Here is a 47,566-nt window from a genome sequence, read left to right on the forward strand (position 1 = left end):
GTTGCGCCGGAGGGCAGGGGAAGGGCAGCTACTCTACGTCAGCCGACCAATACCGGACCTTCCGCAGGCGCCCACTAGCGGTCATTGGCGAGCGAGTTTAGACCATCACGAAGGAGGAGCCGCATGACCGACGACGTGATCGCTCGACGAGTTTTCAAAATCGACGGGCAGCAGGCGGAATGTCGCTTTTACAAACCACAGGAAGATGCTGGCAGTTTCTTCTGCCCGGTTCAAATCGACTGGCCAGAGGGGACGAAGAACAAGCGGGCTGGTGGCGTGGATGAAGTCCAAGCACTACTGCTCGGAATGATGTTAGCCCACACAGACCTACTTGCAGCTAGGAACATGGATGGTCGAGTAATCGAGTGGTTTGATGGCCAAAGCCTTGGACTTCCGGTGACACCTAGCATCCGGGATTGGGACCCAGACAATCACATGTAACAAAGACGAAGGTCCGCTTGCCACCACACCGCGACATTCCGCGGCTGTTCTCGAACGCCTGAAACCGGACGTTCTAGCGACATGAACGGGTGACCGGAGTTGGGAAACCAAAAACGCGTCGCGAACGGCCGGAAGTGGGTCCAATTGCTGCGACCTAAATCCCATCGGCTTGAGCAATTTGCTCGTGCTAAATCCGGCACCAGCGGTATGGTCCAGTCCCGAATAGTGGGCGGGCGCAACGGCCCGCCTCAAATTCGTTAAGACAGCGGCGGTTGCCCGTTTGACGCGGTAAGGCCGCCGTCAACCGGCAGGTTCACGCCCGTCACAAAATGCGCATCCTTGCTCGCCAGGAACGCGATCACGCCCGAGATGTCGGCGGGCTCGGCACCGCGACCCAACGGAATGCGCTCTTCGAATTTGGCGATGAGCTCAGGCTGTTCCTTCATCCCCGCAGTCAGCGCAGTGTAGGTGAGCGACGGATTGACCGCGTTGACGCGGACGCCGTGCTTCGCCTCGTCCATTGCCAACGCACGGGTGAAATTGCTCACCGCCCCCTTCGCCGTGCAATAGAAGCTGTGGTTCCAGTCGCCGCCCAGCCCGGAAACCGACGAGACGTTGACAATGCAGCCTTTCGACTAGCGCAGATGGGGGATTGCCGCGCGGCTCATATGAACCACGCCGTACAGGTCGGTCTCGATCACTTTGGTGAATTCGGCAAAGTCGCCCTCATCGACTTTGCCGAGATGATCGATGCCGGCGTCGTTGACGAGCACATCGATCCGACCGAAGCAATCGATCGCAGCCTGGACGAGCGCCTCACATGCGGCGCGGTCGGACACGTCGGTCTCTCGAATCTCGACCGTGCCGCTCAGTTCGCCGCCGAGCTTTTCGAGCGCGGCTTTGTCGATGTCGCCTAACACCAGCGTTGCGCCTTCCTCAGCGAAGCGGCGCGCGGCGCCCTCACCGATCCCCGAGGCGGCACCGGTGATGACGATGACCTTGTTAGAAAAGCGCGCCATTATGCGTTTTCCGCCTGCACGTCGTGTTTACTTTCAAGCCTCATAATCGTCCTCTCGCTATCGACAGCACTCGCGTGCAGCTCAGGCTGGAATGTCCTGGATGTCGCCGGTGTTCGCGGCGGCAATGCCATTCTTTCGGTGACGGAAGTCGCTGAGCGCCTGGTAGACCTGCATGCGCGCGCGCATCACGCCGCCCAGTGGGCGATGGACCTCGAGGCTATGGGCTGGGCGGAACGTCATCACCTCGTCGAAATAGCGGACGCGGTCTGGACCATAAGCTGACTGTTGCGGCAGTCGGATTGTGGCGATGGTACGATACGGGCTTTCGCTCATCGGCCAGTCGACGGAAGTATCCTCGATGGGCTGCGTCTCGGCATCGGTCCACAGCTGCGCCCGAAGCTCGAACACCGCATCGTTGCCCTCGAAGTAATCGACCGCGGCATGGCGGAAGCCATCTTCGTCCTGATGCGGGTCGAGCTGCCAATCGGCGAGCGCCTTCTGCTCTGCCGCAACCGGAAAGGCCCCGATCTTGGCGACATGGTCGCCGAAGCGCACTGGACACTGGCTGAAATATTCCTCGACCAGCGGGTGACTGAAGGGATGGCCATAGAAGTCCAGCGTCGGGCTTAGACCCGCACCAACCGCGTTCAACACCTTGTTGATGTTGCGAGCGACAGAGGCGGCCGCACTCTTCACCCCCTCGGGCATGGGAACCGTCAGGCCTATTTTTTGGCCTGCGAGAGGAAACCCGCAGCGGTGCCCGCTGGGAAGGTCGTACCGCTGGCGAGGACGAAATCCTGCGTCGGTGCGTCATGGCCGGGCAGCTTCGCGCCATCGACGCCGAACACCTTGATCGACATGCCACGATGGGTCGAGACACGGTCGCCCAGTTTCTCACCCGGCCCTTGCGCGAAGCGGACGGCAACATCGAACGTGCCCGGCTCCGCGAATAGGCCTTGGGCAAGTTCGGGCGGCAGCCCAGGTGCGATAGTGAGCTTGCCGATCACGCAAGCCGTGCTCTTGGCGTGGCTCGCCCGTACCGCGTGCCCGTCGCGCTTCTCGACCGTCTGGCTCTCCTGGGTCATGCCTTGGATGATGCCGTCGATGCTCTCCTGTTCGTCGGGCTCGCGTGTTTCGATGTCGGGCGAATAGCGCAGATAGGTCATGGAATGTCCGATCACTTCGCGGGCGCGAAGGAGAACAGCTGCGTCTTGATCGACGGCGGTGCGCCGGGCGTGAACCAGTTGGTGTCCTGGATATGGCTCGCGGTAACGTACATCGTCCCGTCGCGCCCTTCGGAGAAGGTGTCGGGCCAGCGCAGGCGGCGGTCGGTCAGCACCGTCTCGACCGTCGCGCCGTTCAGCCGCTTGATGGCATAGTCAGTGGGCGAGGTGAGGTAGAGTACGCCTGCCTTGCTCATCCATAGGCCATCAGCGACATGCGTCTGCGCGACCGTCTTTACGGCTGCCGCCCTGTCGGCTTCGCTGACGTTTGACCGCAGCTTGGCGGTGTCAATCGCGTACAGCGTCTTGCCGGTCAGCGCCTGATAGTAGAGCGTCTTGCCGTCCTTGGAGATCGCGATGCCATCGGCGGCGAAGGCGGGCTGGCGGCCATCGGGGCGGACGAGCGGCTTGCCGTCGAGCGTGATCTTCACCGTCTTGTCGATCTGGGTGGAGGGATGCCCGTCAAGCGCGCGGTAGCTCTGGCCGCTTTCCAGATCGACGACGATGATGGCGCCGCGCGTGCCGCTGTCGGTGATGTAGCCGGTCTTGCCGTCGGGCGAGAAGCGGATGTCGTTGAGGTAGGTGCCCTGCAACGCCACGTCGCCGGGAACCAGGATCGTCTTCGTCACCGTATTCGATGCCAAATCGATGCGGACGAGCTTGGGTGCGCCTTCGAGGATCTTCTCGTTTCCGGGGGCGCCGGGATCCAGTACCCAGAGGTTGCCGTGGCCATCGGGCACGATTGACTGCACGCAGACGAAATAGTCGCCGACCGGCAACTCGTTGGCACGAGCATTGCGCCAGCTGTTCCACTTGGCGTCGGGATAGGGACGTAGGGATCCGTCCTTCATCAGCTCGGCAACAGAGATGGGCGCGTCGTCCGTCCAGCGCGGAAAGTTGACGAAGCGACGGCCATCCTCAGTCACGGCGACGCCGGTCGCCTGATGGTCGAACTGCGCCACCTGCGTCAGCTGTGCGCTGCGTCCCTGCGCGTGAGCGACGCCGACTGCGGCAGCGGCGACCGGCCGATGGCGGCAATCCCGGCGGCATAGGGGGCGGCTTTCTTCATGGACAGGTTCCTATCGGTGACATCGGTAAGCGCGGCGGGATTGCCGGCGAAGAGAGTAAGGAGGTGGCGCACCACCGCTTGCGGGTTCTCGCGCTGCGGAAAGTGGCCGACCTCGGTCATGGTGATGCGCGCGAACGGCCCGACAAATTTTGTGTGCACGTCGTTCGCAGTCGAGGGCGGGTTCACGCCATCGGCATCGCCGTGGATGTAGAGCGTCGGCAGCGACAGCGTCTCGGTCGCCTTGACCATGTCCTTCAGCCAAACGCTTCGTGGATCGGGTTCCGCTTCGCCCCAACGCGCACGATAGCTGTGGAGCGTCACATCGACCCAGTCGGGATTGTCGAACGACCGCGCGACCCGGTCGAACGTTGCCTCGTCGAACCATCCCGCTGGCGACCAATTGACCCAATGCAGGTGGGTGAACCCGCGCCGGTCCGCACGCACCGCTTCCGCCCCGCGCGCGGTCGCCATGAACCAGTGATACCATTGCCGCTGAGTCTGCTCGAATGGCGGCGTCGGCATGCCGCCGAGGCGGGGCGGGGTCGACAGCATCGCCATCCGCTCCACCCGATCGGGCCATCCGACGGCCAGCGCCTCGGCAGTGTTCGACCCCCAGTCGTGCCCGGCGACCATGAAGCGGTCGATGCCGAGCGCGTCGAGCAGCGCGATCATGTCGATCGCCAGCATTGCGCTGTTGCCGGTCCGCAAGACATCGTCGTTGACGAAGCGGGTGGCGCCGAACCCACGCAACGTAGGAACGATGACGCGGAATCCTTCGGCAGCTAGAGCGGGTGCCACCTGATCCCACGTCGACGCGTCATCCGGCCACCCATGGATGAGGAGCAACGGTTGTCCCTGCTCCGCGCCGTGAAGCGACACCTCCATGTTCAGGTCGCCAGCGGTAATCATCGGCATTTGTCAGCCTCCTGGCGGTTCAAGGTTTTTCGAACGTGTCTTCGGCTCCGCCGTTTCACCTCTGCTTCGAAAGCATCGACGTGATGGCTTTCAGAACGACCAAGCACTCAATTCGTCGCCACGCCGATCTGCTCAGGGTCTGCGTCAAGGGACGAGCGCCACGCTCCTGATCACGCGCGACCGCCAACTGGCTCGTGGTAGGGGCAGCCGTTCACGCGAGCGCGAAAGTCGGCGGAGTGGCGGTAGGTCCCGTTACGCGCACGGTTGATGTTTCCAAGCGGCTGATGTGCGGCGAGGCCGGTCCAGATCGAGAAGCGCATTTCCTCGTTGATCTGCTGAAACTTGTCCTCAGTCAGGCTGTCCTGCCTGGCTGCACGGATCGTCGCCACGGTCTGAAAGGGCGCATCGTCCTGCTTCCACTCGACGGTCGAGTCCTCGATCGGCTGCTTGTCGAGGTCGCGGCACAGCTGCACGCGCAGTTCCCACTCCATCTCAAGCACCTGGGTCTCTGACCGGATCACGTCACGCAGGGCGTTCGGCCGGCCAGTCGCGTCGATCGTGGTGTCGGTCTGATCGGTCAGGTCCTTGGACACGGGGAAGATCGCGAATTTGGCGATGTAGTCGCCATAGCGGAATGGCGTGACACTGAAGTAGGTCTCGCCAAGGGGATCGGAGTTGGGCGCCCCGCCGAGCGTCTGCACTTTCGGGCTTTCGATCCCTACCGCGCTTAGCACGGTGTTCACGCCGCGGAGCACCTTGGACATCGCCTCCTTGGTGCCCTCGAGCTTGTCAGTAGTGCCGGCCAGAAGCTTCAGGTTGCCCAAAAACTGGTCTGCGGTCTTGTTCTGGAACACCGGGCCGTTGACCATCACGAAGTCCTGCGTGTTCCCGTCAGCGCCTGGAAGCCGTGCACCGTCCACACCCATGGCCTTGATTGCCAGACCGCGCGGCAGGCTGATGGTGTCCGGCAGAATGTCGCCGGCGTTGGTCGAGAAGCGCATGACGATCTTGTGCTCGCCCGGCGTTGCAAACATCCCCTGGGCCAGCTCCTCGGGCAGTCTATCACGGATAGTCAGCGTGCCTTCGAGAAAGCCGTGTGCCTTGGCATGAACGGAGCGAACGGCATGACCATAATCCTCCGCCGTCTTCTCAAGGATCTTGTCGAACGTCTGGTTGAGTTGAGCGATCGTCTCGGCTTCTTCCGGCTTCACGTCCTCGACGTCGGGGGAGTAGCGGACTGGTGCTTGGGTCATGGTCGCAGATCCTATCGAACAAAGAAGAGGCGGCGGCCAACCGGCCGCCACCCATACGCTTAGCGCGGGGTGGCAGGCGCTGCGAACGCTGCGCGCAGCCGAGCAACTGCCACGTCGTTCGCCTGCTTGGCGCCGTTCACGACCTTGGCCATGCCGAAGAACTCATGCGTCACGCCTGGGAAGGTTTTTTGTTCAACCTTGTCACCAGCCGCCCGCATCGCAGCCGCCAATGTCTCACCATCCGAGCGCAGCGGATCGATCTGCGCGTTGATGATCGTCGTGGGCGGAAGCCCACGGAGGTTCGCGGCAACCAGGTTCAGCCGGGGATCCTGCGCATCCGCCTTGCTCGTCTGATAGTAATAGCCGAACCAGGGCAGCATCGCGCCATTCAGCGGCTTGGCATTGGCCGAGTCCCGTCGCGAGGGCAGCGTCATGCTGCTGTTGGCGATCGGATAGACCGAGATGATGTGACGCGGCAGCGTTAGGCCATTGTCCCGGGCATAGATCGCGGTTGCAACCGCGAGGTTGCCTCCGGCGCTCTCTCCAACCGTGGCGATCTGCGCAGGGTCGCCGCCCCAGCTCGCTGCATTCTGCAGCGTCCAGCGATAGGCCGCGGCCGCATCGTCATGCTGTGCAGGGAATTTGAACTCGGGTGCGTGGCGGTACTCGACCGAGACCACGATCGCATTCAGCGCCTTCGACATGGCCCGCGGTGCGGCGTCGTAGGTGTCCACGTCGGCAATGACCCAGCCGCCGCCGTGATAGTAGACGATAACCGGCATGGGCTTGCCGCCAGCGGGGGCATTGGCCGGCTTGTAGATGCGGGCGAATTGCTTGGGGTCGCTGCCGTACGGCACGTCCTGGGTCGTGACGGCAGCGTCGGGCTCGGTCGACATGCCCTTCTTCGCCATCGCTGCCTTTGCGCCATCAGCGGCCGACGGCTGCATACGCGCCTCGGCCGGAGTTAGCGTCTCGATCGGCTTGCCACCGAGCGTTGCGAGCGCGTCTAGGACCGACTGCATGTCGGGCGCGGCTTTCGGTGGCTGCACGGATGTCGCGAGCGGCGGCGGCAGCGGCGGGGCTGTGACCGAGCGTGCCGATTGGGCCAGAGCTGGAACGCCGGCAATGGCGGTCGAGGCGGCAATCAGCATTGCAATGGTTCTGCGCAAAAATCCCTCCTGTAACTATCTTATTCACAACTATCAGCGACACTCTGCGTTTCGGTACGAAAGTAGACGCACGGCTTGAGGGGCGGGGTTCGGGCGCATGGACTGCGGAATGAATGGTCAGGCTTTGAAGGCGGATAAGACACGGGGTTCCTACGCGACGCCGTGTGAGGCGAATGCTCTGCTGCGTCTCTTGAATGACGCTGATCGCGCCGCGCTTGCGCCGCATCTCGAACTTGTGCCGTTCCGCAACGGCGACATGATCGCGCGGGCCGGCGATGCAGCAGATAGCATCTGCTTCCCGTTGACCGGCATCGCTGCAATACTCGACTCGCTTGAGGGCGATCGCCGCTATGCTGTCGCGCTGGTCGGGAGTGAGGGGTTCATCGGTTGGCAGCTGCTGCTTGGGAACGGGCGCTGGGCGCATGACGTGGTGATGAGGGCCGAACACGGCACAGCGATGAGGCTGTCGGCCGCGGCGTTAAACGGGATAGTGGCCGAACGTCCGGCAATCCGAACCGTCCTGCTTCGCTTCGTCGACGTAATCATGACCCAGATGTCCAGGACGATCGTCTCGTCGCTCGCACACTCGATCGAACGGCGGATGGCGCGATGGATCCTGCTCTACCACGACCGCGTGCAGGAGGACGACATCTGCATGACGCACGAGGAGTTCAGGCTAATGCTTGGCGTTCGTCGCAGCAGCGTGACCGACGCTCTCCACAAGCTCGAAGAGGATGAGGCTGTCCGATCCGTGCGTGGGCGCGTGATCGTGCGTGACCGGGAGCGGCTGCTGCGGCTCGCTGGCGACACCTACGGATTCGCCGAGGCAGAGTATCGACGTCTACTCGGCCTCTCATCAAATTGAATTGCAGACTGACGCCTCCCATGGCGTCCCCATTTGTAGTCCAAAACAACTCATATCGCACCGACTTGCCCTCCAAGCTAAGTTTGGACGCTAAATCAACATGAACAGTTGGCTGTAGTTGGGGGTGAGATAGATACGTCGCGAACGACTGGTTCTGGGTCTCCGCGGCCGCTGGTCGCTTGATCGCTGAATGACCAAGCTCGTCTGCTCCCAAGGTCTTTCGCATCCTGCAACCCGCTGTTTTACGAGCTCGAAGCCTTTCCGTTTCTCCGTGTCCACCAGCTCATATTGGGAAAGTGTTTCCGGGGAAGAGTTTTTGAATAGCGGTTTACGATGGTGAACGCTCGCGTGGTAAGCACGGCCGGCATACCAGTGAAAGGGCAGTCATGTCGGACACCGCAAACGTAATCGCCGTGGACCACACAGGCTTCGCTGTGTCGTCTTTGGACGAAGCCGTTCGGTTCTGGACGGGAGCGCTCGGTTTCACACTTGAGCGGCAATCGGAGATGGGGGGCGACTTCCTGCAACAGGTGACAGGTGTCGATGATCCGAAGGTGAAAACGGCGATCGTCAAGGCACAAGACGGCTATGTGGTCGAACTGTTGGAATATTCAAACGGGCTCCAGAATGGGACGGTGCCCAGCGGCGCCGGATCGATCGGAGCGGCCCACCTGGCTCTGACCGTAAGGGATATTCACGTCGCCATTGCCCGCGTCGAGGCAGCAGGATGGAAGGCGAAAGGCAATCCGCTGCCGATCCCGGGTGGTCCACGGAAGGGAACGTTGGTGGCCTACGTTTCAGGCCCGGATCATATCACGATAGAGCTTATGCAGCCCACAGCCAGTTAATGGGCCGGCAAAAGCTTTGCCACCGCATCATCCTTTCTGAAGGCTGGGAGGGCAGCCTGCAGCGCTGAGGCACAGCACCTTCTCTACTGCAATACTGAATGGATGGCAGAAATTGGGGAGCAAGAAAGAGGCCGCGAATGACCGCAAGTGGGTCACAGGTGCCCAGTTGGAAAAGCCAGCACCAGCAGAAACCAGTTCAGTCCTCAAGGTTTGAGCGACAAAGTAGAGCCTCGGCTGCCGTGTCGGCGACGGCAAGCAGTCTTGGCTCGTCCCATCCCTCTCGCGCTGCCGCTGATAGGCCGAGCATCGTCGTAGCAACATAATCTGCCACACGTCCGGAAGCTTTGATTCCCGCATCGTCCAGAAATTCCGCCACCCTACTTCGGTTTTCTCCCGCAATTTGTTTGGCTGCGATGCCCCAATCCGTTGCGCCCGCTTTTGCGTGTTCAAGGATCAGGCAACCACGCCGATGCGGACTAGTGGTATAAGCGTGCGCCGCAGCTCGCAGCATGTCGCCAAGCGCCGCCATCGGATCTGCACCCGGCGTCAGGAAGCGGTCCAGCGGCACCACGGTGGCCGAGTAGAGCCTTAGGGTCTCTTTAAAGAATGCGGCCTTGCTGCCGAACGCTGCATAGAAGCTCGGCGGGGAAATCCCGATCGCCTCGGTCAGCGCGGCCACGCTGACGTTCTCGTAGCCGTGCTCATGAAACAGATGCTGCCCGGCCTCGATCGCAGCCTCAAGCTCGAAACCACGGGGGCGCCCCCGTTGTCGCTTATTTACATTAACATCCATTACAGAAATCTCTTGCCTCTGAGAGTCGTATTTCTATAGCGGGCGTTAACACAAATAGCGATGCCTCAGGATCGTGACGGTGCAGAGGCAGGCGTTACATCGACAAACAAGGACACTCATGCCGTTCTCCTCCAACAAAATCGGCGTTCAAACGGGCTCAGCGGCGCGCGCCGCACTCCCGATCGGGGCCCTTGCCGGCCTCGCCGCCAGTGGCTTCCTGTGCATCGTCACCGAGACGCTCCCCGCTGGCCTACTTCAGCAGATCGCATCCGGCCTGCGAATCTCCGAGGCGATCGCGGGACAACTCGTTGCCGTCTATGCGCTTGGGTCCTTGCTCGCAGCGATCCCGCTCACGAGCCTGACCCAAGGCCTTCGCAGACGACCTGTCCTGCTCGCCACCATCATCTGCTTCGTCGTGGGCAACACGCTGACCGCATTGGCCGGATCGATCACGGTCGTGCTGGTCGCGCGGTTCGTCGCCGGATGCGCGGCGGGTCTCGCGTGGGGAATCCTTGCAGGTTACGCGCGCAGCATCGTGCGTGCCGATCAGACCGGCCCGGCAATGGCCCTCGCCATGGTCGGCGTGCCGCTGGCGCTTTCACTCGGTGTTCCCATAGGCACCTTCCTAGGCGGTTTAATTGGGTGGCGCGGATCGTTCCTGATCCTCTCGGCACTGAGTGTCGTGCTGATCGGCTGGATTATCTTTAAGGTGCCCGATGCCCCCGGGCGGGGGGGTGACAATCGTCCTTCTCTGCGCCACGTCGTCGCGACACCGGGTATCATACCGATCCTGCTCGTCATCCTTGCATGGATGACGGGCCACAACATCCTCTACACCTACATCGCGCCGTTCGCGACCGCTGCGTCCGCGCGTGTCGATCTCGTCCTGCTGGCGTTCGGCATCAGTTCGCTCGTCGGCATCTGGATCGTCGGGCGATTGGTCGATCGGATGCTGCGCATGCTGGTATTGCTCGCGATCGGATCGTTTGCGGCCATTGCATTTCTTCTGACGTTTGCCGGTGGCCAAGGCCTTGCCGTCTATGCGGCAGCCATCGTCTGGGGCCTTGGCTTCGGTGGTGCCGGGGCGATGATGCAGACGGCGTCGGCGGACGCAGCAGGGGACGGCGTAGATCTGGCGCAGGCGATGGTGACCACGGCTTGGAACCTGGCGATTGCGGTCGGGGGCGCGCTAGGCGGGGTGCTCCTCACGACGGAAGGGACCGCGCTGCTGCCCCCCGCTGTCGTCGCGCTGACCCTGATCGCCTTCCTTATCGCGCTGGCCGCACGCCGTTTCGCCTTTCCACCGGGTCACCGCTCGACGCCGGCCAGCTAACTTTAAGATACTCTCAGAATACCGCCCCATTGAAAAAACGGGGCGGACATCGAGTTGAAATTGGTTCAGCACTCCTCCGCTACCAACATGAATAAACGGCAGAAGTTGGGGGGCGGTAAAGGGGCGCGAATGTCCGAGATTGGGTCTGGCCGGAAGCTGTAGGACAGGGTGCCTTACGCCCACTTCCGGACACTCATGTGTGCAATTCGCATCCCTGAAAGCGGTCGCTCTACCAGCGCAAATACCTGTCGCCCAGCATCCCAGCACGGCAACTCATATAAAGATTTCTTTATATGAGTTGTAACGGTCTGCAATGGAGCTATGACGCGCACAGCGGTCGAAAGGCCGCTAGATCGCGCTGGTGCCCCGAAAGGGGCTTAAAAGGGAACGCGGTGCGGGCGGTTCGCCGCCCCAGGCCGAGGCTGTCCCTGCAACTGTAAGCGGTGAGTGCGATGCACACGGCCTCCTGTTCGGAGGCAAGCCACTGGACCGAGCGCGGCAACGCGCAAAGGTTTGGGAAGGCCGTGCATCGTGCATTGACCCGTGAGCCAGGAGACCTGCCGGCGTCTGGTCGCTCTTGCTCTGGCCCAGGGGGTGGCCGTGGCACGGACCTGTCCGGTCGAGCGACGTGAACGGCGGGGGCCGTTCGGTGTCGCGGGTCGGGCGTTGGCGTCCGCCGGGTCCGTGGACGGTCGCGTCTGCGGCAGGTCCCCGTCAGCGTTGGCTTGGCGTCGGACGAAACGAACACTCATGATTAGCTGCTTCTCACCCCGGACACGCCATATGGCGTTCCTGCTTGCCGTTACGCCCGCCGCTCCAGCCTTGGCGGAGACTGCCCCTTCATCCCCGCCAGTCGACAGCGAAATCGTCGTCACGGCGTCCCGCGTCGATCTGCTTGGCAAGGCGAACACCGCCAGCCAGGGCACGATCACCGCCAAAGAAGTCGAGCTTCGCCCCGTTTACCGGGCATCGCAGATCTTCGAGAGCATTCCAGGTTTGGTTGTCACGATCCACTCGGGCGAGGGCAAGGCGCAGCAATATTTGATCCGGGGATACAATCTCGATCACGGCACCGACTTTGCCAGCTTCGTTGACGGCATGCCCGTCAATCGGCCCACCAACACCCACGGCCAGGGCTATTCCGATCTAAACTTCATCATCCCGCAGACGGTCGCCGGGCTCGATTACACCAAGGGCCCGTACTACGCCGCGATCGGCGACTTCGGTGCGGTGGCCAGCGCGCAGACGCGTATCGCCGACGAGACTCCGGCGCAGGCGACGGTGACGGTCGGCACGGACGGGTATCAGCAACTCGTGACCGGGGGCACGTATCATCTCGGCGACGATCGCCGACTGCTCGGTGCCGTCGAGCTGACGCATTATGATGGGCCGTGGCAGCCGACGCAGAACTTCCGCAAGGCCAACGCGCTGCTGCGCTACAGCCAGGGCACCGCCATCGATGGAATGAGCCTGACCGCGATGTTTTACCAAAGCGCGGGCCGGCTCATCACTGACCAGCCGCTGCGCGCGATTGAGCAGGGGCTGATCGATCGGTTCGGCACGCTTGATCCGACCGATGCCAGTCGCTCGCTCCGCTACAGCCTGTCCGCGCATCTCGACAAACCGATTGGCGCGGGCGCGCTGGCGGTCAACCTGTACGGCATCCACAGCACGATGACGCTGTGGAACAACTTTACGCACTATCTGGATGATCCGATCAACGGCGATCAGGAGGAGCAGAACGAGAACCGCACCACGGCGGGCGGCGCGCTCGCTTATACCATCACCTCGACCTTCGCCGGGGTCGGGTTCGAAACCGTTATGGGCTTCCAGGGGCGCTACGACACAGTGTTCGTCGATCGGCGGCATACGGTTGGGCGCACCACCATCCTGCCCGGATGCCAGTTGGCGCGGGAGGACGGACCGACGCTGACCTATCCGGCGGTGAACGGCTATTGCAACGCCGATCGGGCGCATTTGCTCGACGTCGCGCCCTATGTTCAGGAAACCGTCCGCTGGACGCCTTGGCTGCGCACCGTCGCGGGCGTGCGCGAGGAATACTACCATGCGACTGACAGGAGCATAGTCACCGGCACACGCGGGCGCGGGCATCAATGGCTGTTCCAGCCCAAGGGCAGCCTGATCCTGGGTCCTTGGGCGAAAACCGAGTTCTATGTCAGTGCTGGGCGTGGCTTCCACTCGGACGATGTGCGTGGAGTGTTCGGCACGGTGCCGGAGGTCGGCGTGCCCTTGTCTGGCGGCGCGACGCCGCTGCTCGCACAAACCTCTGGCTATGAAATTGGGGTGCGCTCAAACATCGTGCCGCGCCTTCAGGTCCAGCTTGCGGCGTTCCAGCAGGATTTCACGTCGGAGCTGACCTACAATGCCGACAGCGGGCAGGACGAGGCGGGCGCGCCATCCCGGCGGCAAGGGATCGAGGTGTCGGGCCAGTATCATCCATTCCGCTGGCTGGAGCTAAACACCGATCTCGCTTTCTCGAAACCGAGGTATCACACCGACGATCTTGCGGCCTACGGCCTCAACGCCCGCTATATCGCCGATGCGCCGAACTTCATCTACTCGGCCGGTGTGCTGGTGGATTACCTCGGCGGCTGGTCCGGGAGCCTGGTGTGGCGGCGTCTCGGTACGCACCACCTCGCCGATGGCGAGGCGTATCCGACCGACAAGGGCTATAGCGAGTGGAACCTTCAGATCGGCTTTACTCTGCCTCGCGGCTGGCGGGTTGGAGTCGGTGTCTTCAATCTCTTCGACAGCCATGACGAAGCGGCCGACTACTTCTATACGAGCCGTCTACCGGGCGAGCCGGCGGGAGGCATCACCGGCTTCCAGGTGCATCCGCTCGAACCACGATCAGCGCGCTTCTCGATTACCAAGACTTTGTGATGTTAGCCACTGAAACGCCGACGTTCTTGGGAAATCATTCTTTCTGAGGCTGCCGGCGTCGCTCAGCTAGGTCAACTACTAGCCTCAGCTTGCCCGAAAGCGGACCGGCGGCTCTCCGCCACCCTAAGCCACTCCGCGGTCACTTTCGAACGCCTGATAACGGACGTTCAAGCGACATGAACGGGCGTCTGCTTTCGGGGGCAGCGTTTTGGACGTTGAATGTCCGCAACTGGGTCCTCTCCGCCGTGATACGCGGCGAAACTCTTTGCTTATGATGCAAACGGTAGGACATGGAGGGGAGGCAGAGGAGGCTTTGAAGCCCGAGACAAATGACGGGGGCCCATCAGGTGCATGCTAGGTGGCGCCAGCAGCCATTTACATTTTACTGAGTATCGTTGCGCCTGCGGCTCCGAGATCAATGATGCGCGTTAGCATCCTCTGGGTCCGACACTGGGTCAGTCCCGAACAGGGGATGCCCATATGGATCAGACCGCCTTCATGATCGTGTTTACGGTCATGTCACTCGCCTCGCTGGCGATCTACGCGAAGGGAAGCAAGGCTCCCGCCTCTACGCCATCACACGCTGCTGCACGCGACTGTGCCGTGCAAAACACTTTCAAGGAGCCGTTGTGAGCTCCGTTGACCTTCTGCCCGGCCATCTGCTGCGGCGTCCTGGCGCCATCACGCATGCCGATCACTTTAGAGGCTGCCAGATCGATGATCCTGAGCTTGCGGAAGTGCTATCGCCGGACGCGCCATTGCTCGTGCTGCACGAAGGGGCAATTCATGCCGAGGGACCTGCATGGCAGGCGTCGCACGGTCGTCTGCTCTTCTCCGATGTTCCCAATCGCCGGCTGAACGCGTGGTATGAGGCCGACGGCCGGGTCGAGGTCACGATCGATGCGACCTGGTTCATGAACGGTAACGCTGTCGCGAAAGATGGCACCGTCTGGCATTGCGAACATGGTCGCCGCTGTGTCAGCCGTTCGTTCGCCGACCTGACGGGAACTCCTGAACCGGTCATCACACACTATGAGGGCAAGCGTCTGAACGCGCCCAATGACGTGACGGTGGCGCCCGACGGATCGATCTGGTTCACCGATCCGATCTTCGGCATCGTCATGCCTAGCCAGGGCGCGCTGGCCGAGCCGGAGCTCGATAACCACAGCGTGTACCGCTTCGATCCCGCAACTTCAGAACTGACGCGGATCGCGGATTTCGAACAGCCCAACGGTGTCGCGCTGTCTGCCGACGGTGGGACGCTGTACGTATCGGACACGTCACTATCGCTCGGCGAGGTACCGGGCTTTACGGCAGGCGCGAAGCACGAAGTGGTGCGCTTCCGCCACCAGCCGGACGGTAGCTGGGGGGAGCGAACACGCTTCTGCCGAACAGATCACGGCTATCCGGACGGGTTCACGACCGACGCACGCGGCTGGTTATGGGTGAGCGCTGCCGACGGTGTTCACGTCTGGTCGGCGGATGGCGACAGGCTGGGGTTCGTGCCCATCGGCGCGACCGTCTCCAATCTATGCTTCGGCGGCTCCGACGGACGGCGCCTCTTCGTCGCGGCGGGAAGCCGCTTGCTTGCACTCGATCTGAAGGCTGATGCATGACCTCTCCTATTGCGGACTATGCCCTGATCGGCGACGGGCGGACGGCGGCCATGGTTGCACGCAACGGTTCGATCGACTTCCTGTGCCTGCCGAATTTCGACAGCGACGCATGCTTTGCGGCGATGCTCGGCGATCAGGGTAACGGCTGCTGGCAGATCGCTCCGACCGGGTTCGTGACGGCCGTAGAGCGGCGCTATCGCGGCGACACGTTGATCCTGGAAACCGATCACTCGACCGAAAGTGGCGTGATCCGCGTGACGGACTTCATGCCTTGGCACGACGCCGACCCGATGATCGTGCGGATGATCGAGGGGTTGTCGGGCGAGGTCGAGATGGCCAGCCTTCTGCGCCCCCGTTTCGACTATGGCCGGGTGCCGCCATGGATGCGACCGTTTGACGGTGGCCTGTGTGCCGATGCCGGGCCACATCAACTCGTACTGCACGCTCCGTGCGCGCTTGAGGTCGCAGACGGCGATGCCCGCGCCACCTTCCGTGTGAAGAAGGGAGAACGGCTGGCTTTCTCGCTTTCCTATGCGCCATCCTACGCTGATCTGCCGAAAGAACCGAACGCCGCGCGCCTGCTGAAGCAAACCGACAAGGCATGGCATGACTGGATCGGCCGCTTCGATGCACCCGAGCGCTGGGGTGTGCCGCTCAAGCGCTCGCTTCTCACGCTCAAGGCGCTCATCGACCGGCGCACCGGCGGGCTGGTCGCCGCCGCGACCATGGGCCTTCCCGAGGTGCCGGGTGGCGCGATGAACTGGGATTACCGCTATTGCTGGCTACGCGACGCGACCTTTACGTTGACCGCACTGCTGAATGCCGGTTTCGGTGACGAGGCGGTACGCTGGCGCGACTGGATCCTGCGTGCGATCGCGGGTGATCCGAAAGACATGCGCATCATGTACCGCATCGACGGGGGGCGTCGCTTGCAGGAATATGAAGCGACCTGGCTGAAGGGCCATGGTGGCGCGAAACCGGTCCTGGTCGGCAACGCCGCATCGGACCAGACCCAGCTCGACGTCTACGGCGAACTGATCGACAGCTTCCACGTCGGCGCCCGCGCGGGCGTGGAGCGCACGCCGCGTGACATCGCGGTGGAGATCGCGCTGATCGAATATCTGGAGGGCGCCTGGGACAAGCCCGGTGCCGACATCTGGGAGAGCCGCGGCGACCCGGGCTGCTATACCTATTCGCAGGCAATGGCATGGGTGGGCGTCAACCATTTCGTCGAAAGCGACGTCATGCGCGCGGCGGCAGGCGACGAACTGGTTGGGCGGATGCGCGGCCTTCGAGCGCAGATCCACCAGACCGTGTGCGAGCGGGGCTATTCGTCCAGCGCAGGGCACTTCGTCCAACGTTACGACGGCGAGGCGCTTGACGCTTCGCTGCTCCTGCTGCCCCTGGTTAAGTTCCTGCCCGCCGACGACCCGCGTATCGCGGGCACGATTGCGGCTGTGGAGCGCGAGTTGATGGAAGGCGGGCTGGTTCGACGCAAGGCGGCGAAGGGCGACGGTCACGATGAAGGCGCGTTCCTCGCCTGTTCGTGCTGGCTTGCCGACTGCATGGCGATGCAAGGACGGCGCGACGAGGCAGCGACCATGCTCGACCGGGTAATCGGCCTCAGCAACGACGTCGGGCTGCTGAGCGAGGAGTTCCACGTCCCGACGCGCCGTTTGATCGGCAACGTACCGCAGGCGTTGACCCATCTGGGCGTCGTCAACTCCGCCCTTTTCCTGTCACGCCCGGTGGTGCAGCGCGGCGCGGTCTGATCAGCCGCCGGTCTGATGTAGATGCCCGTCCGGATCCCGCAGCAGCGCCGACACGCCGTGGCGCCAGACGATCCGCGTCGCTGCGACGTCATTGACCGCGACGGGCTCGGACGACGCGCCGGGCGATTGGTGATAGTGCAGCAACTCGACATGGGGAGGCGCCGCGGCCGGCTTCATCGGCACGACATCGGCGACGGGGCTTTCCAGACCGTCGAGCGCCGCCTGTTCGCTGCCCTGATTAAGCGTGGCGTCGCCGCAGGTCAGGCTATGAGCGGTGTAGAAGGCTTCGCTCTCGGCCCGGTCACTGACAACGATTGCGCTATGATCGATGCCGAGCATCCCACTGCCGCGCCAACCCTTCTTCGCTGCGTCGGGGAAGCTGAGCAGTTCGAGCGGGTGCCCTTCCGGATCACGTAACTTGATCGCGGTGACGCCACCTGATGACTCGGGCAGGGTCACCGGTCCAGCATCACTGATCGGCGGCGCACCAGCCGAACGGGCCTCTGACCAGGCAGCTTCCACATCGTCGGTGACGAGGGCGAGATGCTGGAAACAGATCGACGCAGCATCCACATCCGAGGGATAGGCGCGGCCAGATTGATCGTAGCAATCGAGCTCCACCGTCGCTTCACCCAGCCGCATCGACCAGCGCATCCCTCCGCCCGAGATGCCGAGCATCGCCAGTTCAGCGTCTTCAATCGGTCGAGGATCGCCGACGGTGAAGCCCAGCGCGGCATAGAAGGCGACGAGGACTTCAGGTTGCTGCGTCACCAGTCGGAACGCGGCGATGCGGGCGAGGGTCATCTGAGTTCGCACCGCCCGACCGGGTCGCGGTGCAACTGCACCGTCATCAGGCGGCATGGCTCGTCCCCGATCGTGCCGGACTTGTGCCCCTTCTTGCCGTCCTTCTCGACGCAACCCTGATCGCCACCGAAGGAGAATTCCCCCGGCCCCTGCTCGATGCGGTTTCCGTCCATCGCTTCGATCCACCAGCGGCCCGACAGCACCACGATCCACTGCGGTGCCGGGTTCTCGTGCCAGTCGCCGACCCAACCGACCGGCTGAACGGTGAAGACGACGGTGGCTTCGCCGCGTTCCATCTTGTCGTTCCACTGCGGATCGGCGGGCCCCACGCCCTTCAGCTCGTAATTGGTCAGCGCGCACTCGCTGAAACGGCTGATGCCATCGCCGTCGACATAGAGATGCTGATAGGAGACGGAGGGCTTGGGACCGGCATCGGACATCTTCTATCTCCCGTAAGGATGGCTGGAGGCGAAGGGCGCATCGAGGAAGGGCTGGAGCCCGGACCCGTCGGTGCCGACGATGAGGAGGAGGAAGCCCGCGCCAAGCGACAGGTTCTTGAGGAAGTCCCAAAACAGCGTGCGCGCCTTGCCGCCCGGATCGGCGAAGAAGTCACCCGGCTTCCAGAACTGCTTGTACAACACCGCCGTCACGGCGCAGTAGCCGGCAACAACGAAGGCGGCAGCGCGGTCAGCGACCCCAAGCGCGATTGCGCCGCAGCAGACGATCTCGATGAACAGCCCGACCATCAGCACCGCCACCGCGAGCCAGCGCGGCGAAAAGACCTGCTGCGCTTGGCTGACCGCATGATCGAACGAGACAATCTTGTCGAGTGCACTGAACGGCAGGAACAGCATGACGATGCCGTAGCGCACGACGAGCGCCGCGATCGCAGCACTCGTCATAGCCGTTGCTCAATGATGCTCGCCACCCGCAGCGCATTGGCGATGATCGTCAGCGTCGGGTTCACCGCACCGATCGAGGGAAAGAAGCTGGCGTCGGCAATGTAGAGATTGTCGACTTCGTGCGCGCGGCAGTCGAGGTTGAGGACCGAGGTCGACGGATCGGTGCCGAAGCGGCACGTGCCCGCCTGATGCGCGGTCCCCGACAAGGGTATGTCCTTGCCGAGATAGAGCGAACGCTCGACCAGCATGGCAGGCCAGCCGATATCGGACAGCACCTGCTCCAGCTTGGCTCTCAACCGCCTGAGAGACTCTTCGTTCGTTTCGGTCACGTCGAGATGGACCTGCCCGCCCTGATAATAGACCCGGTTCTCCGGTATCGGCAGATCCTCGGCCTGGAGCCAGAAGTCCATTGAGTGCCGCGCCATCTCGGCAAAGGGCATGTCGGGCAGATGCTTCATGAGGGCCGCCAGCGGTGCCTCGCCCTTGATCTGGTCGGCATGGCTGGTGGCGCACATCTGTATGAGGCCGAGCGGGTGCGGATAGTCGGGATCGCCGCTGTCATAGTAGAAGTCGCTCAGCGCCAGCGTCTTCTGAAACACCGTCTCGTTGACGTGCTTCATCACCGCCATGACGATCGACATCTCATGGCGCATATAGTTGCGGCCAACCTGATCCGATCCGTTGGCGAGACCATTCGGATGCTGCTCGTTGGCGGAGCGCAGCAGCAGCAGCGCGGAAGAGAGTGACCCACACGCGACGACCACCGTGTCCGCGCTATAGCGCTCCTGCCGGCCGTCACGCTGCACGAGGATCGACTCCACCCGGCGTCCACTGGCATCCGTGTCCAACCGCTCGGCATAGGCTCCGGTCAGGAGCGTCACGTTGGGGTAGTCGCGTATGGTCGGATCGACGCACATCACCTGCGCGTCCGCCTTGCCGTTCAGCAGGCATGGAAAGCCGTCGAAGTAGGAGCGCCGCATGCATACGCTGGTGGGCGTCGCGAACCCATCTTCCTTCTGGTCGAGGAGGATGCCGAGCGGCAGATGGAACGGGTACAGCCCCAGTCCGGTCAGCTTGTCGGATAGCTCCTGCACCTTGGGCTCGTGCTTGACCGGAACGAAGGGGTAGGCGGTGCTGCCGGGATCGAGCGGATCCTCACCGCGGCGGCCGTGGACGTGGAACAGAGCTTCCGCCTCGTCGTACCAGGGCGCGAAATCCTGATAGGAGAGCGGCCAGGCGGGGGACACCCCGCCAGCATGGGAGACCTCCTCGAAATCGCGTGCACGGAGACGGAACAGCGCCGAGCCGTACACCTTGGAATTGCCGCCAACATTGTAGTGGAGCTGCGGTGCGAACGTGCCGCCATCCTTGTTCACCCACTGCTCGTCAGCCTGATACTTGCCCTCGACGAAAACCGCCTGACCGCTCCAGTTCGCCTCTTCACGCGGCAGATAGTCGCCACGTTCGAGGATCAGGATGCGCTTGCCGGTAGGTGCCAATCGCTGCGCAAGGGCTGCACCGCCAGGACCGCTACCGATCACGATAAGGTCGTAATGCGTGTTCTCAGCCATGCATGCGTCCGCTGCCAAGTGATGCCATCGTGGCATAGCCGGAACCCCAACGACGGAATGCTGTTCCCAGCGTTGAACATTTAGGAGCGCAGCATGGGAAAAGTCGTCGTTGTTACCGGAGCCGGCGCAGGCGTAGGCCGTGCCACTGCCGAAAAGTTCGCGAGCGAAGGCTATGACGTCGCGTTGCTGTCGCGCGACCCTGACCGGCTGGAGCGCGCAGCCGAGCAACTGCGACGCCATGGTGTTCGTGCTTTGCCGATCCCGACCGACGTTGCCGATGCCGCGGCGGTGGAAGCGGCGGCCGACCGCACCGAGCGCGAGCTTGGCCCGATTGACGTATGGGTGAACGTCGCCATGGCGACCGTCTTCGCGCCTGTCGCCAAGCTGACGCCCGAGGAAGTCGAGCGTGGCACCAAGGTTACCTATCTTGGCCAGGTCCACGGCATGATGAGCGCGCTCAAGCGGATGCGGACGCGTCGTGGCACCATCGTCAACGTCGGCTCGGCACTGGCTTACCGATCGGTACCGCTTCAGTCGGTTTACTGCGGTGCAAAGGCGGCGATTCGGGGGTTCACGGACTCGCTGCGTTCCGAGATCATCCACGACAAGATCGATGTGCATCTGACGATGGTCGACCTGCCGGCGGTCAACACGCCGCAGTTCGATTGGGCCTTGAACAAGATGGGCAAGAAGGCGCGCCCCGTTGCGCCGATCTTCGAACCCGAAGTCCCCGCGCGAGCCATCTTCTACGCGGCCACCCATAAGCGTCGCGACGTGTGGCTGGGCTTCTCCTCGGTGAAGGCGATCCTCGGCAATCGCATCGCGCCCGGGCTGATCGACCGCTACCTCGCCAAGACCGGCTACACGGGGCAGCTGACGGACGAGCCTGCGCCCGCCGATGCGCCCTCGAACCTGTTCGAGCCGGTACCCGGTGATTACAGCGCCCACGGTCGCTTCGACGACAGCTCGCGTCGACGCAGCATCGAGTTCTTTACCGACCGTCACCGAACGGCCTTCTATGCACTTGGGCTCGCCGGGCTGGGTTATCTGGCGCACCGGGCCGCCAAGCGCCTGGACATCTGACACCCGCAGGGCAGATCAACGTTTCAGGACGGTGATCTTTCCACTCGGCTCGAGCGTGACTTGACGAGTGTCGGTCACGCTCGATAGACCGGATTGGCGGAGCGCCTCGTCGAGATCGGCCTCAGACACCGAGTGGCGCAGACGGGCACCGTGATCGGCCTTCCCCTCCTTGAAGATCGTGATGGCTTGTCCCTCAAGAAGGCGAGACATGGCCGGGAAGCGCGCCGCCAGATGCGCCAGCAGCCAGTGGAGAAGCAGGAACACGCTGGTCGCCGCAAGCGTGCCCAGCAACGGCGCGCTACCGGTCAGCGCCCGGCTGAGGTTCGATCCGATCACGATCGACACGACGATGTCGAGCGCCGACCATTTTCCGAAGATGCGCCGGCCGACCACGCGAACCGCCAGAAGGCCATAAGCGAGCACCAGCACGGCACGCGCGCATTCCTGCGCGACGCTCAGGTCCTTGCCGCTGCCGAAGATCGACAAGCAGGTGGTCGTCAGTCCCTCCACGGCTACATCATCCGCTCGCGCAGGTTGAACATAATGACCAGCGTGCCCGACACCATCAGCGTGACGATCAGGCTCGCAAACAGCACCAAGAGCAGATCATCGCGCGACGACTTGGCAAGGCTGATATGAAGGAAGCAGCGGAACTGCACGATCACCTGCACGAGGGCCAGGACCAGGATGATCCCGAACGTCGTGCCGGCCGCGGCCAACGGCCATTTGACGACCGCAAAGGCGGCAAGCGTCAGTGCCAATGCCAGCGCGTAGCCGATCAGATATGTCCGGGTTTCGCGACGACGTTCGTTCACAGCACATGCCCCTGAAGATAAACGACGGTCAGGATGGCGATCCAGATAACGTCGAGGAAATGCCAGAACAGGCTGAGGCGCAGGATGTTGATCTTGACCCGCGTGTCGAAGCCGTAAGCGAGGACCTGCCCGCCCATCACCAACATCCAGATACATCCTGCCAGGACGTGTAGCCCGTGGAGGGGCACCAGCGCGAAGAACGCCGACAGGAAGGCGCTTCGCGTAGGGTAGGCGCCATCTGAGAACATGGTGGTGAAGTCGTGCATCTCCATCGCCAGGAAGGCGACGCCGAGGATGAAGGTGATGCCCATCCAAGCGAAAACGGGGCGCCGCGCCTCGTCATACTTCATGGCGAGCACCGCCAGCCCGATCGTCAGGCTGCTGGTCAAGAGGAGCAAAGTCTCGGCGAAGGCACTGCCGAGCTTGAACTCGCTCGCCGGGGTCGGCCCCCCCGCCGTTGCCGCCACGGCGGTGCCATAGACGGCGAACAGCAATGCGAAGATGATGGCATCGCTCATCAGGAACATCCAGAAGCCGAAGATGCCGCTCTCGGCATTGGCATTCGGATTCTGCTCGGTGCCGCCCAGATTGATGCCGGCGTGGCGCAGCGAAGGCTGGGTCATGCCGGAATCTCCGCAAGGCCGGAGTTGCGATGCGTCAGCTCGAGCTGACGCGGCGTCGGATCGGCCGCATCGAGCGCCGCATGCCAGCGATGCTCGGTTTCGGTAACCTCGGCTCCGGAGATGGTCCGGTCACTGAAGCGTACGAAGCTACGCAGGATAAGAGCGTAGGCACTCATCGCGACCGAGATGCCGGCCAGCCACCACATGTGCCAGACCAGTCCAAAGGCCGCCGCCGTCGCACCAATGCCGAGCAACAGCCCGGTAATGCTGTTCTTCGGTACGCTGATTGCGTCATAGTGCGCGTGGCGCTCATAGTAGCCACCCTTGCGCTTGCCATCATAGAACGGATCGCGCCCCCCAACATGCGGGATGACGGCGAAGTTGTATTCCGGAGGCGGTGCCGAGGTCGACCACTCCAACCCGCGCCCGTCCCACGGATCGCCGGCGAAGACCCGATTCTCATCCCGCTCGCGGATGCTGACGACCAGTTGGATCACCAACGATGCCAACGCCGCGAGCAGGATCAGCGCGCCAAAGCCTGCGACATAGAGCCAGGGACGGAATTCGGGCTGGAAGACTTCGTGCGTCCGCCGCGCCATCCCGCTGGCGCCGAGCACGTACAGCGGCATGAAGGCGAGATAAAAGCCGACGACCCAGCACCCGAACGACACCCGGCCCCAGCGCTCGTTCAGGCGGAAGCCGAACGCCTTGGGGAACCAGTAGGTGTAGCCCGCGAGCATGCCGTAGAGCAGACCGGGGATCAGCATGTTGTGGAAGTGCGCGACCAGGAACAGCGTGTTGTGGAACACATAGTCGAGCGGCGGGATCGCCAGAATGATACCGGTGAAGCCGCCGATGACGAAGGTGATCATGAAGGCGAGCGAGTAGAGCATCGGCACGGCAAAGCGCACCTCGCCGCGGAACATGGTCCAGATCCAGTCGTAGATCTTGACCCCCGTCGGCACCCCGATCGTCATCGTCGCAATGCCGAACACCGCGTTGATGTTGGCCGACTGCCCCATGGTGAAGAAATGGTGCACCCAGACGGTGAAGCTCAGCACCGCGATCGCCATCGTCGCCAGCACCAGCGAGACGTAGCCGTACAGCTCCTTCGACGAATAGGTAGAGACGACCTCGGAATAGACGCCGAACGCAGGCAGGATCAGAATGTAGACTTCAGGATGACCGAACAGCCAGAACAGGTTGGCGTAGTTCATCATGTTGCCGCCGAGGTCGTTCGTGAAGAAGTGGAACCCAAGGTAGCGGTCGAGGGCGAGGAGCGCGGTGGCGACCGTCAGCGCCGGCATTGCGAACAGCATCAGGATGCTGGTGCACAGGCTCGTCCAGCAGAACAGCGGCATGCGCATGTACGTCATGCCGGGGGCGCGAAACTTGAAGATCGTGCAGGCGATGTTGATCGCGGCGAGTGTCGAGCCGATAGAGCCGAGCGTCACCGCCCAGATCCAATAGTCGGGGCCGACGTCGGGGCTGAAGGCGAGCCCCGTATAGGGCGGATAGCCGCTCCACCCGCCGGTCGAGAATCTGCCCACGACAAGGCTGACCATCATGAGGATGGCGCCGCCTCCGGTCAGCGACAGAGCGACCGAGTTGGCCCAGGGGAACGCCATGTCGCGCGCGCCGATCTGGAGCGGCATGACATAGTTGATGAGGCCGGTCAGGAAGGGCATCGCCATGAAGAAGATCATGATCGAGCCGTGGGTGGAGAACAGCTGCGAAAAATGGTCGGACGACAGGAAGCCCGGATTGCCGACCGCCGCAGCCTGTTGCATCCGCATCAGCACCGCTTCGACCAGCGCCCGTGACAGCATCACCAAGGCGATCACAACATACATGATGCCGATCTTCTTGTGATCGAGACTGGTTACCCATTCGAGCAGCGTGCCCCAACGACGATACCGGGTCAGCAGCGTGACGGCGACGACGAAGCCGATGATGACGAGCGAAGCGGCTCCGGCGCCGATGATCTCACTGGCGGTGGGGTTCTCCCAGGCGCGTACGAACGGCAGATCGTGCCAGGTAAAGCGGCCGAGAACCTCGGGCCAGATCGGAGGGTGAGCAGTCTGCACGGGCTTAATGCGCCTTTCGTGTAGCGGGATGCTGACCGGAATGGGGGTGCGAAGCTCCGCCCGTCGCGGTCACGATATGATTGAAAAAGCCGCTCGGTACGCGGGAGAACGTTTCTGGCCCGGTGGTGTCGCGGCGCGAGAGCCTGGCCCAGGTGGCGGCATCGAGCGCCTTGGTACCCTGTCGGGCGCGGGCCATCCACGTGGCGTAGGCGTCCGGGGTCATGCTGACGATGGGGAATTTCTGGTGAGCGAACTTGCCGCCGTTGAACTGGACGTTCTCGCCAAGATAATGACCGGGATGATCGGCTGCGAAGTTCAGCCGCGTCCGCATGCCTGCCATCGCGTAGATCTGGCCGGCGAGTTGGGGCAGCAGGAGCGACTGCATTACCGTACCGCTGGTCAGTTCCACCGTCACCGGGTGGCCGGCCGGGATGGCAAGCTGGTTCACGGTGGCAATGCCCTGATCGGGATAGATGAACACCCACTTCCAATCGAGCGCGATCGCCTGGACGCGAACCGGAGCCCCTCGTCCGGCCAGCCGGGTATAGGGATCATCCTTCTGCGTCGCCGGCCAGAGCAGAAAGGCGAGCAGGATGACGATGCCGATCGGCGGTATCCAGATGAACCCTTCGAGTGGCCAAGAGAACGCCCATTTCGGGCGATAGGCATCCTTGGCGTTGGAATGCCGATAGTGCCATGCGATCAGGGGCACGAGAATGACCACCGGGACCCAGACGAACAGCAGGATACCCGACGCGATCAGCAGCAGGTGCCGTTCGTGACTGGCAACAGGGCCTTGAGCGTTGAGGATGCCGTGGTCGAGTGCCGCGCAGCCTGACAACACCGACAAGGCGAGGATCGCGAGTCCCAGTCGGGCGAACCTCATCGCGAGCGGCGGATCGTGGCGCGTCGGAGTTCCCGATGGTTGCGTGAATAGTACAGCCACAAAGCTCCTTCGTTATCATCCGGCGACAACCGAAAAAACGCGATGCCTCACGGTTCATCGACGCCCGCTGACGCCACGATCCGCCGAGTTTCCGATCACGCTATGACGCGGCTTAGATAGAGTGAAAAGGCTTCTTCGCCGATCCTCTCAAGCCGCCTTGGCCTAAGCTTTTTTGTATCGGCGAGCCCAAAAAGGCTCTTTTCTGAAAAAGCCAGCGGAGCCAACTAATGTCGGCCATGCCCACCTACTCATCCGGAAGCGCTCAGAGCGGAGACGCCCGGCCAGCCCGCATCGGTGTGAACGATCCGGCGTCGCGAGATGAACGAACGGCAGAAAGCGGGAAGCGTTCTGGCAGCGTTGAATGGCCGCATCTGGGTCGTCCTTTGATATGAAACGGGGCTACAGCTTACGGCGGCTAAGAACGAACATGCTCGACGGCTCCTTGAACTGCCATTTATGCAGATTAGAGCCATGTACGGGAGCGGATCGCACAATCCGTAAAAACGCCAACAACGATTGCGATGGCGTATGCGAGCAAATCCCACAGCGAAAACACGCGCCCGAGCAGCAGCTTCCCGGGCAAAGTTATCCGAAAGGCATCAAGCAGCGGCGTATGGTAGAGTTTGAAAAGCTCAGCAGTCAATGCGACCGTGCCTGACATCAGGGCGTAAGCCGTCAGCGTCAAATTCAAGCGAGCGGTCGAGACGATCCAGTAGATCATCATCGCCCACAGGAGCGATCCGCCATATTTGGTCAGCGTGTTCGGCAATCCCAACGGCGCCAGCCTGATCGTGAGGCCGGCGATAATGGTGACACCGACCAATAGCGCTGACAACGCAAACGGCCGTTTGGGCAAGTTTACGCTCCCCACGTCGGTGTCGCTTCGCACGCCGGGAGGGTGAGGTGGAAGGCGGCGCCGTTGCCATCGTCTTGAGCGAGCAGGATCGTACCATGGTGTGCCTGCAACAACGATCGAACGATCGGCAATCCCAGCCCCGTGCCGCCCGATGCGCGGCGACTGGTGAAGAACGGTTCGAAGACGCGGTCACGATCGCCGCCGGGAATGCCTGGACCATCGTCTTGCAACGCGAGCTCCACGAACCCGGCCGCCACCTGGACAGTGATCGAGACGCAGGACGCGCCCGCCTGCCGGCTGTTTTCGACAAGCCCGGTCAACACCGATCCCAGCACGTGTGGCGGCACGGCGACGCTTGGCAGAGGCATGTCGGAGTTCGACAGCACGCGAAAACCGGCAGCGGTGAAAGCATCCGCGACACCGCGAACGACGTCGCAAATGTCGGCAGCGGCGCCCTCAACCATCGTCGCCATGTCGGCGCGGGCCAGGTCGAGCAGACGACTGACGAGCAGATTGAGGCGCGCCGCGTCCGCACCGATGTTGGCGAGGAAGCGTTCGCGATCGGTTGTATCCATGTCAGGATGGTCCTGGAGCAACTCGACCGCACCGCCGATGCCGGCCAACGGAGTCTTGAACTCGTGGCTGACCGCATGTGCGAAGTCTCGCAGGTAGCGGGAGCGGCGATCGATCGCTTCGGCCATTACGCCGAAATCACGATACAGTTCCTGAATCTCGATCGCCGCCGTTGTCGGGGCAGGCGGCACCGGACCTCCTCCGCCAGCGACCGCGCGCGTGGCGTCACGCAAAGCTTCGACGGGTCGGACGATGCCGCGTGACAGCAATCCGCTCAGCACCACCAGGGTCGCGAAGATCAGCACGACGCCGAGCGCGATCTTGCCGCGGTCATCGTAAATCCCGGCAAACAGCGCGCGCGGTGATCGCGACAGCAACAGCACACCGATGACGCGCCCGTCCAGAATGATCGGTCGGGCGTGGTGGATGCGCAAGTCTGAGGCACGGCTAAGCCATTCCAGCGCGTAATGCTGACGGTAGGCGCCATTGCGGCGAAGTGTGGTCACCGGCTGGCCACCCAGAGCCGCCCGCACCTCCGGTAGATCGGCATAGGATGCTCCTGCCCGTACGCCGACGAGGATGCGGCCATACGCGTCGAGCAGCAGGATCGACGCCAAGGTGGTGCGCGCCGTCAAATGCACGACCGGGCGAAGGTGATCGGCCCACGCAAGCACGGCACGATTCTCGCCAGAGTACAATGGCTTCGGTTCTGGTCGCTCCGGCAGGATGCGCGTCAGGCGGAGGTCGATTGATGGCGCCTCGGTGACACCCTCGCCCGCTGGCGAGAGCGGATGGGGGCCGGGCCAATCGACCGCCGCCGTAGCTGCCAGCGCAGCACTTTGGGCGATCAGCTCAGCCTCGGTCTGCCGGACGAGCGAATTCTCGTACACCCGGAGGAACAGCGCACCGAAGCCCGGCAGTGCGGCCACGAACAGGAAGGTCAGCAGCAGGATGGTCCGCAGCCGCAGGCGCGGCCAGTGGCGGCGGACGACCTGCTTGAAGCGCTCGATCATCCTGCGCCACATGCGCCCAGACGATAGCCGATGCCCGCCCGCGTCTCGATCACGTCCCCGGCGCCCACGGCCGCGAACTTGGCCCGCAAGTTGCGGACATGGCTATCGATCGTGCGGTCGGTGATGGCAAAGCCCGGGCCGTGCAGCCGGTCGATGATCGCTTCCCGGCTGAACACCTTGGATGGCATCGTGACGAGGGTGCGAAGGATGCCGAACTCGGTAGCGGTCAGCGGCACCGCTTGATCCGCCCAACTCGCCTGCCAGCCGTCGGTATCGAGGTGCAAGCAGCCATGCGCGAGCGGCGGTATGGCATCGACCACCGCCGGCGGCCGCCCCGCCGTGCGGCGCAGGATCGCCATCACCCGCGCGACCACCTCGCGCGGGCTGAACGGTTTGGTGACATAATCGTCCGCGCCGAGTTCGATACCCAGCACGCGATCGATTTCATCATCGCGGCTGGACAGGAACAGGATCGGCAGGTCACTGCTCGCGCGCAGCCGACGGCACGTCTCGATGCCGTCCATTCGTGGCATGTTGATATCGAGCACAATCAAATCAGGCGGGTCGCGCTCTACCGTCGCGAGCACCGCCTCGCCGTCCTCCGCCTCGATAGTGTCGAGCCCGGCCTTCGCGAGCGCGAAGGCGAGCAGTTGGCGGATATGGGGATCGTCATCGGCGATCAGGATGGTGCGCGGCATGGGGCATTGGATCATAGCTAACGCTCCTGCGGTCAAGACTGGGTGGTGACGATGGGGGGATGTTCGATCGTCCCGTCGCAAAGCCGCCATGCAGGCTGCTCGACCGCCAGCGGTCGGTCCGCGTTGTGTCCGAGCAAAGTCTGTGCTTGTGCCAGGCGGCGGGCGCCGCGCGGTGTCCACTCCGCCCATGTGTCTTGCCGTGCCGAAAGATCGGTAAAGACCTGATCGCGGACATATCGCACGCGGTCCCGTGTCACCGTGTCCATCGGCTGCCGCTCCAGCGCTAACAAGGGCAGCAGCGCGCCATCGCCGACCTCCCAGAGATAGCAGAGATCGACCGCAGCCGGTGCCTGCTGGCGGACGTTCCACGTTGCGGCGGCTGCGCCAAGGTCGATGAAACTGCATACGGTGAGCACGAGCAAGGCCGCCAGCGCGTTCCAGTTGATCAGCCAGCGCGCGCTATGCCCGCGCAGAATGCGCCAGCAGATCAGCACCAGTCCAAGCGCCACCAATCCCATCCACGCGAGCGCGGCGATACGCCACGCCGTCAGCATCGAGGCATCGATATAGTCGATCGTCCGCAACATGCTGGAGGCGACGAGCACAAGGTTTTGCACCACCCACAAGGTCACCAGCCGCCGCGCCCATGGATGCCTCGCGCTGGCGCTGCCTGGGCGCAGCATCGCCAAGGCCATCACCCCTGCGATCAGCGCGGTTCCGATCAGCGGATAAGCGCCGCGATGCACATATTCGGTCTGCGACATACCGGCCGGCAGCGCGCCGCCGCTCCACAGGAAGGCGATGTCGAGCCCGTTTTGCACGGCGAAGATCGCGTTGAACACCGCGAGCGCGATCAGGACGGATGGCAGCGATGTGCCCGGCAGCACCGGCTCAGGATCGGGCAGGCGGCTCGCCAGTCGCATCACGGCTGCATGTGGTCGCAGGCTTGGCCAGACGCAGAGCGCCACGGACGCCCAGACGAGGATCTGCCACACCGACGGTAGTCGGATTGCGACAAGAGCCTGCGCGATCAACGGATTTGCGGCGGCGAACAGCGCCACGAAGAGGCAACCGCCGACCAGCGGCAATCCCAGCGTTGCCATGATGGCGCCAGCGCTGGCGCCTTTGCTACGCCGAAAGCTTGAGAATCGGCGCAGATCGCCGATGACCTTACCGATCCCCGTCGCCGCATGAAGGGCGAGGCGAGCACCCCAATGCCAGGCATCGTCGAAGCGGCCGGCCTTCGGCAGCAGCGCGGCGACCGACAGCGCGCACCAGAACAGCGCCCAGCCAAGCAGTCCCGGACTATCGAAGAGCGAACCTGCAAACACGACGGCGGCGGCGAGGGCGATCCAGGCAGGCGCGCTTCGCCGTACATCGCGCCGACCAAGTACGAGCCCCATCAGCCATAGGCCCGCAAAGGCACCGACACCCGCGCCGGAGAAGCCATATGGAAACAACTGGTCGAACAGCACCACCAGTGCGACCACCAGCATAGCCTTAAAAAGGAAACTGAAACGCACTCGCCTGCTCCTGCCGTTGAGGCAGTCGACTTACCCGGTCGTGATGCATGAGCGATCTAAGGTGCCAGGAGCTTCAATGGAGGATCGGTGCAAAACCAGTGCAGTTCGCTAGCCCCGACGGGAGTTAAGCTGAATGGACGGCCCAAGTTGGAAAGCGACTCAGGCGGGCTCAATATCGCTTTTGGGTCCGCTCAGACCTCAGTGCGTTCGGCCAGTTCCAAAGCGTCCGCCACGTCAACGCCTAGGTTGCGCACTGTGCTGTCGATCTTGGCATGGCCGAGAAGGATCTGAACGGCGCGAAGGTTACCAGTCGCCTTGTAGATGATCGATGCTTTTGTGCGCCGAAGCGAGTGCGTCCCGTAGTCCTGAGCCGGGATCCGCCGGAAGTTCTTGATCGTAAGCTGCGCGAGATACACGTGCTCCCCCAGTCTGCGCTTCTCTCCATCCCCATCGCGTTCAACGGAAATGATCGACGGCTCTTCTCCTTCATTACCGGACGATCTTCCAGAGCAGTTGCGTCCATTCGTCGAGCTAGTCGATCAAAGGCAGCGGGCGTTCGACGACCTCTGGCCCGAGGTTCAGGGGCATGGTCGGCGACGCCGGGGAAAGGACCGTGCTATCCAGGGTCATGCTCCGCTTCTCACGCCTCGACCCGCAACTGCTCGATCCGGTATCCGCACCCGGGGTCTTCAACGCGACCCTCAATGCCCACGGGACTTACACGACCGAGCACTTCGTCCTCCGCCTCAGCCCCCGCGTGCACGAACTCGTCGACGCGATCACGAAGCGCGAGACCGACGGCCACGATACGGCGGACCTCATGCAGGCCTATTCTGTCTACCTCCACGAGACGATTCACTGGTGGCAGCACATGGGTTCGTCGGCTGGATTGATGCTCAGCCTCGCTTATCCGGCCCAAGTCTACGGAAGCATGGTGTTCCTGCAGCAGTTCGGCCGGGGCGCCGGGTGCGTCAAGCCGGTCAAGACCTGGGCGCACCGGGCGATGGTGGCCGGTGCCACGCATGCCGATCCAACGCTAGCGGCGGCGAACATCGCGGTAAACAACGCGCTGGACATCGATTTCTACAAGAAGATCGCCCTGTCGCCGAAACACGCCCTTGAGATGCGTCACACGCCATATTTCGAGAGCGTCAGTTCCTCGCCAGCTCGGGCGGGCCGGAGTTGCTCGAGAGTTACCGGAAGAAGGGTCAGTTTGGGCCAATCTACGTAGCGGCGTTCGAGCTCTTCCTGCAGTTGCTGGGCGCGGTCTGGCCGGAGCGCTACGACGATCCCCTCGTCGGACTCTTCCTGCTCATATGCGACCTCGCCATCAATCCGACGCGGGGATACCCGCTCGAGATCGAGTCCTTCGAGGACTTCATCTGCGACGTGGATCCCGGCGCCCGGTTCACACGGCTGTGCCTCGCCGCGGCCGAGGCGCCCGAGCTCCAGAAGGCGATACAGTGCTTCTCGGCCGTGGAATACGAGTTCGTCGCGTCCCGCCTCGCCGACCAGTGCGGCTACGACTACCCGTTCGCGGGACTGGACGCGATCGTAGGCCTGTTCGGCGACGGCGGCCCCGTTGACGCGCTGCTGGAGGAGCACCGGACCTTCGGGTTCGGCCCCGTGAATATGCCCGTGAGGGTGATCTTCTCCCATCACCTCGCATTCGCGCGGGACAAGAGGGCCCGGCCCGAGATGTTCTGCTGGCCCGGGATGTGGCTGGCGGGCGAGCGGTGCACCGACGAGATCCAGAATACGTTCGAGGCGCACCTCTCCCTGTTTCAGGACCGCGGCGACACCGAGCAGATCTTTCCGCGCGCCATGCCGGGCAGGAGCACGGAAAACATCAAGGGCCTCGTCAACGGCTTCTTCAGCGGCATGCTTGCCTTCGACCTCGCCTTGCAGTGGACGCTGTTCCCGGGCCCATTCAGATACGACTTCAAATGGTTGACGGGAAAGGAGGAGAACAGGGAGCTCATCGCGCTCGCGAAGCGGCAGTTCGAGCACTACTACGAAGTGAATCCCGACGCAGTCGAAGTCATCAACCACGCCGATTCCTAACGGTGCACCATCGATGATCCGCGCTTTCGGACGCAACCGCGAAACCGTGGCGCGAAGTCCACGTCTCGGTTACCGATAGCCGCATGCGAGAGATGCTTACCGACACGAAGAGGGCGACCGAGCATGCCCTCCTCGATCCGGATCAGCATCCGCTTGCTGTCGATATCGTCGGCCTTGAGATGCGCGACCTCCGACACGCGCAGGCCAGCGCCATACGCCCGCCGAGCGCCGCGCGGTACTTAATGCCCGGGGCCGCCTCGAGCAGCTTGGCCACCTCGTCGACGCTCAGCACGTCGGGGAGCTTCCTGGGACAATGCGCCAGCACGCCGCGTCGATCGCGCTCCCAAAAGGCACCGCTTGGGAGAGTCGCGGCTTTCCCGTTACTCCGTCTTCACCCGATGGTTTTGGGAAAATGCATTTGGGAACAGATTCCGGGAAAGCGGGTCCCGCGGGCGGCCGTCAGCCCGATCGGCGCGGCGGGATTCCCGTCACAGGTTCCCAATCGGGACGGGACCAACTGAGGATCAGGCGATCGTATCGACCACGCCGCCGTCAACGCGTAGCGCCGCACCGGTGGTCGCGAACGCCTGTAAACGCAAAGGTTGGCGACTTCCTCGACCGTGGCAGCGCGCTGAATAATCGAGGAGGGTCAGTGCGACTTGACGAAATCGGCGCCGGCCTCTTCCAACGATTTGCCAGACGCGACCTCGTCCGCCAGTATCTCGACCACACCTTCCGACAGCGTCGGACCGCTAAGAATAGCATTCACCGTCACGCCCGTGACCGAGAACCGCATCACTCCCAACCCTCAACGACGATCTTGCCGCGTGCGGTAGTGCTCTCAAGTGCCTTATGCGCGCGCTTGAGGTTCGCGGCGTTGATGGGGGAGAGCCGTTCGGTGAGGGTGGTGCGCACCTCGCCGGCGTCCAAGAGCTCGGCGATGGCCGACAGGATCTGACCCTGCGTTTCCATGTCAGCGGTCTCGAACATTGACCGGGTGAACATGAACTCCCAGTGCGTCGACACTGATTTCCGCTTGAACGGTACAATATCGAGTGTCTTGGGGTCGTCGATGAGTGCGAAGCGTCCCTGCGGGGCGATCAGCTCGGCGATCTGATCGATATGCTCGTCGGTGTGCGTGGTCGAGAAGACGAAAGCCGGCGCGCCGATCCCGATACTCGCCACTTGCCGAGCCAGCGGCTGACGATGATCAATGACATGGTGTGCGCCGAGCTCACCCACCCAGGCCTGCGTCTCAGGGCGCGATGCCGTCGCTATGACGATCAGTTCGGGTACCTGTCGAGCAAGCTGGATCGCCATCGAGCCTACCCCGCCGGCACCCCCGATAATCAACAGCGCAGGTGCTGCACCAGTTACAGGAGTCCGCACGGACAATCGCTCGAAGAGGGCCTCCCACGCGGTGATCGCCGTCAGCGGCAACGCCGCTGCCTCTGCCCAATCGAGGCTGGCCGGCTTCTTTCCGACAATGCGCTCGTCGACCAAGTGCAGCTCGGCGTCCGTCCCGTCGCGGCCGATGCTCCCCGCGTAGAACACTTCGTCCCCGGCTTTGAAGCCGTTCACGTCCGGGCCGACGGCACGAACGACACCAGAGGCATCCCAACCCAGCACACGCCAGTCGCCGCGGATCGGACCCGAGCCGCTGCGGACCTTCGTATCAACCGGGTTTACCGAGACGGCCTTCACCTCGACAAGGAGATCGCGCCCAGTGACTGCGGGATCAGGAAGCTCGATGTCGACGAGCGATTCCGCACGATCGATCGTGCCTTGCTGCTGATAAGCGACTGCGCGCATGATAAATCCTGTCGTTTCAGAGGCAATATATCGATACTTGGTGAGTCCGGGGATATGCACAACCGACGTCGCCAGTCCGACAGCGTCCCTCAGGCTGGCGACGGCGTGGCTGCCGCTGCCGTCTTCCCCTTGAGATCGGTGATAACCTCGCCGATTAGTGCCCGCAGCCAGCGATGCGCGGGGTCGTGCCGGTAGCGGACGTGCCACGCCATCTCAACGGGAAAGCTGCCGAGGTCGACCGGGGCCGGCAGGATCTTCAGCCGAGGGTCGTGCATCAGCCGCCTGCAGATGAGTGAGGGTAGGATGGCGCAGTAGTCTGTCACCGCCACCATCTCGGCTACCGCGAAGAAGTTGGTCACCGAGATCGCGACGTTGCGCTTCAGCTGCTGATGCGCCAGCGCCTGGAACAGCCCGGCGCGCATCCGTCCGGGCGGCACGATGTTGACGTGCTTCATTGCCTCGAACTGCTCGCGCGTCATGGCATCGCCGACGTCCGGATGGTCGGCGCGGACGGCGCAGGCGAGCCCTTCGTCCATCAGGTGCTGGACGACGAGATTGTCGGGCGGGTCGACGATGCGGCCCAGCACGAGCGCCGTCGTGCCCGACACGACGCCGGTCTCAACGAGATCGTTGCCGTAGGGGGTCAGGCGGAGCTTGATGCCGGGTGCGACTTTCTGCAGTCGCGCCACGACCCCGGGGACGAGGACGAATTCGACATAGCCGTTCGGCGCGATGGTGAAGAGGCGTTCGGCCTGTGCAGGGTCGAAGGCCTGCTGACCAAGGACCGCGTCGTCGAGTTGTGCGAGCGCTTCGGCGATCCGCGGCGCGAGTTCGAGCGCGATTGGGGTCGGCTGGATGCCGTAGCGCTCGCGGACGAACAGCTGATCCTGAAGCATCAGTCGTAGACGCGATAGGGCGTTGGACAAGGCGGGTTGCGTCATGCCCATGCGCTCGGCGGCCCGCGTGACGCTGCGCTCCTCCATCAAAGCAACAAAGGTCGGCAGCAGGTTCAGGTCGTAGCGCACAGAGTTATACTGTCATGCCTATATCTGAAATCAAGAAGATAAACTTCTCGAATATGTCGATGAGGCCCATCTTCCATCCAGCAGCGACGGACGCTGCGACATGGAGGTTCAGATGAGCATCCACGTGGGCTCGCTGAAGGCGCAGCCACGATCCAGCGCAAGTCGAAATCCGGATTGAAGGGAACACAGTCATGACCAAGGGTATCGGCGACAAGGTCGTCCTCATCACCGGCGGTAGCACCGGAATCGGCGCCGAGACCGCGCGTCTTCTCGCCGAACGCGGTGCGAAGGTCGCCATCGCCGCACGGCGCAAGGACAAGCTCGACGAGGTCGTCGCGCAGATTGCCGAGAACGGCGGAACGGCACGCGCCTATGCGCTCGACGTCACCGACAAGTTGGCGGTCGAGTCCGTGGTCGCCGCAATCATTGCCGACTTCGGCCGGCTCGACGTGCTGGTCAACAATGCCGGTCTGATGCCGATCCGTCCGATGGCCGAGGTCAACACCGACGAGTGGGACCAGATGATCGACGTCAACCTGAAGGGCACGCTCTACGGCATCGCCGCGACTCTTCCCGGCTTCCTTGAGCAGGGCAGCGGTCACATCATCAACCTGAGCTCGGTCGCTGGCATCAAGGTCTTTGCACCGGGCGGCACGGTCTATTCCGGCACCAAGTTCGCCGTCAGCGCGATCAGCGAGGGTCTTCGTCAGGAGGTGGGCGAGAAGGTCCGCGTCACTTCGATTGAGCCCGGAGCCGTCGAGAGCGACCTGAAGTTCACGACGTCGGGCACGGCCGCCGAGACGGTCCTCGACTTCTACAAGCAGGCGATCCCGGCAGCGTCGGTGGCGCGTGCTATCGCGTTCGCTGTCGAACAACCTGATGACGTCGACATCAACGCGATCGTCATCCGCCCGACCGCACAGCAGTTCTAGTCACGAAGAGGAGGCGGGGCGGCGTGTGCTCCGCCTTCGTCACGTCAGCCGATCGCACCCTCGTTTAGCTTAAAATGGTCGAGTTTCAGGTAAACACGTCACAAAACCGAAATTTGTGACACCGCTATCGCCGGTTATCAATTCCAAGCGGCTGCCCTCGTATTTACGTTGGATGCTGTTGTTGCGATTACGGAAAGCGCTGGGCATTATCGAAATACGATCCTTATGGGAAAGCGCTGGCCGTCTCTTCCGCCGTTCCCTCTCGGGACGAGCAAAGCGAGCATCGGGCGTTTTCACCAGTCCCGGACGGTTGTGATACCGAAAACACCCATGTCACCTTTGTACGTGGCGGCGACCGACATATCAGCCTACCTTCACGAGCAGCCGGGAACACTTGAAGGAGCGAAACCATATGAAATGCGTGACGCTACCAGGCGGGGACGTCGTTCCTTCGATGGGTCAAGGCACCTGGAAGATGGGCGAACGTGCCGAGCGGCGATCCGATGAGATCGCCGCGCTACGCGCCGGTGTCGAGCTGGGCATGACGCTCGTCGATACCGCTGAAATGTACGGCGACGGTGCGGCGGAAACGCTGATCTGCGAGGCGCTAGGCAGCCTTCGTGACCAGTTGTTCCTCGTCAGCAAGGCGTATCCACAGAACGCATCGCGCTCCCGTCTTGCTGGTGCGTGCGAGGCAAGCCTGAAGCGGCTCGGCACCGATCGGCTCGACCTCTACCTGCTTCACTGGCGGGGATCGGTGCCGCTTGCTGAGACAGTGGAGGCAATGGAGGCGCTGAAAACAGCAGGGAAGATTCGACATTGGGGTGTCAGCAACCTCGACACCGACGATATGGACGAGCTTGTCGCTGCCGGCGGGGATGGCTGCATAACTGATCAGATCCTCTACAATCTTGTCCGTCGAGGCCCCGAGCTGGATCTGTTGCCATGGCTCGCCGATCATAAAATGCCAGTGATGGCGTATAGTCCCGTCGAGCAAGGACGACTTTCAAGCCATCCCGCCCTCGACGAAATCGCCGCCGAGGTGGGTGCAACCCCTGTGCAGGTCGCACTCTCCTGGACGTTGCGGCACGACGGCCTCATCGCCATCCCGAAAGCGAGTTCAATCGCACATGTGCGGGAAAACCGCGCGGCCGCAGATATCGTCCTCTCCGACGCCGACCTTGCGACACTCGACGCGGCATTTTCCCGGCCACGTGACCGCCGCCCGCTCGAAATGCTATAGCGTCAGATGGCGATATTCTCCCTCGAAGGAACCGAACGCAAATCGGATCGCCTTGAGGCTTTCATGGACGCGGTGCTTGCGATCGCGATCACACTTCCGGTGGTGGAACTGCACGCACCGAAGCCTGAGGACGGCGACCTCGCAGCGGCTTATCTTAAGCTGGCACCCGAATACGCCGCCTACGGTCTGAGCGTAATCCTCATCGGCCTCTATTGGATCCACAGCCATTTCAGCGGCAAGCTGCTGGAGAAAACCGACCACGGCTACAATCTGCTGAGCATCGGCTTTCTGGCTGCCGTCAGTATCACTCCATTTCCCGCGCGTCCGTTGGTCGAACACTTCGCCGGAGATACGCAGAGCTCAACCGCCGCCCTATGGTATCTGGGCATAGCAGCGACACCGGCGACCTGGTGGTTTCTTCGGTGGGTATACGCCACCGCCAGATGCCTCCCCGACCGGAGGCTGACCGAGGCTTATCTTCGCCGCCTAACCATCAAATATGGCCTAACCGCCGGTGCCTATTGGGCGGCATTCGGCTTAGCGTTCTGGAGTTGGCGTGTTGGACTGATCGCTGCGGGGCTCGTCACTTTGAGCTACATAGTTCCACCCGCGAAGCCTGTCTTTAAGGTAAGCGATGATGGGCAAAGCGATAAGGAAGCGACATTGGAGTAGGTTCCCTTAAGCCTGATCTGTCGGCGTGCGTCGCTCCGATGGGTTCCGTTCCGAGCGAACCACATACCGAGTGGACGGTGTCAGAACCAAACAGGTGTGACACCCTCCAAGCAATCAGTCCCGCCATCATGACCCACAACGTTACATTCAAAGCCGGGTCCGTTCCAGATCGCAGATCTTCACTTATTGCGCAGACGAAGGGCAGCTAATGATCGGTACAAGCGAAAGAGCCTGCTGTCATAAGTTGCCGTTCATCCCGAGCCTGACCAAGTTGCTGGCGGCGTCTGCTATTTCGCTGCGAGGAGCGTAAGTTTATGGATTTGCGGGGGCTCGGCGAACAGCTCTTCTGCCTTATCCATCAGAGCCGCAGCAACCTTGCCGTCAAGATGCGCCTGTCGGTCTTCCTCCGTATCGAAGGTATCGAAGATCGCGTATGTGCCAGGGCCTTCCTGGATCGCGTACCAAGTCAGGGTGCCGGGTTCGTCTTGAACGAGCGGTAGCGCCGAGGTAAGAAAATCGGCGACATCGCTCTCCTTACCGGGCTTGGCCTTCAGTGGCACGTAAAGCGCAAATTTGGGCATGATCAACTCCTCAGGATGAACGTCCGGATATTAGTGGCAAAATAACGATCGCGCAGGTTGAAGCATTGCATAGCGATCACGTTCCCGAAATGCCGTCGTGGAAGACGCAATAGCGAAACGAAGGCATGCTAGCTGCCCGCGCGAGACAGCGCATCATTCCAGGATCTTGTCGATCGTGATTGGAAGGGATCGGACCCGCTTGCCAGTCGCATGGTAGATCGCGTTGGCGATCGCCGCAGCAGTGCCGACAATCCCGATCTCGCCCAGTCCTTTCACTCCGAGCGGAGTCACTTCGGGGTCGGGTTCGTCGACAAAGATCACCTGGATGTCGTGGACATCCGCATTCGCAGGCACGTGATATTCGGCGAAGTTGTGGTTCATCCAGCGACCGAGCCGGTGATCGGAGAATGTCTCCTCATGGAGCGCCATGCCGATGCCCATTACTACGCCACCCAAAATCTGGCTGCGCGCCGTTTTCGGATTGATGATGCGGCCGGCAGCGACCGCATCGACGATGCGGGTGACGCGCACCACGCCCAAATCCTCGTCCACCTTCACCTCTGCGAAGATCGCGCTGTGGGTGTTCTTCGACTTGTGCATGCCCTTCCACATGTCGCCGAAGCCGGGGGCCGCGGTCTCCTCCTCCTCGATCTGCGTCAGGTCCGCGGCACGCATCGCGTCGCCGAACGGCACCCGGACGGTCGGCGCGTCCTTCAACACAATGCAGCCATCCTCAAACAGCACCTCGTCTATGGTCGCCTCGCCGAGCGGTGCACCGGCGATCTTGCCAGCCGCCTTCAGGAGCTTCTTGCAGACCGCCTGGCACGCTAGTTGAACCGCCGCGCCGGACGATGCCGCACCCCAGGACCCGCCTTCCACAGGGGCGGTCGGCAGGTCGGAGTCGCCCAGCCTGGCGGTGATCTGCTCAGGGGGCAGGCCGAGCGTGTCGGCCGCGACCAGGGCCATCACCGTGTAGCTGCCGGTGCCGATATCCGAAGTCGCGCACGCCACTTCCAGATGACCGTTAGCGGTGAGCTTTGCGCTGGCGGACGTCTTGGAAAATTGCGCGTCCCACATGCCGGTAGCGCAGCCCCACCCGACCAGCTCCTTGCCGTCGCGCATCGACCGTGGCTCGGCCGAGCGCTCGCTCCATCCGAACGCCTCGGCTCCCTCGTGGAACGCCTCGCGCAGCGCCTTGCTGGTGTACGGCGTGCCGTTCATCGCATCGATGGGCGAGTAGTTGATGAGCCGGAACTCGAGGGGATCGACCTTGGCGACATAGGCCATCTCGTCGATCGCCATCTCGAACAGCGTCATGCCGGTCGCCGCCCCGGGCGCGCGCATATCCGCCGATGTCGCTGTATCAACCTGAGTGATGGTGTACTCCGCGTCGGCATTCGGGCTGTCGTAGTTCATCAACCCCCAGTTGACGACGTTCTCCATATTGTCCTCGTAGCGCGAGGTGGAGGTGGTCGCCTCGTTGCGGATCGAAGTGAGCTTGCCGGTGGTCTCCGCGCCCAGCGCCGTGCTCTGGATCGCCTGGGGACGGTAGGCGTGGCTGAACATCTGCTGGCGCGTCATCGTGACCCGCACCGAGCGCTCCAGCATTTTCGCAGCCAAGACGGCCAGAAATACCTGATGTTGCGGCCGCAGACCCGAGCCGAAGCCACCGCCGACATAGGGGTTCAGCACCCGTACCTTCTTTTTGGAAAAGCCGAAGATGCTGGCAAGATAGGCCTGCACCCCCTGCGACCCCTGGGTCTTGTCCCACACGGTGATGCCACCGTCGTCGTGCCACTCGACGGTGGATCCGAACATCTCCATCGGATTGTGGTGTTCCGGCGCGAGCCGATAATCCCCGGCTACCTTCAGCGGAGCGTCCGCGAAGGCTTGCGCCGCGTCACCGCGATTCTTCGGCGGCATATAGGTACTGCGCTTGCTCTTCGGTACGTACTTCTCGGCGAGCGCGACCTCGAAGTCGGTGTTGTGCGTCTCCGCCTCGTACGCAACTTCGATCAGGCTGGCGGCGAAGCGCGCTGCCTCGAACGTCTCGGCCACTACCAGTACGATCGGCTGTTGGTTGAATTGGATGCAATCATCGTACAGCGGCCGGAATGGAGAGCCGGGGATCTTCATCTCGTCCTTGTAGCTGTGGTCGGTCCAGGCAACGTGCGGACGGTTCAGGTGCGTGATGACCTCGACGACGCCGGGTACGGCGCGCGCCGCCTCCTCATCGATACTGACGATCCGCCCCTTAGCGATCCCGGCCTCGACGATGAAGCCGTACAGGAGGTTCGCTACCGGATGCTCGGCGGCATAGCGCGCCGTGCCGGTGACTTTTTCGACGCCATCGACGCGGTTGATTGCGCTGCCGATCCCGATCTTCGCTGCGGTAGCCATGATGTTTGTATCCTTACGCGACGCGCTTGTCGGTCTGTGATTGCGGGGTTGCCTCGGCCGCCTGCTTCAGCGCACGGACTATTGCCTTGCGTGCGAGCGGGATCTTGAAGTCGTTCTCTCCCTGGCCGACAGCCCCGGAGAGCAGGGCGTCGGCGAAGGCGCCGAACGCTTGTGGCGACGGCTCCTGCCCGTTCAGCAGCCCCTCGGCTTCCTTGCTGCGCCACGGCTTGTGCGCGACACCGCCAAGCGCCACTCGCGCTTCAACGATTGCGCCATCTTCCACCCGCATCGCGACAGCAACCGCGACCAGAGCGAACGCGTAGGACAGACGATCGCGCAGCTTCAGGTAGGTATAGTTCTGCGTGAAATCCTCGCGCGGCAGGTCGATGCCCGTCACCAACTCGCCGGGTCTCAGCGTGTTGTCGCGCCACGGCTCGTCGCCGGGTAGCCGATGGTAGTCGGCGATCGGGATCGCGCGGTCGCCTTGCGGACCGGTCACCTGGACGGTCGCGTCGAGCACCGCCAGCGCGACGCACATGTCCGACGGATGCGTGGCGATGCACTGGTCACTTGCGCCCAGGATCGCGTGGATGCGGTTGACCCCGCCGATCGCCCCGCAGCCCGAGCCCGGCTCGCGCTTGTTGCAGGGCGTAGCGACGTCGTAGAAATAATAGCAGCGCGTGCGCTGGTTGAGGTTGCCGCCATTGGTCGCAGCATTGCGCAACTGCGGACTGGCACCAGCCAGGATCGCCGAAGACAACAAGGGATAACGCTGCTCGACCCGCGCGTCCCACGCAGTGTCGGAGTTTGGTACGAGCGCGCCCAGCCGCAGCCCTCCTCCGTCCAGCTCTTCGATCGCATCGAGCGGCAGGCGGTTGATGTCGATCACCGTCACCGGCCGCTCGACGTTCTCTTTCATCAGGTCGATCAGGTTCGTGCCGCCCGCCAGATAGCGGACATGCTCTCCGTCGCCCGCCTGCACCGCCTCGGTGACGCTGGCAGGGCGGGCATAATCGAAGCGGTTCATGCCTTCTCTCCGATCACGTCGAGCACTGCATCGACGATGTTCGTATAGGCGCCGCATCGGCACAGGTTGCCGCTCATCAGCTCGCGAACCTCTTCTCTGGTCCTGGCCTTGCCCTCGTTGATGAGGCCTTGCGCCGAGCAGATCTGGCCAGGGGTGCAATAACCGCACTGGAACGCGTCGTGGTTGCAGAAGGCGGATTGCAGCGGATGGAGGTCACCAGGCTGGCCCAGCCCCTCAATCGTTGTAATATCCGCTCCGTCCAGCGTCACCGCCAGCTTGAGGCACGAGTTGATGCGGCGCCCGTCGATCAGCACGGTACACGCGCCGCACTGCCCGTGGTCGCAGCCCTTTTTGGTGCCGATCAGGTCTTCGCCTTCCCGCAACAGGTCGAGCAGCGTCGTCCAGGGCTCGATCGCGCGGGTGCGCGTCTCACCGTTGATCGTCAGCGTGGTTTCCACCGTGCCAATCGGCACGGCAGCGTATGTGACGGTATTGACGGCTGTCGGCATGATCGGCGCCTCTATGTTTTGCGTTAGGCCGGGATGGTGGCGATGTCGGCGGTGTTTTCCTCGGCAACACCGTTCTCGCGGTGGCGAAAGGCGGACAGCGCTCGATAGACCTGCAGGCGCGCGCGCATTACTGAGCCGAGCGGCCGATGCGCGGCCAGGCTATGTGCCGGACGAAAGGTCATCACCTCGTCGAAGTAGCGCACGCGCGCCGGACTGTACGCCTCCTGCGCAGGGATGCGGATCGTGGCGACAGTGCGGTACTGGCTGTCTTGCGACGGCCATTCGACCGAGGCGTCTTCGATCGGCTGCGTCTCCGCGTTCGCCCAGAGCTGCACCTTAAGCTCAAACACCGCCTCGTGATCCCGGAAGTAATCGGTCGCGGCGTGGCGGAACCCATCCTCGTCCTGATGCGGATCGAGCTGCCACTCGCCGAGCGCGTCCTGCGCCTGCGACGCTGGCACGGCGCCGAGCTTCGCGACATAGTCGCCATAACGCACTGGTGCCTGACTGAAGTAGTCGTCGCCGATCGGGTGGCTGAACGGGTGCCCGAAGAAGTCCGCCTTGGCATAGGCGGTGTTGAACAGGCCCAGCACCTTGTTGAAGTTGCGCGCCATCGACGACACCGCGCTCTTGACGCCCTCCGGCATCGGCGTCGCCACGCCGAGTTTCTTGGCGTCGCTGAGAAAGCCCGACGCGGTCCCCGATGGGAAGGTCCGTCCTGTAGCGAACACGAAGTCCTGCGTCGGCACATCGTGGCCGGGCAGCTTCTCGCCATCCACGCCAAACACCTTGATCGCCATGCCCCTGTGGGTGGAGACGCGGTCGCCAAGTGTTTCGCCCGGCCCTTGCGCGAAGCGGATCGCCACGTCGTAGGTGCCCGCCGCGGCGAATAACCCCTGTGCCAGTTCCGGCGGAAGGTCGTCGGCGATCGTTAGCGTGCCGACGACGCAGGCCGAACTTTTGGCATGGCTGGCGCGCACGGCGTGCTGCTCGCGTTTCTCGACTGCCTCGGTTTGCTGGGTCATGCCCTGAATGATGCCATCGATCGTTTCCTGCTCATCAGGTTCGGGCGTCTCGATGTCGTCGCGGTAGCGCAGGTAAGTCATGACAGTCCTCAACGGGTCGGAGCGAATGAGAACAGCTGGGTGCGGATCGACGGCGGGGCGCCCGGCGTGAACCACTGCGTGTCTTGGATATGGCTGGCGGTGACGTAGATCGTCCCGTCAGGCCCCTCGCTAAACGTATCGGGCCAGCGCAGCCGCTTGTCGGTCAGGACGACCTCTGTGCCGGACCCGGCAAGCCGCCTGATCGAATAATCGGTCGGCGAGGTGATGTAGAGGGTCCCGGCCTTGCTCATCCACAGGCCATCGGCGACGGCGGTGGTGGCGACGGTCTTCACCGCATCCGCGCGGTCGCGCTCGCTGACATCTGGGCGCAGCTTCTCGGTGACGATCGAATAGAGCGTCTTTCCGGTCAGCGCCTGCCAATAGAGCGTCTTCCCGTCGTTCGAGATCGCGATGCCATCGGAAGCAAAAGCGGGCTGGCGCCCATCGGGACGAACAAGCCGCTTGCCCTCGATCGCGACTGTAACGCTCTTGTCGATCTGGGTCGACGGATGACCGTCGAGGGCGCGGAAGCTCTTCCCGCTGGCCAGATCGATGACGATGATCGCACCGCGCGTGCCACTGTCGGTGATGTAGCCGGTCTGGCCGTCGGGCGAGAAGCGGATGTCGTTGAGGTAGGTGCCCTGCAGCGCAACGTCGCCAGGTACCGCGATGACCTTGGTCACCTTGTTGGTTTTGAGGTCGATACGAACGAGCTTCGGCGCGCCGTCCAGGATCTTCTCGTTGCCCGGTGCGCCGGGGTCGACCACCCACAAATTGCCGTGGCCGTCCGGCACAATCGATTGGACGCAGACAAAGTAGTCGCCAACCGGCATTTCGTTTGCCTGGGCATTGCGCCAGCTGTTCCACTTGGCATCGGGATAGGGCCGGAGCGACCCATTCGGCATCACCTCTGCAACCGAGATCGGCGCGTCGTCGGTCCAGCGCGGAAAGTTGACGAAGCGGCGCCCGTCAGCCGTGACGGCGACGCCGGTAACCTGGTGGTCGAAGCTCGCCACCTGCGTTAGCGCGGCGCTGCGTCCAGTCTGGGCATAAGCCGCTCCCGCCAGCGCTATCGTGAAGGCTCCTAGCCCGATCCAAACACCGTGCTTCCGCATCGGGCTGCTCCCGTTCACCGGACGCAAAATACGACCGTTTCGTTGACCAACGACTGCGCTCGGTAATCGGACCCGAGAAAAAAATATTAAATGGGTTATACAGAAACTTTATCCGCAGCAGGGGCACGCAAAAATATCAGCCGTTGTAAACCCGAGCTGACGGGGTTCGACACCATTGTCTTCCCCCGATCGTTGATCGACGCGAACGGGACGGAGTATTCATGCATCAGATCACTCGTGGCAGCGGAAAACCCCTGCTACTTATCCATGGCGTAGGCAGCAGCTGGCGCGCTTGGCGGCCGATCCTGGATAATCTTGCGGTGGAAAGGTCGGTCATCGCCATCGATCTGCCGGGCCACGGAGAGACCCCGGCCGAGCGGGACAGCGGGACGTTCGAGGGGCTGGTCGGCAGCGTAGAACGCTATCTCGTCGCAAACGACCTTGTTGGCGTCGACGTCGTAGGTAGCTCGATGGGCGCCCGGATCGTGTTGGAACTCGCACGTCGGGGGAAGGTTGGCAACGTCGTCGCCCTTGATCCGGGCGGCTTCTGGCGTGGTTGGGAACGCTCCTTCTTCCACACCACGATCGGCGTGTCCGCACGGTTGCTGCGCGCGCTGCGATCACGCTTGCCGGCGCTCAGCCGCAGCGGCGCGGCGCGCATGGCGCTGCTGGCCCAGCTATCGGCGAAACCCACGGCGCTGTCGCCCGAGCTGGTGTGCACCGAGCTGACCAGCATTACAGACACGCCGACCTTCGACGCCTTGGTCCGCGACCTTGCCAACGGAGCGGAGCAGCAAGGTCCTGCGGCTGATGCGACGCGGCGCATCGTCATCGGTTGGGGAAGACAAGACCGGCTCTGCCTGCCTCGTCAGGCCAGCCGCGCGCTCGCGGCATTCCCGTCAGCGACGTTGCACTGGTTTGCGCACAGCGGTCATTTTCCGATGTGGGACATGCCCGGCGAAACGACTACGGTCATCTTGCGGGCTACGAGCTAAGACTGCCGGTCGTTTTACGGAAAAGGGCCATTGGACGACGGACCCTAGTCGACCATTTCTCAAATCCGGGATCATCTCCGCACGATCAGAAGCGTTAGCACACGGTGTAACAACCGAACGGTTGTGACACCGGCTGATCAGCGGCTCGCTGCTGCACTGACCCAGACCCGGTCATTCGGAGCCTCATTTCGACTCCCCACCTTCTGCCATTCATTCATGTTGGCTGCTACGTGGAGGCGCTGAGCCCCAGCCCTGCCCGCTTTCCCAAAAAGGATCGAGAAGCGGGAATCCGTCGGGGTTCCCAAAACCCGTCTTGCGAACTGAAATGGGAAAGATCGTTACCAACCGCCGGTTTCAGAACCGTTCGGTTGTGACACCGCCACGCGAGTGGCTGTTTTCCGCTAGGTTCGCCGTGTCAAAAGCCCGCGTCAGATTGTCTGCGTGAGGAATGACCGGTCATCCGGTGCATGTTCACCATCTGCCCTCGTTTCATACCTGCGAGATGAACAAACGTCCGCTTCCGGGAGGAGGAACAATGCCGCTGAACGACCGGAAATGGGTCTTCGAGGCGGTGCCGTCTACCGCACTTCCTTCGTGGCGAGCCTGCCGCCCGTCCATGCTAGAACGGGCGACACCTTAGACTTGACGTGCGGCGGCAATATCACTTGGGAAAATGGATCCCACACAGCTTATTGCCATCGGGGTCGCGAAAATAGGCGAGCTCGATCGTCCCCATCGACGCAGTTTCGCGTGGTCCAGGCGGAGCTTCGATCGAGGTGCCGCCATTGGCAACCGCGGCATCGTGAAGCTGCTTCACTTGCTCAGGTGAGTTGCATGAAAAGGCAACGGTACTGCCGTTCGCGACGGTCGCAGGTTCATCGTTGATCGGCTGGCTGACGATGAAGTTCGTTTCGTTGCCATTATTGTAGATGAGCCGGGTGTGGCCGCTGTCGGCGATATTCCGCATCGGTTCACCGACGCCGAGTATGCTGAGCACCGTATCGTAGAATCGCTTCGATCGTTCGATGTCGTTCGATCCGACCATAGTATGAAACAGCATGCTTTTTCTCCTGCTCAACGCGTTATTTAATAGATACCGGTGATGTGGACGCTACGGGCGGTCATCCAGTTCCGGAACGGCGCTCTGCCCGTCGGCGTAGGCAGGGTGCATCCGAACGGCAAGGCAATCGCTGATGTGGTCGAGGCGATGCTGCCTGCGATCGAAGGTATTTCGAACGTAGAGCTGACGCGGTGACACCGGCGAAACAGCGGATCCCTGCCGCTCATAAAGCAGCCAATCTGAAACGGAATCAGATTGTGAACGAGCGGCGGGTTTCGGGAAGTCGACGGAGTGGCCCGAATGGCGACTTC

Annotated in this window: 46 protein-coding genes, 3 pseudogenes and 1 riboswitch; of the genes and pseudogenes, 15 read left to right on the plus strand and 34 right to left on the minus strand. The window is 62.8% G+C overall.

Annotated features, from left to right (window positions below):
• Nucleotides 1-123: 123 nt before the first annotated feature.
• Nucleotides 124-441, plus strand: coding sequence for a hypothetical protein (locus tag OXR00_RS19045; protein WP_267389804.1), 318 nt, complete (start codon nucleotides 124-126; stop codon nucleotides 439-441).
• Nucleotides 442-698: 257 nt separating this feature from the next.
• Here OXR00_RS19045 and OXR00_RS19050 read toward each other — a convergent pair.
• The 7 genes and pseudogenes from OXR00_RS19050 to OXR00_RS19080 form a co-directional block, all read right to left on the minus strand.
• Nucleotides 699-1,460: pseudogene (locus OXR00_RS19050) on the minus strand (SDR family oxidoreductase).
• Between the two features lie 81 nt (nucleotides 1,461-1,541).
• On the minus strand, nucleotides 1,542-2,168 hold the full coding sequence (locus OXR00_RS19055; protein WP_267389805.1) for a hypothetical protein: 627 nt from the start codon (nucleotides 2,166-2,168) through the stop codon (nucleotides 1,542-1,544).
• Nucleotides 2,169-2,182: 14 nt separating this feature from the next.
• A complete protein-coding gene (locus OXR00_RS19060; RefSeq protein ID WP_267389806.1) occupies nucleotides 2,183-2,626 on the minus strand; it encodes a hypothetical protein in 444 nt (147 codons plus the stop codon).
• Between the two features lie 11 nt (nucleotides 2,627-2,637).
• Nucleotides 2,638-3,645: an L-dopachrome tautomerase-related protein gene (locus tag OXR00_RS19065; RefSeq protein WP_267389807.1), complete on the minus strand. Its 1,008-nt coding sequence runs from the start codon at nucleotides 3,643-3,645 to the stop codon at nucleotides 2,638-2,640.
• Between the two features lie 5 nt (nucleotides 3,646-3,650).
• On the minus strand, nucleotides 3,651-4,667 hold the full coding sequence (locus OXR00_RS19070) for an alpha/beta hydrolase (protein WP_267389808.1): 1,017 nt from the start codon (nucleotides 4,665-4,667) through the stop codon (nucleotides 3,651-3,653).
• Between the two features lie 170 nt (nucleotides 4,668-4,837).
• Nucleotides 4,838-5,920, minus strand: a complete 1,083-nt coding sequence (locus tag OXR00_RS19075; protein WP_267389849.1) for a catalase family protein — start codon at nucleotides 5,918-5,920, stop codon at nucleotides 4,838-4,840.
• Nucleotides 5,921-5,979: 59 nt separating this feature from the next.
• Nucleotides 5,980-6,831 (minus strand): alpha/beta hydrolase, encoded by an 852-nt coding sequence (locus tag OXR00_RS19080; RefSeq protein WP_267389809.1) that lies wholly within the window; start codon nucleotides 6,829-6,831, stop codon nucleotides 5,980-5,982.
• A gap of 367 nt (nucleotides 6,832-7,198) precedes the next feature.
• Here OXR00_RS19080 and OXR00_RS19085 point away from each other — a divergent pair, with 367 nt between their 5' ends.
• Together OXR00_RS19085 and OXR00_RS19090 are read left to right on the plus strand one after the other, a co-directional pair.
• Nucleotides 7,199-7,954, plus strand: coding sequence for a Crp/Fnr family transcriptional regulator (locus OXR00_RS19085; protein WP_267389810.1), 756 nt, complete (start codon nucleotides 7,199-7,201; stop codon nucleotides 7,952-7,954).
• Nucleotides 7,955-8,340: 386 nt separating this feature from the next.
• Nucleotides 8,341-8,802, plus strand: coding sequence for a VOC family protein (locus OXR00_RS19090; RefSeq protein WP_267389811.1), 462 nt, complete (start codon nucleotides 8,341-8,343; stop codon nucleotides 8,800-8,802).
• A gap of 196 nt (nucleotides 8,803-8,998) precedes the next feature.
• Here the strand turns inward: OXR00_RS19090 and OXR00_RS19095 are convergent, their stop codons facing one another.
• Nucleotides 8,999-9,595, minus strand: coding sequence for a TetR/AcrR family transcriptional regulator (locus OXR00_RS19095; protein WP_267389812.1), 597 nt, complete (start codon nucleotides 9,593-9,595; stop codon nucleotides 8,999-9,001).
• A gap of 118 nt (nucleotides 9,596-9,713) precedes the next feature.
• On the opposite strand from OXR00_RS19095, the gene OXR00_RS19100 reads away from it, so the two are divergent.
• The 5 genes from OXR00_RS19100 (at nucleotide 9,714) to OXR00_RS19120 (ending at nucleotide 17,220) form a co-directional block, all read left to right on the plus strand.
• Complete coding sequence (locus tag OXR00_RS19100) at nucleotides 9,714-10,928, plus strand: MFS transporter (protein WP_267389813.1); 1,215 nt, start codon at nucleotides 9,714-9,716, stop codon at nucleotides 10,926-10,928.
• A 342-nt stretch (nucleotides 10,929-11,270) separates the two neighbouring features.
• A riboswitch (cobalamin riboswitch) is annotated at nucleotides 11,271-11,508 on the plus strand.
• Nucleotides 11,509-11,711: 203 nt separating this feature from the next.
• The gene (locus tag OXR00_RS19105; RefSeq protein WP_267389814.1) at nucleotides 11,712-13,832 is read left to right on the plus strand and encodes a TonB-dependent receptor; all 2,121 of its coding nucleotides are present in this window, start codon (nucleotides 11,712-11,714) and stop codon (nucleotides 13,830-13,832) included.
• 480 nt (nucleotides 13,833-14,312) lie between these two features.
• Nucleotides 14,313-14,465, plus strand: coding sequence for a hypothetical protein (locus OXR00_RS19110; protein ID WP_267389815.1), 153 nt, complete (start codon nucleotides 14,313-14,315; stop codon nucleotides 14,463-14,465).
• Entirely contained in the window at nucleotides 14,462-15,448 is a 987-nt protein-coding gene (locus tag OXR00_RS19115) for an SMP-30/gluconolactonase/LRE family protein (RefSeq protein ID WP_267389816.1), read from the plus strand. The genes OXR00_RS19110 and OXR00_RS19115 overlap by 4 nt, the downstream gene beginning before the upstream one ends.
• Nucleotides 15,445-17,220 (plus strand): glycoside hydrolase family 15 protein, encoded by a 1,776-nt coding sequence (locus OXR00_RS19120; protein ID WP_267389817.1) that lies wholly within the window; start codon nucleotides 15,445-15,447, stop codon nucleotides 17,218-17,220. The genes OXR00_RS19115 and OXR00_RS19120 overlap by 4 nt, the downstream gene beginning before the upstream one ends.
• On the opposite strand, the gene OXR00_RS19125 is transcribed toward OXR00_RS19120, so the two are convergent.
• Genes OXR00_RS19125 through OXR00_RS19140 form a run of 4 tightly spaced genes read right to left on the minus strand, consistent with a single transcriptional unit; the run spans nucleotide 17,221 to nucleotide 20,497 of the window.
• Nucleotides 17,221-18,024 carry a VOC family protein gene (locus OXR00_RS19125; RefSeq protein ID WP_267389818.1) on the minus strand — a complete coding sequence of 268 codons (804 nt, stop codon included), beginning with the start codon at nucleotides 18,022-18,024 and terminating at the stop codon, nucleotides 17,221-17,223.
• Entirely contained in the window at nucleotides 18,021-18,464 is a 444-nt protein-coding gene (locus tag OXR00_RS19130) for a cupin domain-containing protein (protein ID WP_267389819.1), read from the minus strand. The genes OXR00_RS19125 and OXR00_RS19130 overlap by 4 nt, the downstream gene beginning before the upstream one ends.
• Before the next feature lie 3 nt (nucleotides 18,465-18,467).
• The gene (locus OXR00_RS19135; protein ID WP_267389820.1) at nucleotides 18,468-18,926 is read right to left on the minus strand and encodes a DoxX family membrane protein; all 459 of its coding nucleotides are present in this window, start codon (nucleotides 18,924-18,926) and stop codon (nucleotides 18,468-18,470) included.
• Entirely contained in the window at nucleotides 18,923-20,497 is a 1,575-nt protein-coding gene (locus tag OXR00_RS19140) for a GMC family oxidoreductase (RefSeq protein ID WP_267389821.1), read from the minus strand. The genes OXR00_RS19135 and OXR00_RS19140 overlap by 4 nt, the downstream gene beginning before the upstream one ends.
• Before the next feature lie 93 nt (nucleotides 20,498-20,590).
• Between OXR00_RS19140 and OXR00_RS19145 the strand changes: the two genes are divergently transcribed.
• Nucleotides 20,591-21,580: an SDR family oxidoreductase gene (locus OXR00_RS19145; RefSeq protein WP_267389822.1), complete on the plus strand. Its 990-nt coding sequence runs from the start codon at nucleotides 20,591-20,593 to the stop codon at nucleotides 21,578-21,580.
• A gap of 15 nt (nucleotides 21,581-21,595) precedes the next feature.
• Here the strand turns inward: OXR00_RS19145 and OXR00_RS19150 are convergent, their stop codons facing one another.
• The 10 genes and pseudogenes from OXR00_RS19150 to OXR00_RS19195 all read right to left on the minus strand — a co-directional run.
• Entirely contained in the window at nucleotides 21,596-22,066 is a 471-nt protein-coding gene (locus tag OXR00_RS19150; protein ID WP_267389823.1) for a YetF domain-containing protein, read from the minus strand.
• Nucleotides 22,067-22,092: 26 nt separating this feature from the next.
• Nucleotides 22,093-22,395 carry a cytochrome C oxidase subunit IV family protein gene (locus OXR00_RS19155; RefSeq protein ID WP_267389824.1) on the minus strand — a complete coding sequence of 101 codons (303 nt, stop codon included), beginning with the start codon at nucleotides 22,393-22,395 and terminating at the stop codon, nucleotides 22,093-22,095.
• Nucleotides 22,392-23,018, minus strand: coding sequence for a cytochrome c oxidase subunit 3 (locus OXR00_RS19160; protein ID WP_267389825.1), 627 nt, complete (start codon nucleotides 23,016-23,018; stop codon nucleotides 22,392-22,394). Before OXR00_RS19160 ends, OXR00_RS19155 begins: the two co-directional genes overlap by 4 nt.
• Nucleotides 23,015-25,105: a cbb3-type cytochrome c oxidase subunit I gene (locus OXR00_RS19165; RefSeq protein WP_267389826.1), complete on the minus strand. Its 2,091-nt coding sequence runs from the start codon at nucleotides 25,103-25,105 to the stop codon at nucleotides 23,015-23,017. Before OXR00_RS19165 ends, OXR00_RS19160 begins: the two co-directional genes overlap by 4 nt.
• 4 nt (nucleotides 25,106-25,109) lie before the next feature.
• Complete coding sequence (locus tag OXR00_RS19170) at nucleotides 25,110-26,051, minus strand: cytochrome ubiquinol oxidase subunit II (protein WP_267389827.1); 942 nt, start codon at nucleotides 26,049-26,051, stop codon at nucleotides 25,110-25,112.
• Between the two features lie 463 nt (nucleotides 26,052-26,514).
• Nucleotides 26,515-26,907: a DUF2809 domain-containing protein gene (locus tag OXR00_RS19175; protein ID WP_242154090.1), complete on the minus strand. Its 393-nt coding sequence runs from the start codon at nucleotides 26,905-26,907 to the stop codon at nucleotides 26,515-26,517.
• 2 nt (nucleotides 26,908-26,909) lie between these two features.
• Nucleotides 26,910-28,493 (minus strand): HAMP domain-containing sensor histidine kinase, encoded by a 1,584-nt coding sequence (locus OXR00_RS19180; protein WP_267389828.1) that lies wholly within the window; start codon nucleotides 28,491-28,493, stop codon nucleotides 26,910-26,912.
• Entirely contained in the window at nucleotides 28,490-29,206 is a 717-nt protein-coding gene (locus OXR00_RS19185) for a response regulator transcription factor (protein ID WP_267389829.1), read from the minus strand. The genes OXR00_RS19180 and OXR00_RS19185 overlap by 4 nt, the downstream gene beginning before the upstream one ends.
• A 17-nt stretch (nucleotides 29,207-29,223) precedes the next feature.
• A complete protein-coding gene (locus OXR00_RS19865) occupies nucleotides 29,224-30,714 on the minus strand; it encodes a DUF4173 domain-containing protein (RefSeq protein WP_267389831.1) in 1,491 nt (496 codons plus the stop codon).
• A 191-nt stretch (nucleotides 30,715-30,905) separates the two neighbouring features.
• Nucleotides 30,906-31,079, minus strand: a pseudogene (locus OXR00_RS19195) (integrase); the annotation flags it as partial.
• 221 nt (nucleotides 31,080-31,300) lie between these two features.
• Here OXR00_RS19195 and OXR00_RS19200 point away from each other — a divergent pair.
• Nucleotides 31,301-31,945 (plus strand): hypothetical protein, encoded by a 645-nt coding sequence (locus tag OXR00_RS19200; RefSeq protein ID WP_267389832.1) that lies wholly within the window; start codon nucleotides 31,301-31,303, stop codon nucleotides 31,943-31,945.
• The gene (locus OXR00_RS19205; RefSeq protein ID WP_267389833.1) at nucleotides 31,897-32,778 is read left to right on the plus strand and encodes a hypothetical protein; all 882 of its coding nucleotides are present in this window, start codon (nucleotides 31,897-31,899) and stop codon (nucleotides 32,776-32,778) included. The genes OXR00_RS19200 and OXR00_RS19205 overlap by 49 nt, the downstream gene beginning before the upstream one ends.
• A 125-nt stretch (nucleotides 32,779-32,903) precedes the next feature.
• Here OXR00_RS19205 and OXR00_RS19210 read toward each other — a convergent pair.
• The 4 genes and pseudogenes from OXR00_RS19210 to OXR00_RS19225 form a co-directional block, all read right to left on the minus strand.
• Nucleotides 32,904-33,085: pseudogene (locus OXR00_RS19210) on the minus strand (tyrosine-type recombinase/integrase); the annotation flags it as partial.
• Between the two features lie 342 nt (nucleotides 33,086-33,427).
• Nucleotides 33,428-33,574 (minus strand): hypothetical protein, encoded by a 147-nt coding sequence (locus OXR00_RS19215; protein WP_267389834.1) that lies wholly within the window; start codon nucleotides 33,572-33,574, stop codon nucleotides 33,428-33,430.
• Nucleotides 33,574-34,590, minus strand: a complete 1,017-nt coding sequence (locus OXR00_RS19220; protein ID WP_267389835.1) for a zinc-binding alcohol dehydrogenase family protein — start codon at nucleotides 34,588-34,590, stop codon at nucleotides 33,574-33,576. The genes OXR00_RS19215 and OXR00_RS19220 overlap by 1 nt, the downstream gene beginning before the upstream one ends.
• Before the next feature lie 89 nt (nucleotides 34,591-34,679).
• On the minus strand, nucleotides 34,680-35,615 hold the full coding sequence (locus tag OXR00_RS19225; RefSeq protein ID WP_267389836.1) for a LysR family transcriptional regulator: 936 nt from the start codon (nucleotides 35,613-35,615) through the stop codon (nucleotides 34,680-34,682).
• A 191-nt stretch (nucleotides 35,616-35,806) separates the two neighbouring features.
• Between OXR00_RS19225 and OXR00_RS19230 the strand changes: the two genes are divergently transcribed.
• The 3 genes from OXR00_RS19230 (at nucleotide 35,807) to OXR00_RS19240 (ending at nucleotide 38,462) form a co-directional block, all read left to right on the plus strand.
• A complete protein-coding gene (locus OXR00_RS19230) occupies nucleotides 35,807-36,547 on the plus strand; it encodes an SDR family oxidoreductase (protein WP_267389837.1) in 741 nt (246 codons plus the stop codon).
• Nucleotides 36,548-36,959: 412 nt separating this feature from the next.
• Complete coding sequence (locus OXR00_RS19235) at nucleotides 36,960-37,790, plus strand: aldo/keto reductase (protein ID WP_267389838.1); 831 nt, start codon at nucleotides 36,960-36,962, stop codon at nucleotides 37,788-37,790.
• Between the two features lie 6 nt (nucleotides 37,791-37,796).
• On the plus strand, nucleotides 37,797-38,462 hold the full coding sequence (locus OXR00_RS19240) for a TMEM175 family protein (protein WP_267389839.1): 666 nt from the start codon (nucleotides 37,797-37,799) through the stop codon (nucleotides 38,460-38,462).
• Nucleotides 38,463-38,749: 287 nt separating this feature from the next.
• Here the strand turns inward: OXR00_RS19240 and OXR00_RS19245 are convergent, their stop codons facing one another.
• The 6 genes from OXR00_RS19245 to OXR00_RS19270 form a co-directional block, all read right to left on the minus strand.
• Nucleotides 38,750-39,043 carry an antibiotic biosynthesis monooxygenase gene (locus tag OXR00_RS19245; protein ID WP_267389840.1) on the minus strand — a complete coding sequence of 98 codons (294 nt, stop codon included), beginning with the start codon at nucleotides 39,041-39,043 and terminating at the stop codon, nucleotides 38,750-38,752.
• A gap of 153 nt (nucleotides 39,044-39,196) precedes the next feature.
• On the minus strand, nucleotides 39,197-41,443 hold the full coding sequence (locus OXR00_RS19250) for a xanthine dehydrogenase family protein molybdopterin-binding subunit (protein WP_267389841.1): 2,247 nt from the start codon (nucleotides 41,441-41,443) through the stop codon (nucleotides 39,197-39,199).
• A gap of 13 nt (nucleotides 41,444-41,456) precedes the next feature.
• Complete coding sequence (locus tag OXR00_RS19255; RefSeq protein WP_267389842.1) at nucleotides 41,457-42,470, minus strand: xanthine dehydrogenase family protein subunit M; 1,014 nt, start codon at nucleotides 42,468-42,470, stop codon at nucleotides 41,457-41,459.
• Nucleotides 42,467-42,928 (minus strand): 2Fe-2S iron-sulfur cluster-binding protein, encoded by a 462-nt coding sequence (locus OXR00_RS19260; RefSeq protein ID WP_267389843.1) that lies wholly within the window; start codon nucleotides 42,926-42,928, stop codon nucleotides 42,467-42,469. Before OXR00_RS19260 ends, OXR00_RS19255 begins: the two co-directional genes overlap by 4 nt.
• A 74-nt stretch (nucleotides 42,929-43,002) precedes the next feature.
• Nucleotides 43,003-44,085 (minus strand): catalase family protein, encoded by a 1,083-nt coding sequence (locus OXR00_RS19265; protein WP_267389844.1) that lies wholly within the window; start codon nucleotides 44,083-44,085, stop codon nucleotides 43,003-43,005.
• Between the two features lie 8 nt (nucleotides 44,086-44,093).
• The gene (locus OXR00_RS19270) at nucleotides 44,094-45,200 is read right to left on the minus strand and encodes an L-dopachrome tautomerase-related protein (RefSeq protein WP_267389845.1); all 1,107 of its coding nucleotides are present in this window, start codon (nucleotides 45,198-45,200) and stop codon (nucleotides 44,094-44,096) included.
• A gap of 221 nt (nucleotides 45,201-45,421) precedes the next feature.
• On the opposite strand from OXR00_RS19270, the gene OXR00_RS19275 reads away from it, so the two are divergent.
• Nucleotides 45,422-46,195: an alpha/beta fold hydrolase gene (locus tag OXR00_RS19275; protein WP_267389846.1), complete on the plus strand. Its 774-nt coding sequence runs from the start codon at nucleotides 45,422-45,424 to the stop codon at nucleotides 46,193-46,195.
• 661 nt (nucleotides 46,196-46,856) lie between these two features.
• Here the strand turns inward: OXR00_RS19275 and OXR00_RS19280 are convergent.
• Both OXR00_RS19280 and OXR00_RS19285 read right to left on the minus strand, forming a co-directional pair.
• Entirely contained in the window at nucleotides 46,857-47,255 is a 399-nt protein-coding gene (locus OXR00_RS19280) for a VOC family protein (RefSeq protein WP_267389847.1), read from the minus strand.
• Nucleotides 47,256-47,306: 51 nt separating this feature from the next.
• The coding region (locus OXR00_RS19285) for a hypothetical protein (protein WP_267389848.1) at nucleotides 47,307-47,566 on the minus strand (260 nt) is incomplete at its 5' end.

The sequence above is a fragment of the Sphingomonas sp. GC_Shp_3 genome (assembly GCF_026540945.1).
Taxonomy (GTDB): domain Bacteria; phylum Pseudomonadota; class Alphaproteobacteria; order Sphingomonadales; family Sphingomonadaceae; genus Sphingomonas.

Excerpts from the sequence above, each read along its gene's own strand:
- OXR00_RS19045 (WP_267389804.1), top strand. The coding sequence starts at position 124 with ATGACCGACGACGTGATCGCTCGACGAGTTTTCAAAATCGACGGGCAG.
- OXR00_RS19055 (WP_267389805.1), bottom strand. The coding sequence starts at position 2,168 with ATGCCCGAGGGGGTGAAGAGTGCGGCCGCCTCTGTCGCTCGCAACATC.
- OXR00_RS19060 (WP_267389806.1), bottom strand. The coding sequence starts at position 2,626 with ATGACCTATCTGCGCTATTCGCCCGACATCGAAACACGCGAGCCCGAC.
- OXR00_RS19070 (WP_267389808.1), bottom strand. The coding sequence starts at position 4,667 with ATGCCGATGATTACCGCTGGCGACCTGAACATGGAGGTGTCGCTTCAC.
- OXR00_RS19075 (WP_267389849.1), bottom strand. The coding sequence starts at position 5,920 with ATGACCCAAGCACCAGTCCGCTACTCCCCCGACGTCGAGGACGTGAAG.
- OXR00_RS19080 (WP_267389809.1), bottom strand. The coding sequence starts at position 6,831 with ATGGCGAAGAAGGGCATGTCGACCGAGCCCGACGCTGCCGTCACGACC.
- OXR00_RS19085 (WP_267389810.1), top strand. The coding sequence starts at position 7,199 with ATGAATGGTCAGGCTTTGAAGGCGGATAAGACACGGGGTTCCTACGCG.
- OXR00_RS19090 (WP_267389811.1), top strand. The coding sequence starts at position 8,341 with ATGTCGGACACCGCAAACGTAATCGCCGTGGACCACACAGGCTTCGCT.
- OXR00_RS19095 (WP_267389812.1), bottom strand. The coding sequence starts at position 9,595 with ATGGATGTTAATGTAAATAAGCGACAACGGGGGCGCCCCCGTGGTTTC.
- OXR00_RS19100 (WP_267389813.1), top strand. The coding sequence starts at position 9,714 with ATGCCGTTCTCCTCCAACAAAATCGGCGTTCAAACGGGCTCAGCGGCG.
- OXR00_RS19105 (WP_267389814.1), top strand. The coding sequence starts at position 11,712 with ATGGCGTTCCTGCTTGCCGTTACGCCCGCCGCTCCAGCCTTGGCGGAG.
- OXR00_RS19110 (WP_267389815.1), top strand. The coding sequence starts at position 14,313 with ATGGATCAGACCGCCTTCATGATCGTGTTTACGGTCATGTCACTCGCC.
- OXR00_RS19120 (WP_267389817.1), top strand. The coding sequence starts at position 15,445 with ATGACCTCTCCTATTGCGGACTATGCCCTGATCGGCGACGGGCGGACG.
- OXR00_RS19125 (WP_267389818.1), bottom strand. The coding sequence starts at position 18,024 with ATGACCCTCGCCCGCATCGCCGCGTTCCGACTGGTGACGCAGCAACCT.
- OXR00_RS19130 (WP_267389819.1), bottom strand. The coding sequence starts at position 18,464 with ATGTCCGATGCCGGTCCCAAGCCCTCCGTCTCCTATCAGCATCTCTAT.
- OXR00_RS19135 (WP_267389820.1), bottom strand. The coding sequence starts at position 18,926 with ATGACGAGTGCTGCGATCGCGGCGCTCGTCGTGCGCTACGGCATCGTC.
- OXR00_RS19140 (WP_267389821.1), bottom strand. The coding sequence starts at position 20,497 with ATGGCTGAGAACACGCATTACGACCTTATCGTGATCGGTAGCGGTCCT.
- OXR00_RS19145 (WP_267389822.1), top strand. The coding sequence starts at position 20,591 with ATGGGAAAAGTCGTCGTTGTTACCGGAGCCGGCGCAGGCGTAGGCCGT.
- OXR00_RS19160 (WP_267389825.1), bottom strand. The coding sequence starts at position 23,018 with ATGACCCAGCCTTCGCTGCGCCACGCCGGCATCAATCTGGGCGGCACC.
- OXR00_RS19180 (WP_267389828.1), bottom strand. The coding sequence starts at position 28,493 with ATGATCGAGCGCTTCAAGCAGGTCGTCCGCCGCCACTGGCCGCGCCTG.
- OXR00_RS19185 (WP_267389829.1), bottom strand. The coding sequence starts at position 29,206 with ATGATCCAATGCCCCATGCCGCGCACCATCCTGATCGCCGATGACGAT.
- OXR00_RS19200 (WP_267389832.1), top strand. The coding sequence starts at position 31,301 with ATGGTCGGCGACGCCGGGGAAAGGACCGTGCTATCCAGGGTCATGCTC.
- OXR00_RS19215 (WP_267389834.1), bottom strand. The coding sequence starts at position 33,574 with ATGCGGTTCTCGGTCACGGGCGTGACGGTGAATGCTATTCTTAGCGGT.
- OXR00_RS19220 (WP_267389835.1), bottom strand. The coding sequence starts at position 34,590 with ATGCGCGCAGTCGCTTATCAGCAGCAAGGCACGATCGATCGTGCGGAA.
- OXR00_RS19230 (WP_267389837.1), top strand. The coding sequence starts at position 35,807 with ATGACCAAGGGTATCGGCGACAAGGTCGTCCTCATCACCGGCGGTAGC.
- OXR00_RS19235 (WP_267389838.1), top strand. The coding sequence starts at position 36,960 with ATGAAATGCGTGACGCTACCAGGCGGGGACGTCGTTCCTTCGATGGGT.
- OXR00_RS19240 (WP_267389839.1), top strand. The coding sequence starts at position 37,797 with ATGGCGATATTCTCCCTCGAAGGAACCGAACGCAAATCGGATCGCCTT.
- OXR00_RS19245 (WP_267389840.1), bottom strand. The coding sequence starts at position 39,043 with ATGCCCAAATTTGCGCTTTACGTGCCACTGAAGGCCAAGCCCGGTAAG.
- OXR00_RS19250 (WP_267389841.1), bottom strand. The coding sequence starts at position 41,443 with ATGGCTACCGCAGCGAAGATCGGGATCGGCAGCGCAATCAACCGCGTC.
- OXR00_RS19255 (WP_267389842.1), bottom strand. The coding sequence starts at position 42,470 with ATGAACCGCTTCGATTATGCCCGCCCTGCCAGCGTCACCGAGGCGGTG.
- OXR00_RS19265 (WP_267389844.1), bottom strand. The coding sequence starts at position 44,085 with ATGACTTACCTGCGCTACCGCGACGACATCGAGACGCCCGAACCTGAT.
- OXR00_RS19270 (WP_267389845.1), bottom strand. The coding sequence starts at position 45,200 with ATGCGGAAGCACGGTGTTTGGATCGGGCTAGGAGCCTTCACGATAGCG.
- OXR00_RS19275 (WP_267389846.1), top strand. The coding sequence starts at position 45,422 with ATGCATCAGATCACTCGTGGCAGCGGAAAACCCCTGCTACTTATCCAT.
- OXR00_RS19280 (WP_267389847.1), bottom strand. The coding sequence starts at position 47,255 with ATGCTGTTTCATACTATGGTCGGATCGAACGACATCGAACGATCGAAG.